The sequence below is a fragment of the Pseudomonas capsici genome (genome assembly GCF_017165765.1).
GTDB lineage: Bacteria > Pseudomonadota > Gammaproteobacteria > Pseudomonadales > Pseudomonadaceae > Aquipseudomonas > Aquipseudomonas capsici.
In genome coordinates this window covers 1-57,671 of sequence record NZ_JAFGZD010000026.1, presented here as the reverse complement: position 1 = coordinate 57,671, position 57,671 = coordinate 1, and the positions used below count along the sequence as shown (strand labels likewise).

49 protein-coding genes and 3 pseudogenes (1 of these 52 running past the window's edge) are annotated in these 57,671 nt (G+C 57.6%); 33 read left to right on the top strand and 19 right to left on the bottom strand.

Annotated elements, in window-relative coordinates; genetic code table 11:
* On the bottom strand, nucleotides 1–238 hold the beginning of the coding sequence (locus tag JSY17_RS23570) for an MFS transporter (protein WP_206403166.1). It extends 911 nt beyond the left edge of the window; the window shows 238 of its 1,149 coding nt (coding positions 1–238); the start codon lies at nucleotides 236–238; its stop codon lies beyond the left edge, outside the window.
* 437 nt (nucleotides 239–675) lie between these two features.
* On the opposite strand from JSY17_RS23570, the gene JSY17_RS23565 reads away from it, so the two are divergent.
* The 8 genes from JSY17_RS23565 to JSY17_RS23530 all read left to right on the top strand — a co-directional run bounded on the left by JSY17_RS23565 (nucleotide 676) and on the right by JSY17_RS23530 (nucleotide 9,481).
* Entirely contained in the window at nucleotides 676–1,041 is a 366-nt protein-coding gene (locus tag JSY17_RS23565) for a 2Fe-2S iron-sulfur cluster-binding protein (protein ID WP_232849616.1), read from the top strand.
* Nucleotides 1,038–1,718 carry a hypothetical protein gene (locus tag JSY17_RS23560; RefSeq protein ID WP_206403158.1) on the top strand — a complete coding sequence of 227 codons (681 nt, stop codon included), beginning with the start codon at nucleotides 1,038–1,040 and terminating at the stop codon, nucleotides 1,716–1,718. The genes JSY17_RS23565 and JSY17_RS23560 overlap by 4 nt, the downstream gene beginning before the upstream one ends.
* A 2-nt stretch (nucleotides 1,719–1,720) precedes the next feature.
* On the top strand, nucleotides 1,721–3,016 hold the full coding sequence (locus JSY17_RS23555) for a DUF6531 domain-containing protein (RefSeq protein WP_206403156.1): 1,296 nt from the start codon (nucleotides 1,721–1,723) through the stop codon (nucleotides 3,014–3,016).
* Nucleotides 3,017–3,112: 96 nt separating this feature from the next.
* Complete coding sequence (locus JSY17_RS23550) at nucleotides 3,113–5,779, top strand: RHS repeat domain-containing protein (RefSeq protein WP_206403165.1); 2,667 nt, start codon at nucleotides 3,113–3,115, stop codon at nucleotides 5,777–5,779.
* Nucleotides 5,780–5,790: 11 nt separating this feature from the next.
* A complete protein-coding gene (locus JSY17_RS23545; RefSeq protein WP_122370866.1) occupies nucleotides 5,791–6,198 on the top strand; it encodes a DUF4279 domain-containing protein in 408 nt (135 codons plus the stop codon).
* A 316-nt stretch (nucleotides 6,199–6,514) separates the two neighbouring features.
* The gene (locus JSY17_RS23540; protein ID WP_206403154.1) at nucleotides 6,515–7,246 is read left to right on the top strand and encodes a GntR family transcriptional regulator; all 732 of its coding nucleotides are present in this window, start codon (nucleotides 6,515–6,517) and stop codon (nucleotides 7,244–7,246) included.
* A gap of 40 nt (nucleotides 7,247–7,286) precedes the next feature.
* Nucleotides 7,287–8,579, top strand: coding sequence for an MFS transporter (locus JSY17_RS23535; RefSeq protein WP_259638985.1), 1,293 nt, complete (start codon nucleotides 7,287–7,289; stop codon nucleotides 8,577–8,579).
* Between the two features lie 56 nt (nucleotides 8,580–8,635).
* Nucleotides 8,636–9,481 carry an amidohydrolase family protein gene (locus JSY17_RS23530; protein ID WP_206403152.1) on the top strand — a complete coding sequence of 282 codons (846 nt, stop codon included), beginning with the start codon at nucleotides 8,636–8,638 and terminating at the stop codon, nucleotides 9,479–9,481.
* An 8-nt stretch (nucleotides 9,482–9,489) separates the two neighbouring features.
* On the opposite strand, the gene JSY17_RS23525 is transcribed toward JSY17_RS23530, so the two are convergent.
* The 8 genes from JSY17_RS23525 to pncA form a co-directional block, all read right to left on the bottom strand.
* Entirely contained in the window at nucleotides 9,490–12,531 is a 3,042-nt protein-coding gene (locus JSY17_RS23525) for an efflux RND transporter permease subunit (protein WP_206403150.1), read from the bottom strand.
* Nucleotides 12,528–13,619: an efflux RND transporter periplasmic adaptor subunit gene (locus tag JSY17_RS23520; RefSeq protein ID WP_200977695.1), complete on the bottom strand. Its 1,092-nt coding sequence runs from the start codon at nucleotides 13,617–13,619 to the stop codon at nucleotides 12,528–12,530. Before JSY17_RS23520 ends, JSY17_RS23525 begins: the two co-directional genes overlap by 4 nt.
* Nucleotides 13,616–14,815: an efflux RND transporter periplasmic adaptor subunit gene (locus tag JSY17_RS23515; RefSeq protein ID WP_200998094.1), complete on the bottom strand. Its 1,200-nt coding sequence runs from the start codon at nucleotides 14,813–14,815 to the stop codon at nucleotides 13,616–13,618. Before JSY17_RS23515 ends, JSY17_RS23520 begins: the two co-directional genes overlap by 4 nt.
* Before the next feature lie 65 nt (nucleotides 14,816–14,880).
* Complete coding sequence (locus JSY17_RS23510; RefSeq protein ID WP_117183493.1) at nucleotides 14,881–15,750, bottom strand: alpha/beta fold hydrolase; 870 nt, start codon at nucleotides 15,748–15,750, stop codon at nucleotides 14,881–14,883.
* A gap of 491 nt (nucleotides 15,751–16,241) precedes the next feature.
* On the bottom strand, nucleotides 16,242–17,639 hold the full coding sequence (locus JSY17_RS23505; RefSeq protein ID WP_206403148.1) for a sensor histidine kinase: 1,398 nt from the start codon (nucleotides 17,637–17,639) through the stop codon (nucleotides 16,242–16,244).
* The gene (locus JSY17_RS23500; RefSeq protein WP_117165015.1) at nucleotides 17,617–18,300 is read right to left on the bottom strand and encodes a response regulator transcription factor; all 684 of its coding nucleotides are present in this window, start codon (nucleotides 18,298–18,300) and stop codon (nucleotides 17,617–17,619) included. The genes JSY17_RS23505 and JSY17_RS23500 overlap by 23 nt, the downstream gene beginning before the upstream one ends.
* A 110-nt stretch (nucleotides 18,301–18,410) precedes the next feature.
* On the bottom strand, nucleotides 18,411–19,325 hold the full coding sequence (locus JSY17_RS23495; protein ID WP_117185766.1) for a formate/nitrite transporter family protein: 915 nt from the start codon (nucleotides 19,323–19,325) through the stop codon (nucleotides 18,411–18,413).
* An 82-nt stretch (nucleotides 19,326–19,407) separates the two neighbouring features.
* Nucleotides 19,408–20,055 (bottom strand): bifunctional nicotinamidase/pyrazinamidase, encoded by a 648-nt coding sequence (pncA, locus tag JSY17_RS23490; protein ID WP_206403146.1) that lies wholly within the window; start codon nucleotides 20,053–20,055, stop codon nucleotides 19,408–19,410.
* A 198-nt stretch (nucleotides 20,056–20,253) separates the two neighbouring features.
* Between pncA and JSY17_RS23485 the strand changes: the two genes are divergently transcribed.
* Nucleotides 20,254–22,380: a TonB-dependent siderophore receptor gene (locus JSY17_RS23485; RefSeq protein WP_206403144.1), complete on the top strand. Its 2,127-nt coding sequence runs from the start codon at nucleotides 20,254–20,256 to the stop codon at nucleotides 22,378–22,380.
* A 45-nt stretch (nucleotides 22,381–22,425) separates the two neighbouring features.
* Here JSY17_RS23485 and JSY17_RS23480 read toward each other — a convergent pair whose 3' ends face one another.
* From JSY17_RS23480 to JSY17_RS23465, 4 genes are all read right to left on the bottom strand, one after another.
* Nucleotides 22,426–23,382, bottom strand: a complete 957-nt coding sequence (locus tag JSY17_RS23480; RefSeq protein WP_206403142.1) for a D-2-hydroxyacid dehydrogenase family protein — start codon at nucleotides 23,380–23,382, stop codon at nucleotides 22,426–22,428.
* Nucleotides 23,383–23,415: 33 nt separating this feature from the next.
* The gene (locus JSY17_RS23475; RefSeq protein ID WP_117183520.1) at nucleotides 23,416–24,069 is read right to left on the bottom strand and encodes a DUF1345 domain-containing protein; all 654 of its coding nucleotides are present in this window, start codon (nucleotides 24,067–24,069) and stop codon (nucleotides 23,416–23,418) included.
* Between the two features lie 126 nt (nucleotides 24,070–24,195).
* Nucleotides 24,196–25,533: a glucarate dehydratase gene (gene gudD, locus JSY17_RS23470; RefSeq protein WP_025259614.1), complete on the bottom strand. Its 1,338-nt coding sequence runs from the start codon at nucleotides 25,531–25,533 to the stop codon at nucleotides 24,196–24,198.
* A 34-nt stretch (nucleotides 25,534–25,567) separates the two neighbouring features.
* The gene (locus JSY17_RS23465) at nucleotides 25,568–26,893 is read right to left on the bottom strand and encodes an MFS transporter (protein ID WP_117183519.1); all 1,326 of its coding nucleotides are present in this window, start codon (nucleotides 26,891–26,893) and stop codon (nucleotides 25,568–25,570) included.
* Nucleotides 26,894–27,380: 487 nt separating this feature from the next.
* Between JSY17_RS23465 and JSY17_RS23460 the strand changes: the two genes are divergently transcribed.
* The 4 genes from JSY17_RS23460 (at nucleotide 27,381) to JSY17_RS23445 (ending at nucleotide 31,694) form a co-directional block, all read left to right on the top strand.
* Nucleotides 27,381–28,091 (top strand): FadR/GntR family transcriptional regulator, encoded by a 711-nt coding sequence (locus JSY17_RS23460; protein ID WP_117165010.1) that lies wholly within the window; start codon nucleotides 27,381–27,383, stop codon nucleotides 28,089–28,091.
* A 116-nt stretch (nucleotides 28,092–28,207) separates the two neighbouring features.
* Nucleotides 28,208–29,299 (top strand): sugar diacid recognition domain-containing protein, encoded by a 1,092-nt coding sequence (locus JSY17_RS23455; RefSeq protein WP_117183487.1) that lies wholly within the window; start codon nucleotides 28,208–28,210, stop codon nucleotides 29,297–29,299.
* 112 nt (nucleotides 29,300–29,411) lie between these two features.
* Entirely contained in the window at nucleotides 29,412–30,548 is a 1,137-nt protein-coding gene (locus JSY17_RS23450; RefSeq protein ID WP_206403140.1) for a glycerate kinase, read from the top strand.
* 105 nt (nucleotides 30,549–30,653) lie between these two features.
* A complete protein-coding gene (locus JSY17_RS23445; protein ID WP_206403138.1) occupies nucleotides 30,654–31,694 on the top strand; it encodes a Fic family protein in 1,041 nt (346 codons plus the stop codon).
* Here JSY17_RS23445 and JSY17_RS23440 read toward each other — a convergent pair.
* On the bottom strand, nucleotides 31,681–32,691 hold the full coding sequence (locus JSY17_RS23440; RefSeq protein ID WP_206403137.1) for a LacI family DNA-binding transcriptional regulator: 1,011 nt from the start codon (nucleotides 32,689–32,691) through the stop codon (nucleotides 31,681–31,683). The genes JSY17_RS23445 and JSY17_RS23440 overlap by 14 nt on opposite strands.
* A 188-nt stretch (nucleotides 32,692–32,879) precedes the next feature.
* Between JSY17_RS23440 and JSY17_RS23435 the strand changes: the two genes are divergently transcribed.
* The 8 genes and pseudogenes from JSY17_RS23435 (at nucleotide 32,880) to JSY17_RS23405 (ending at nucleotide 41,147) form a co-directional block, all read left to right on the top strand.
* A complete protein-coding gene (locus JSY17_RS23435; RefSeq protein WP_206403135.1) occupies nucleotides 32,880–34,055 on the top strand; it encodes a Gfo/Idh/MocA family protein in 1,176 nt (391 codons plus the stop codon).
* Nucleotides 34,052–35,125 (top strand): sugar phosphate isomerase/epimerase family protein, encoded by a 1,074-nt coding sequence (locus tag JSY17_RS23430; protein WP_206403133.1) that lies wholly within the window; start codon nucleotides 34,052–34,054, stop codon nucleotides 35,123–35,125. The genes JSY17_RS23435 and JSY17_RS23430 overlap by 4 nt, the downstream gene beginning before the upstream one ends.
* A gap of 56 nt (nucleotides 35,126–35,181) precedes the next feature.
* Complete coding sequence (locus tag JSY17_RS23425) at nucleotides 35,182–36,417, top strand: MFS transporter (protein ID WP_117183481.1); 1,236 nt, start codon at nucleotides 35,182–35,184, stop codon at nucleotides 36,415–36,417.
* Nucleotides 36,418–36,444: 27 nt separating this feature from the next.
* On the top strand, nucleotides 36,445–37,314 hold the full coding sequence (locus tag JSY17_RS23420) for a sugar phosphate isomerase/epimerase family protein (RefSeq protein ID WP_200977711.1): 870 nt from the start codon (nucleotides 36,445–36,447) through the stop codon (nucleotides 37,312–37,314).
* A gap of 189 nt (nucleotides 37,315–37,503) precedes the next feature.
* A pseudogene (locus JSY17_RS26195) lies at nucleotides 37,504–38,274 on the top strand (MCP four helix bundle domain-containing protein); the annotation flags it as partial.
* Nucleotides 38,266–39,129: a methyl-accepting chemotaxis protein gene (locus JSY17_RS26190; protein ID WP_404823067.1), complete on the top strand. Its 864-nt coding sequence runs from the start codon at nucleotides 38,266–38,268 to the stop codon at nucleotides 39,127–39,129. The pseudogene JSY17_RS26195 and the gene JSY17_RS26190, both read left to right, overlap by 9 nt.
* A gap of 110 nt (nucleotides 39,130–39,239) precedes the next feature.
* Nucleotides 39,240–40,484: a D-mannose isomerase gene (locus JSY17_RS23410; protein WP_200998104.1), complete on the top strand. Its 1,245-nt coding sequence runs from the start codon at nucleotides 39,240–39,242 to the stop codon at nucleotides 40,482–40,484.
* 42 nt (nucleotides 40,485–40,526) lie between these two features.
* A complete protein-coding gene (locus JSY17_RS23405; RefSeq protein WP_206403131.1) occupies nucleotides 40,527–41,147 on the top strand; it encodes an LbetaH domain-containing protein in 621 nt (206 codons plus the stop codon).
* On the opposite strand, the gene JSY17_RS23400 is transcribed toward JSY17_RS23405, so the two are convergent.
* Entirely contained in the window at nucleotides 41,120–42,247 is a 1,128-nt protein-coding gene (locus JSY17_RS23400; protein ID WP_206403129.1) for an AbrB family transcriptional regulator, read from the bottom strand. The two genes, JSY17_RS23405 and JSY17_RS23400, sit on opposite strands and share 28 nt — an antisense overlap.
* Before the next feature lie 120 nt (nucleotides 42,248–42,367).
* Between JSY17_RS23400 and JSY17_RS23395 the strand changes: the two are divergent.
* Both JSY17_RS23395 and JSY17_RS23390 read left to right on the top strand, forming a co-directional pair.
* Nucleotides 42,368–43,270: pseudogene (locus JSY17_RS23395) on the top strand (LysR family transcriptional regulator).
* Between the two features lie 95 nt (nucleotides 43,271–43,365).
* The gene (locus JSY17_RS23390; protein ID WP_117164998.1) at nucleotides 43,366–43,584 is read left to right on the top strand and encodes a hypothetical protein; all 219 of its coding nucleotides are present in this window, start codon (nucleotides 43,366–43,368) and stop codon (nucleotides 43,582–43,584) included.
* 64 nt (nucleotides 43,585–43,648) lie between these two features.
* Here JSY17_RS23390 and JSY17_RS23385 read toward each other — a convergent pair whose 3' ends face one another.
* The gene (locus tag JSY17_RS23385) at nucleotides 43,649–44,152 is read right to left on the bottom strand and encodes a nucleoside 2-deoxyribosyltransferase (RefSeq protein WP_201014708.1); all 504 of its coding nucleotides are present in this window, start codon (nucleotides 44,150–44,152) and stop codon (nucleotides 43,649–43,651) included.
* Between the two features lie 159 nt (nucleotides 44,153–44,311).
* Here JSY17_RS23385 and JSY17_RS23380 point away from each other — a divergent pair, with 159 nt between their 5' ends.
* The gene (locus JSY17_RS23380) at nucleotides 44,312–45,964 is read left to right on the top strand and encodes a VRR-NUC domain-containing protein (protein WP_206403127.1); all 1,653 of its coding nucleotides are present in this window, start codon (nucleotides 44,312–44,314) and stop codon (nucleotides 45,962–45,964) included.
* 2 nt (nucleotides 45,965–45,966) lie between these two features.
* On the opposite strand, the gene JSY17_RS23375 is transcribed toward JSY17_RS23380, so the two are convergent.
* Entirely contained in the window at nucleotides 45,967–46,260 is a 294-nt protein-coding gene (locus JSY17_RS23375; protein ID WP_206403125.1) for a hypothetical protein, read from the bottom strand.
* A 414-nt stretch (nucleotides 46,261–46,674) separates the two neighbouring features.
* On the opposite strand from JSY17_RS23375, the gene pstS reads away from it, so the two are divergent.
* The 4 genes from pstS (at nucleotide 46,675) to pstB (ending at nucleotide 50,434) form a co-directional block, all read left to right on the top strand.
* Complete coding sequence (gene pstS, locus JSY17_RS23370; RefSeq protein ID WP_117164995.1) at nucleotides 46,675–47,694, top strand: phosphate ABC transporter substrate-binding protein PstS; 1,020 nt, start codon at nucleotides 46,675–46,677, stop codon at nucleotides 47,692–47,694.
* Nucleotides 47,695–47,778: 84 nt separating this feature from the next.
* On the top strand, nucleotides 47,779–48,774 hold the full coding sequence (pstC, locus tag JSY17_RS23365) for a phosphate ABC transporter permease subunit PstC (protein ID WP_117164994.1): 996 nt from the start codon (nucleotides 47,779–47,781) through the stop codon (nucleotides 48,772–48,774).
* Nucleotides 48,771–49,655, top strand: coding sequence for a phosphate ABC transporter permease PstA (gene pstA / locus JSY17_RS23360; RefSeq protein WP_117183473.1), 885 nt, complete (start codon nucleotides 48,771–48,773; stop codon nucleotides 49,653–49,655). Before pstC ends, pstA begins: the two co-directional genes overlap by 4 nt.
* Nucleotides 49,655–50,434, top strand: coding sequence for a phosphate ABC transporter ATP-binding protein PstB (gene pstB, locus JSY17_RS23355; protein ID WP_117164992.1), 780 nt, complete (start codon nucleotides 49,655–49,657; stop codon nucleotides 50,432–50,434). Before pstA ends, pstB begins: the two co-directional genes overlap by 1 nt.
* Here the strand turns inward: pstB and JSY17_RS23350 are convergent.
* On the bottom strand, nucleotides 50,415–51,362 hold the full coding sequence (locus JSY17_RS23350) for a LysR substrate-binding domain-containing protein (protein WP_117183472.1): 948 nt from the start codon (nucleotides 51,360–51,362) through the stop codon (nucleotides 50,415–50,417). The genes pstB and JSY17_RS23350 overlap by 20 nt on opposite strands.
* 167 nt (nucleotides 51,363–51,529) lie before the next feature.
* Here JSY17_RS23350 and JSY17_RS23345 point away from each other — a divergent pair, with 167 nt between their 5' ends.
* Entirely contained in the window at nucleotides 51,530–52,534 is a 1,005-nt protein-coding gene (locus tag JSY17_RS23345) for an alpha/beta fold hydrolase (RefSeq protein ID WP_200977725.1), read from the top strand.
* 63 nt (nucleotides 52,535–52,597) lie between these two features.
* Here the strand turns inward: JSY17_RS23345 and JSY17_RS23340 are convergent, their stop codons facing one another.
* Nucleotides 52,598–53,422: an HDOD domain-containing protein gene (locus tag JSY17_RS23340; protein WP_206403123.1), complete on the bottom strand. Its 825-nt coding sequence runs from the start codon at nucleotides 53,420–53,422 to the stop codon at nucleotides 52,598–52,600.
* 532 nt (nucleotides 53,423–53,954) lie between these two features.
* Here JSY17_RS23340 and JSY17_RS26185 point away from each other — a divergent pair.
* From JSY17_RS26185 to JSY17_RS23325, 4 genes and pseudogenes are all read left to right on the top strand, one after another.
* Nucleotides 53,955–54,989, top strand: a pseudogene (locus JSY17_RS26185) (HAMP domain-containing protein); the annotation flags it as partial.
* A gap of 93 nt (nucleotides 54,990–55,082) precedes the next feature.
* On the top strand, nucleotides 55,083–55,847 hold the full coding sequence (locus JSY17_RS26180; RefSeq protein WP_371856567.1) for a methyl-accepting chemotaxis protein: 765 nt from the start codon (nucleotides 55,083–55,085) through the stop codon (nucleotides 55,845–55,847).
* Nucleotides 55,848–55,984: 137 nt separating this feature from the next.
* Nucleotides 55,985–56,551: a phosphonate metabolism protein/1,5-bisphosphokinase (PRPP-forming) PhnN gene (gene phnN / locus JSY17_RS23330; protein ID WP_117183470.1), complete on the top strand. Its 567-nt coding sequence runs from the start codon at nucleotides 55,985–55,987 to the stop codon at nucleotides 56,549–56,551.
* Nucleotides 56,552–56,708: 157 nt separating this feature from the next.
* Nucleotides 56,709–57,527 carry an alpha/beta fold hydrolase gene (locus JSY17_RS23325; RefSeq protein ID WP_206403119.1) on the top strand — a complete coding sequence of 273 codons (819 nt, stop codon included), beginning with the start codon at nucleotides 56,709–56,711 and terminating at the stop codon, nucleotides 57,525–57,527.
* Nucleotides 57,528–57,671: the final 144 nt, after the last annotated feature.

The window sequence follows — 57,671 nt, the reverse complement described above, 5'->3', positions numbered from 1 at the left end:
TCGCAACCCCGGTGGTCAGCAGCATCAGGCGCCGATTCTCCAGCAGATCGCCCAACGGCACCAGAAAGAACAGCCCCAGCGCGTAACCCACCTGGGTCAACGAGACAATCAGGCTGGCCATGGTGCTGGACAGACCAATGTCCGGCGCTATCAGCTCAATGATCGGCTGGGCGTAATAGATGTTGGCGACGATGGCGCCACAGCAGAAGGCAAACAACATCACCAGCCCCCTGGTCATGGTGATTGCGCCGTGCCGGGCGTGGATCGAGGTATTCATGGATATTCTCGCTTGAACAATGGACTGAAAGCCGCGCAAAGGAACGGATCAGACAGGTCGGGACAGAATGCAGAGCAGGCTAACGACTTTGCCGGAGATTAGGTAGGCATGGCGGATTGATACAAGATATTTCTGAAAACGATAGTTGAAAGCAGTCACTTTGCTCGAAGGCGCAACTGGGGGCGGGTGTTGAAAGCACTGCGTTTAAACGGCTGTTTAAATCTATTTTTCTGTTTTGAAAGAGTTTTTTGAAAAAAAAGCCAGCTCGCACGTCTTCCTTCGGATGTGTCGATGTGTATCGGTCCCGGTACAGATTGCGACCTCTATGTAGGCCGTTGCTCAAGGTCAGCGATGGGTATGTAAGTGTTTATTCAGCATTTTTACTTAAGGATAGAAAGATGGCTGGCGGCATTATGAATTTACCGAGTATTCCAGTAACGGCTCCCGCAATAAAGCCGGGTGGAGGCGGTGGAGGCGGTGGGCAGGTATATAACGTAACAATCGACGGTTGCACTTTCCGCTGCCGTGATGACGTTTATATTCTGGATCAGGCCGAAGAAAACAATATTATCCTGCCGTACTCCTGTCGTGCGGGTTCTTGTTCGTCGTGTGTTGGAAGAGTTATCGGTGGATCCGTTGATCAGTCAAATGGCTCATATCTGGACGATGAGCAGATAGCCGAAGGCTTTGTATTGCTGTGTTGCGCCTATCCGACCAGTGATGTCTATATTGAGGCGCATGCGGAAGAGCAGTTGACAAGATGATTAAAAACAAGATTTCGGCGTGTACCAGGCGTCATGTATTGAAAGGTTTTTTACTGGCCGGTACTTGTTTGCCCTTGAAGGCAGTGGCAAGTGAAAAAACTCTACCTGATATCTATCGCTTGAATAAAGGCGGAAATACTCTATCCGGGCGGGTCAGGCATTTTCTTGAACGCTGGGTTCCGCAGGGTGTAGCAGCAGGGGAGTATGGATTACCCAAGGTTAATCTCAAGATTAACGTTGTGGATTCGACATTTACCCCAGTGGAAGGCGTCGACCTTCTGGTGCTTCAGACGGATTCTTATTTAAGAGAAAAATCCCGGCCTCTGGTGTCTTCCCGAGTAAAGACACGTTCTGACGGCTCTGTGGATATGGCTGTGTCCTTTCCGATTCTGTCAGAGCGTATTTTAGCCGCAACGGCTTCCCGGTTTTCTTCCGGATTTGATGTGTTCGTATTGCGTGATAATCATGTTTATGGAACTCGATTGCTGGCCAGCAGCGAATGTTGTGATATTGCACACAGCGCAATAGTTGAAGCCGCTCCCCGATTGCGGGCAGAAACAGTGGTCGATAAATATTTCTCCGATTTTCAGCACGGCGATCTGGCAGTGAGACCGGTGAATCTGGAATGGGTCAATGGATCTGCTAACGCAGCTTTTACAGTCGTATTGCAAGGTTGAACATGGAAGATATTCTGAAAAAGCGTTCTCGAGATTCAAGAAATATGTGGGCGTATGTGTTGGCGGCTTTCATATTGACTAGCTCCCCGATGACAGTCTGGGGAATGGGGTGCGATATAGTTCTACCTCTGGACGGTGAAGTCGGGGGTGGAGGAGATGATGAGGCCCGCAATGATGATATGCCGCAACCTTGTGGCATGGTGGGCAACCCGATTAATCTTATTTCGGGAAACAAGTTTCAGGAGGAAATCGATTACACCGGTAAAGGCGTATCGCCAATAAGCTTGAAGCGAGTTTATAACAGCTATGATGGCGTGTGGCGTCATAACTATTCGGATAACCTGTCCATCGGTCAGTTTGTAATTACCTATGTTCGGGCTGACGGCACCCGGCATGTATTTATGAGAAAGAGCTTTCAGCCCTTGTACGGTGCGACTGGCAAGCTGTCGGCCAGTGGCAGTGGGTATTTGCACACGGCAACCGACGGCAGTCAGATGACATTTGATTCGGCCGGAAAGCTGACTTCCATCAAGGACACAGAGGGACTTGTCCAGACGCTGACCTATTCGGCCAATAATACCGTCACGGTCAGAAATGTTTTCGGGCAGACTCTGGTCATGACCCTGGGTGTGCTTTCACAACTCACCAGCGCCAAAGTGGGTGGCCTCAGCATTACGTACAGTTACGCCGCCGACGGTACACGCATTGCGTCCTTGAGCAAAATTGTGGATGGCAAGACATTAACGCGCAAATACCATTATGAAGTTCCCAATGCCAGCTGGCTTTTGACCGGTATAACGGATGAGCGGGGAGTTCGTTTTGCAACATGGACGTATGACGATTCATACCGTGCCATATCCAGCGAACATACAGGAAGCGTGGAGTCCAGCAAGCTCAGCTATAAAGATGATCTGACAACCATTGTGACCAATGAGTTGGGTAAGCAGACCACCTATAAGTTCAAGACGATTTATTTCAGCCGGCGAATAGTGGAAATCATCGGTGAACCGACGCCGTCTTGCCCTTACTCGAACTCGAAGTTCGAGTATGACAAGAAAGGACGGATGTCGGCCTGGATCGATAATATGGGCGTCCGCTCCGAATATTATTACAACGACCGGGATCTGATGGTACGTACCGTTGTTGCAGTCGGTACGGCTGTGTCGAAGGAAACATTGACCGAATGGCATGCCACTTTTCAAAAGCCCGTCAAGGTCACTACGCCTACCAGCATAACGACTTACAGCTATGACGCTCAGGGGCGACTGATCAATACCTCTGTTGTCAGTCGGGTGTGAATTCATGGAGCTGAAAGTATCTGTTATGGAGTCTGATTCGTGAGTGTTATCAAATTTTCTAAACTGTCGTTTCTGGTGGTTTTGGCTGTCGTCAGTATGTCCGACAGCGCGCTGGCTGCTTCGACGACCTACACTTATACATCCTTGGGCCAACTGGAAACAGTCAATGGGCCTCGCACCGATGTAAACGATATAACCCGCTTTGCCTACGATGCTCAGGGCAATCTGACTTCGGTAACAAATGCGCTCGGGCAAGTGACGACGCTGGCCAATTATGATGTGCAAGGCAACCCACAGAAAATTACCGATGCCAATGGCGCTATTACAACGCTGTCCTATACAACGAATGGGTTGTTGGCAAGCACGACTCTCGGCAGTAGTACTACCCGATACGAGTACAATGCCGTAGGCGATGTCATTAAAGTGACCGGTGGCAACGGCAATTGGGTTGAGTACAGTTATGACAACGCCCGACGCTTGACGGGCGTCCGTAATATTCTCGGTGAGAGTGTTACCTACACACTGGATACAATGGGCAACCGTACTGCCGGGGTCATTAAAAACGGCAGCGGAACCGTTGTTCGCCAGCAGCGCCGTTCTTTCGATGAACTGGGGCGTTTGATTCAAGTTGTCGGGGCGGCCAATCAGACCCGACGTTACAGCTACGACTTGAACGATAACCTGTCCAGTGACACCACGCCGCGCAGCAACAAGACCCAACAGTCTTTCGACGCGCTGAACCGGGTCATCAAGATTGTCGATCCACTGCAAGGGGCGACTTCGCTGGCTTACAACGCCGATGACCGGATTACCCAGGTTGTCGATCCTCGCGGGGTCACCACCCAGTATGTCTATGACGGGCAAGGCAACCTGCTCAAGACCGCCAGCCCGGACACCGGGACCAGTGCCTTTGTCTACGATGAGGCCAATAACCTCACTCGCAGCACGGATGCACGAGGCGTCGTGACTCAATATGCCTACGATGCCCTCAATCGATTGACTGCCAAAAGCTATCCCGCAACGCCTGCACTGAACATCAGGTTTCTGTATGACCAGACCGCGGGCGGCAATTACGGAATTGGACGTCGCACCGGCATTCAGGACAGCGCCGGAACCCTGAGTTACACCTACGACGCTGCAGGTAATCTGATCGGGCAACAACGTTCGGTGGGCATCAACAACGGCAGTTACTCCGAAACCCTGAGTTATGGCTACGACACGGCCAACAATCTGGTGAAGATCGGTTACCCGTCCAATATCGGGATGACCTATACCCGCAACAGCGCCGGGCAGGTCACAGGTATACAACTGGTCGTGGCAGGCAAGACCGTTACTCTGGCCAGCAACATCGCTTATCAGCCATTCGGTCCTGTCCGGTCCCTGACCTGGGGTAACGGTATTCTGCTGTCGAAAACCTACGATCAGGACTATCAACTGACCCAGCAACAGGTCGGTAACTGGCAAACCGCCTATCGTTACGATCCAGACAGCAATATCAATGGGACGACCAGCAGCCTTTGGGGTGCGGTTCAGTACCAATACGATGCCTTGGGTCGTCTGAGTCAGGAGCAGAACGGCACTGTCAGAAAAGCTTATAGTCTTGACGCTACCGGAAATCGCACCCGCCGTACCACCAGTAATCTCGCCACAGGTGCTGCTACTGAAACCCAGACGCTCGCCTATGCCAGTGACAGCAATCGGCTGACCACCCTCAATGGCGCTACGGTGCCAGCAGATGCGGCGGGTAATCACACGCAGATCAATGGCCTGCGTCTGACTTATGACAATGAGGGCCGTCTGAGTCAGGTCCATCAGGCCAGCATCTACAAGATCGCCGAATATAAATACAACGCCCTGGGACAGCGGGTCACCAGGCAGGTGTACGAGATGGGCAGCCAGGCACTTGTGGGCACCACCGCCTACCTGTATGACCTGAGCGGCAAACTCATCGGCCAGACTTTCTATGATGCAAACGGCCTGAAAACCGGTGGCCAATACTGGTTCTGGCTGGACAACATGCCGATTGCTCAACTGACGGCCAGCTTCTCGTCACTTGGAGATGTGAGCAGCAGCAAACTGGTCTACCTGCACACTGATCATCTGAATACACCGCGTCTGGCTACCGACAGCACCCAAGCCTTGCTATGGCGCTGGAACAGCGATGCCTATGGTGTCGGCGCGCCAGAGGAAGATGTCGACGGTGACGGTGTGGCAACCAGCGTGGCGCTGCGCTTTCCAGGGCAGATCCACGATGCGCAGACGCAACTGAACTACAACTACTACAGGGATTACAATCCGGCCACCGGGCGGTATGTGCAAAGTGATCCGATTGGATTGGGCGGTGGGCTGAACACGTTTGGGTACGCCTATCAGAACCCGATCAATTATTTCGATCCTGATGGTCGACTAGTCTGGTTCCTGGGGTTTGGAGCCTTGGGAGGAACAGGAACAGCTGCCAGTGGTGCCGGCTTTTGGGGGATGGGTGCGTTAGTGGGGGGCGCGGCCGCTGTAGCCACGATTCCTGGTTCAACGCCTATGTATGCCAAACCAAAGCCTGGCTCAAAACCTAAAAACTGTCCGTCTGGAACAATACCGATTGATCAAGTACCTGGCCTTGACAAGGACGATCTTCATGGCGTCAAAGATGGTGTTGGGGCTGGGCCGCGTGACTGGACCGGAGTTGCACCAAATGGAGATGTGATAACGGGTGATTCAAACGGTAATGCGGTCAATAATGGCCCTATCAGCACTTACTTGCCTTGAGGGAGAGGGGGATGAATTCTTTTAAATTTTCAGTTTCTTTGCGTTTTTTTGGCGTGAATACTGACCCCGATATGATATGCCAGCAGCTCGGACTTTCTCCCAAATGGAAGAATAAAATGGGTGAGCCAAGAAAAGGCCCCCGCGGACAAGAACTGGGTGGGGTCTACGACAGAAATTACTGCTCTTTCAAGCTGGCAGATAAGCAGAGCGGCGAGCTGCATGAGTTTCTGGAAAAGACGATTGCCGATCTGATGAAATATAAGTCCACTTTTGAATGGGTCAAGAATAACGGGGATAGATCAGAGCTTTTCATAGGGTGGTATTCGTCTGGAAATACCGGCGACATCCTCGACAGTTCTTTGCTAAGAAATATGGGGGAGTTGAATATTGATTTGGCTCTCGATGTTTACGGCTCGTAAAAGAAAATAGTCTAACCAAGGAAGTCCGTGAGGCTTTACGTCCTTGTCTATCCGGGGCGACATGAGATTCACGGCTTCCTCTCCTGCATTGCTCTCGGCATTCGCCAGTCCACATCAATTGCCTGTGAGCCAGGTCCACCTTGGCGCTGCAGGGCGACAAGCGCTCCGCATCCCCTGTGAAACCCGTCCTCGAAAGCCGTAGCGCCGAGTGCATTCTCCAAATAAATGATGGCAATTTGGCCTCCAGTCCTTGACGATCCATTTGTAACGAGACAATACTGCACACATTCATATATATGACTGGATGAATCAGGGAATGAATAAGCTCTCAAGTGATGAACGCCTGCCGCTCTACCAACGCCTGCGTGATTGTCTGGCCGAGCAGATTGCCAATAATCGCTGGCGTCCAGGTGAGGCGATCCCTACCGAGGCCGCGCTTTCTGCCGAGTATTGCCTGTCCACCGGTACGGTGCGCAAGGCCATCGATATGCTGGTCAATGACAACATTCTCGAACGCCAGCAGGGGCGGGGCACCTTCATTCGACGTGCACAGTTCCAGTCCTCGTTGTTCCGCTTCTTCCGTTTCCAGACCGAGTCCGGTGTCCGGCAGGTTCCGGAAAGCCGGATTCTGTCTATCGAACCCGTCACTGCACCGTCGGCAGTCAGCCATGCCCTTGGCCTGCTTCCGGATGCCCCGGTGATTCGCATGATCCGCCTGAGACTGCTGGATGCGCAGCCGGTGCTGACCGAAGAAATCTGGCTGCCTCGTGTCCGGTTCCAGGCCTTGCTTGAGGTGGATCTGAATGCTCAGGGGCCTTTGCTCTATCCGATCTATGAGCAGTTGTGCGGTCAGGTTGTGGCATATGCCGAGGAAACCCTGACAGCCGAGTCCGTTACTGACGTCTATGCCCGCATGTTGCAGGTTCAGGCCGGCAGCCCGGTAGTCGTGATCGAGCGGCTGGCGCGTAATTACGCCGGCGAGCCGCTGGAATGGCGCCGCTCCCGTGGGCATGCCAGCCATTTCCGTTACAGCGTAGAAATTCGTTAAGCCTCCAATTCCGTCATTCACTGCACGCTTCATAAGGATATTGCGCATGTTCAGTTGGTATCGCGAAGTCACTCCACGGGAACGCAAGACGTTTTGGGCCTGCTTCGGCGGCTGGTCGCTGGATGCGCTGGAAGTGCAGATGTTCGGTCTGGCGATTCCGGCGCTGATCGCTGCTTTTGCCTTGAGCAAGGGCGACGCCGGCATGATCAGTGCCGTGACCCTGGTCACATCGGCACTGGGCGGTTGGGTGGGCGGTACATTGTCCGACCGTTATGGCCGGGTCCGCACGCTGCAACTTATGATTCTGTGGTTCTCGTTCTTCACCTTCCTGTCGGCCTTCGTGACCGGTTTCAACCAGTTGCTGATCGTCAAGGCCATGCAGGGCTTTGGTATCGGTGGTGAATGGGCAGCAGGTGCGGTGTTGATGGCCGAGACCATTCAGTCAAAGTACCGCGGCAAAGTGATGGGTACCGTACAAAGTGCCTGGGCTGTGGGCTGGGGCCTGGCGGTGCTGCTGTTTACCCTGATCTATTCGTTCGTGCCGCAGGATATTGCCTGGCGGGTGATGTTCGGCATCGGTCTGCTGCCTGCCTTGCTGATCATCTGGGTGCGCCGCAACGTTGAGGAGCCGGAAAGCTATCAGCGCATGCACAAGGAAAAGGCAGAGTCGGGCAACTTTTTCAAATCCATGGCAGGTATTTTCCGTCCCGAGCTGCTGCGCGTGACGCTGCTGGGCGGTCTGTTGGGGCTGGGTGCGCATGGTGGTTACCACGCGGTCATGACATGGTTGCCGACCTTTCTCAAGACCGAACGCAATCTTTCGGTACTGAGTTCCGGTGGCTATCTGGCAGTGATCATCTTTGCTTTCTGGTGTGGCTGCATTACCAGCGGCATGCTGATCGACCGTATCGGTCGTCGCAAGAACATCGTGCTGTTCGCTCTGTGCTGTGTGATTACCGTGCAGTGCTATCTGATGCTGCCGCTGACCAACACCCAGATGCTGTTCCTCGGTTTCCCGCTGGGCTTCTTCGCGGCAGGCATTCCGGCCAGCCTCGGTTCGTTCTTCAACGAGCTGTACCCGGCAGATGTGCGCGGGGCAGGGGTTGGCTTCTGCTACAACTTCGGTCGTGTGCTGTCGGCTGTCTTCCCGTTCCTGGTCGGGCACATGAGCGAATCCATGTCGCTGGGTACGGCTATCGGTATCGATGCCGGGATTGCCTACGGTGTGGCGATGGTGGCGGCGCTCTGCCTGCCGGAAACCCGGGGACGCACTCTGCAAGGCGCGAGTGTCCCGACCGATGCCGCCGACAAGAGCACACCACAGCAGGCCTGATCGGCCCATTCTCTGCGCGGTGTCCCGGCACCGCGCTCATTCTGTAGATGAGTTCCATGACTGATCCCTGTACCTCGCCGATTCTCGGTATCGATGCTCATGCCCATGTCTTCGGCAATGGTTTGAGCCTGATTCCGGGGCGACGCTATACCCCTGATTACGAAGCCACGCTGCAGTCCTATCTGGCGCACTTGCGCGAGCATGGGCTGAGCCATGGTGTGCTGGTGCAGCCCAGTTTTCTCGGGACTGACAATCAATACCTGCTGGATGCCCTGGCCCATGCTCCGGAGCAACTGCGCGGTGTGGCGGTGGTGGATAACACCGTCAGCCGTTCGGCGTTGCAACGCATGGCCGATCAGGGTGTTGTCGGCATCAGGTTGAATCTGATGGGCAAGCCTTTACCGGACTTCAATGAGGCGGGCTGGCGGGACCTGTTCAAGAACGTCTGGGCGTTGGGATGGCATATTGAATTGCATCGCCATGTGGCCGATCTTCCGGGGCTGATTCGTGATCTGCTGCCGTTTGGCTGCAAGATCGTGGTCGATCATTTTGGTCGGCCAGACGCACGTCTCGGCGTGGCCGATCCGGCGTTTCAGGCCTTGCTGGAGCTGGGCCTGAGCGGGCAGATCTGGATGAAGGTTTCTGCCATCTACCGTCTGGGCGGCAGCGACGAGCAGAACATGGATTTCGCCAATGCTGCGTTGCCTTTGCTGGTTCAGTCCTTCGGTGCGCGGCGCATGGTCTGGGGCAGCGACTGGCCGCATACCCAGCATGAGCATCACGTCAGCTACGCCACGGTAGTCGAGCAGTTCCGCAACCTCGACTGTCCGGCCCCGATCAAGCAGAGCATGCTGATCGAGTCCGCGCAGTCGTTGTTCGATTTTTCTGCTGTCGAGCTCTGATCCGGCGATCAGCCTTTGGGTGCCTGGATCCGGTAACAGACCAGGTACAAGGCGGGCAGGAAGAACAGCGTCAATACGGTGGCTATCGCAATACCGCCGATCATGGCGTAGGCCATGGGGCCCCAGAACACCTCTCGGGCAATCGGGATCATTCCCAGGCTGGCTGCCGCTGCGGTCAACAGAATCGGTCGACAGCGGTGTTCGGTGGCCATGACCACCGCTGTCCAGGCATCTTCGCCCGCCGCCATGAACTCATCGATCTGTGTCACCAGAATCACCGAATTGCGGATGATGATACCGATCAGCGCCAGTATCCCGAGAATGGCCACAAAGCCCAGCGGGTAACCGGTCAGCAGCAGCGCGGTGACTACACCGATCAGGCCCAGTGGCACGACGCTGACTACCAGCAGCAGCTTTTTCACACTGTGCAGCTGGATCATCAGGAAGCTCGCCACCAACAGCAGCATCAAGGGCACCACTTTCAGGATCGGTCCCTGTGAGCGGGCGCTGGCTTCTACCGCACCGCCTGTAGCCACCGAGTAGCGGACCGGCAATTGATCCGTGAATGCCTTGACCTGCGGTTGCAACTGCTTGACCAGCGCTGCCGGTTGCAGATGGCCGATGACATTGGCCTTCAGCGTGATGGTCGGCAGACGATCACGACGCCAGACCAGTGGCTGTTCCTGTTCGTAGCTCAGGGTGGCGAATGCCATCAGCGGTACTGTGGCGCCGTTGGGTGTCGGGATCTGCAGGCTGCTCAGGGTTTGCAGGGAACTGCGCTCCTGATCTTCGGCACGGCCTATCAGGTCGATCAGGTAGGTGTCATCGCGCACCTGAGTGATGCTGGTACCGGTGACCAGACTGTTGAGAATCTGCGCGACATCTTCGGACGACAGGCCGAACTGGCGCACCTTGTCCTGAGCGATATGAATCTTGAGCACCTTGCCCGGTTCGTTCCAGTCATAGATGACCTGCCCGATATTGGGGTTGGCATCCAGAATGGCGGCCAGGGCCATGGCGTTGCTGCGAACCTGTTCGATGTCCGGGCCGCTGACCCGATACTGCACCGGCCAGCCCACGGGCGGCCCCATATTCAGCAACTGGACATAGCCGCCGACGCCGACAAAGTCATCGCGAAAGCGCTGACGCAGGCGTTCGATCAGCCGGTCACGTCCTTCGCCGCCACGGCTGACAATCACCAGTTGTCCATAGAACGGATTATTCAACTGCTGGTCCAGCGGCAGATAGAAACGCACCGCGCCTTTGCCCACATAGGAACTCCAGCGCAGGATGTCCGGATCATCCTTGAGCGTGGCCTCGAAGCGGTCCATGGTCTGGCGGGTGCCTTCGATCGAGCCGTTCTGCGGCATGTAGATATCCACCAGGATTTCCGGGCGATCGGAGTCGGGGAAGAACTGGTTCTGCAGCAGCCTGCCGGCGAACAGCGAGCCGATAAAGACCAGGGCCGTGATGCCGATCACCCACCAGCGGTGCTTGAGAGCCTGCAACAGCACGCGCTGGAAGGCGCGCATCCAGGCACTGTTGTGCGCCTGATGACCCTCGGGTTTTTTCAGGATATAGATGCCGATCAGCGGCGCGAACAGCACCGCCACCAGCCAGGACAGCAGCAGGGCGACGGCGATGACCGCAAACATGGTGAACACGTATTCACCCGCCGAACTGGAGTTCAGGCCAATGGGCACGAAACCGGCGACGGTCACCAGCGTGCCGGTGAGCATCGGAAAGGCGGTCGAGGTGTAGGCAAAGGTCGCGGCCTGTTGCAGGGAGTCTCCACCTTCAAGCCGGGTGACCATCATCTCCACGGTGATCATCGCATCGTCCACCAGCAGACCCAGAGCAATGATCAGCGCGCCGAGTGAAATACGCTGCATGGTGATGCCGCTGTATTCCATGAAGACAAACACCAGCGCCAGTACCAGTGGAATCGAACAGGCCACCACCAGGCCTGCGCGAATACCCAGACTGATGAAACTCACCACCAGCACGATCAGGATCGCCTCGAACAGGGCGCGGGTGAAGCCGCCGATGGCCTTGTCGACCACATCGGCCTGGCTGGACACCAGATGCACATCGATACCCAACGGCAGTTCGCCGGTGAGTTCATCGATACGCTGCTGCAGGCGGTTACCGAATTCCTGGATATTGCCGCCTTGCTTCATCGCCACTGCAAGGCCGATGGCGGGCTGACCGTTGAAGCGAAAGAGCGAGGAGGGCGGGTCTGCATAACGGCGTTCGACCGTGGCCAGATCGCTCAGGCGAAAGAAACGGTCGCCAAAGCGCAGGTTCACTGCCAACAGGTCCTGTTCGTTGGTGAACTGGCCGCTGGTACGCACGGCGATACGTTCCGGGCCGGCTTCCATGACTCCGGCCGGTGTGACCGAGTTCTGCGCCTGCAGACTTTGCAATACCTGACGCTGATCGATGCCCAGCGCCGCCAGCTTGCGGATGGAGAAGTTCAGGTAGATGACTTCGCGCTGAGCACCCAGCAGTTCGATCTTGCCCAGGTTCGGTACGCTGCGGATGTCAGCCCGGACCTGCTCGACATAATCGCGCAACTGGCGGAATGACAGGCCGTCGGCGGTAAAGGCGTAGATGCTGCCGAACACATCGCCGAATTCGTCGTTGAAGGCCGGCCCCTGAATGCCGCTGGGCAGTTCGCCGCGCACGTCCATGATCTTCTTGCGCACCTGATACCAGGCGGCGGGAATATCGGCGCTGCGGGTTTCACTTTTAAGGAACACGAAGATCGTCGATTCGCCTGCCAGCGTGTAGCTCTTCACGTAATCCAGCGCGTCGATTTCTTCGAGTTTCTTTTCCAGGCGGTCGGTCACCTGCTGCAAGGTGTCGGGCAGTGTCGCGCCCGGCCAGCGGGCCTGGATGACCATGGTCTTGATCGCGAAAGACGGGTCTTCCTCACGGCCCAGATTGAGGAACGACCAGCTTCCCATCAGCAGTGAAACGAACATCATGTACCAGACCAGCGTGCGGTGTTTGAGGCCCCAGGCAGACAGATTGAAGCGCTCTCTCACAAACTGACCTCACGTTCGATACGGATTTTCTGGCCTGGCCTCAGGCTGTTCACACCGGCGATCACGACCTTGTCGCCATCATTCAATTCACCGCTGACCCGCACCGATGAGCCATGGCGCGTCAGGACCTGCACTGTGCGCGGGTTCAGGGTGGCGGTCTGCGGATCGATGACCCAGACCTGTGCCTGACCGTCGCGCTCCTGCAGGGCGGTGTCGGGCAGTTCGCGGAAAGCAGGCACATGGCTGCTGATTTCGACACTGACTGTCGAGCCCAGGCGGAAACTGTCCGGAATCTGCTGCAGGGTCAGGCGTACCCGCTGTGTACGGGTAGCGGCATCGATCTGCGGGGATAACTGGCGAACCTGAGCGCTGACGAACACCTGTTCGTTCAACTGGGAAACCACCTTGATCTGCATGTCGCTATCCAGGTTCGTTGCCAGTTCCACCGGCAGGTCCACCACGGCTTCGCGGCTTTGCGGACGGGCCAGGCTGACCACTGAATGACCGGTGACCATCACCTGGCCGACCTCGGCATGCCAGCCGGTGACCACACCGTCGAACTCGGCCAGCAGGCGCGTGTAGGAAAGATGATCGCTGGCCTGTTCGGCGGCAATTTTCGCCTGATGCAAAATGGCTTCCTGACTGCGCAAGTCGCTGCTCAACCGGTCCAGACGCGCCTGCGAACCCACGCCTCGTTCGAACAGTTGCTGGTAGCGCAACTGTTCATCCCGGATCTGTTGCCATGAGGCTTGGGCCTTGCTCAGCTCTGCCTGCTGTGCGCGTAACCGGTTCTGCTGGTCGCTGGGTTCAAGGGTGGCCAGCAGGTCACCCTTGCGCACCAGTTGGCCGGTTTCTGCATGCCGGGTGGCGATGCGCCCGGCGACACGAAACCCCAATGCCACTTCGTATTGCGGCTGGATGCTGCCTGCGAAACGCCCGTGCAGGTCGTTGCGCTGGTCGACGATTTCGGTGAACAGCACAGGCCGCTCGATGAACTCGCGAACCGGTTTGTCGCGACAGCCCGAGAGAAACATGAGCACCACGCAAAACAGCCACAGTTGTATGCAGGTCTTTACGGTCAGACTCATAGCGTGTTTTCCGATGACGCGGCGGAGATTGGAGGACTGCTGGTCGTGTGTTCGGCGACATCGACTTTTTGTCCGGGATAGAGGAACTGAGCGCCTTTGGAAATCACCTTGTCGCCATCCGACAGGCCGGAGGCGATGACAACCTGTCCTTGCTCGTAACGCATCACCTGCACCTTGGCCAGCCTGACCCGGGACGTGTCGTCCAGCAGCCAGACGGCAGGTTGCCCTTGGGTGCGGCTCAGGGCCGACCAGGGGAGAGTGAATGCCCGTTGCGAACGGGTCAGAAGCTGTGCGCTGACGACGGTTCCCAACGCCAGAGTCGCAGAGGTGTCCGGCAGGGAGACCCGTACCCGCAACGTGCCGCTGGATGCGGATACGATGGGGGTGATCTCGCGGATCTTGCCGGGCACTTCGATATCGGGCATGCCCAGTGTCCTGATCAGTACGGCACCGCCGGGCTGATCCGAACTCAGCAAGGACTCATAAGCGGCGAACACGGCTTCACGTTCACCATCATGAGCCAGGCTGAAAATCGGTGTGGCGGCCTGTACCACCTGGCCTTCTTCGGCATGGCGAGCGGTAATGACCCCGTCGGCCACGGCAATCAGTTCGGTATAACCGACCTGATCACGGGCATTGGCCTGACGGGCCTTCAACGAAGCCAGGTCCCCGCGGGCACTCTCCAGAGCGGAGAGTGCCTGCTGGTATTCACTGAGATTGGTATAGCCTTTGGGCAGTAATGTCTGCTGACGCTGATAGTTGTTTTGTGCAAGGCGCAACCGTGATTCCCGGGCTGCCAATTCGGCATTTGCCGACTCGAGGTCGGTCTTTTGTTCTCGCGGGTCCAGTCTGGCTAATACCTGATTGGCCCGCACCCGATCACCCACATCCACGAACCTCTGCACAAGCTTGCCTGACACGCGAAAGGCCTGATCGGTCACTTTGCGCGCCTGGATGTCGCCTGTGAGGACGACACTGGTCGTGACATCGCTGGATGTCACTTGCTGGACTGCTACACGAACCGGCGCTTTTTCCGCAGGTGTCCCCGCAGAGCAAGCGCTTGTCGAGAGCGCCAGAGCACAGTGAAGTCCCAGAGCCAGCCAGGGCCGGCCCGAAAAGGGTCTGTGGTGCGAAGGCCGGATTTTTCCGGTAACACGGCAAAACGAACGTAAAAGAGTTTCAGGGTCAATAGTCATCAACAACACAGCCACTGCCTTGTGGAATAAGCCAACACCGGTGAATCACCGTTTCACGGGTGCTGTCAGGCAATCGCGGTTGCGTCAGGCCATACTTGCTCGCTGCTGACTTGCTCGGTGCCGAAGAACTCCAGCACGTTCTTCTGCGACGCCAGCCAGGCTGCCTTGCTCTCCAGATCCAGGAAATGCCCGGTATCGGGGACTACCTTGAAGCTGCTCTGGGCGATGTAGTCGGCAAAACTGCGGGCATCTTCGACCGTGGTGTATTCGTCCTTGTCGCCATTGACGAACAGCACCGGAATCTTGATCGAGGAAAAACGCTCGACATAGTTGCTGGCGCTCAGTTTGCGGATCTGGCTGATATGGAAGTCGATCTGCTTGTATTCGTGCTCGGCAAGACTGATCAGGTGCTTGTAGTTGTACAGCTTGAACAGACGCGGCAGGTACTTGCCAACGGTGTCGTTGAGCAGGGAACCGATCTTGCGTTTTTCACGAGCTGCCAGGTAGATCTGCGCCTTGTCGATGTAGTCGAGCATTGGCTCGTTCAGCACCGGAGAGAAAGAGGAAATGAGCGCTTTTTCTACCGTGGGTGGCGATTCGGCCAGTGCCAGCAGCGCCGATACGCCGCCCCAGGAAACCGAAAGCAGGTAGTTGACCTGGAAGCGATCGATGAGCTGCAGAAGGATCTTGACCTCATCTTCCTTGGTCACGATCAGATCGTCGCGATTGTGGGTGCGCGATTGCCCGGCAAAAGGCAGATCGAACAACACGAGGTTGTAGTGCGGTTGTAAATACTTGACCGTCTGGCCAAAGGAACCGGTAGTGGAAAGTGCCCCGTTAATCAGCAGAACGGTCTTTGCAGAGCTGCTTTTCCAATAGGTTTCAGTGTAAAGCTTGAACTCGCCAACGCTTATGATCTTTGATTGCGCGCCCATAAATATAAGCCTCCCAGGCTAAGTCGATCCTACTAATTGATACGGTTTTCTCTGCTTTCGCGGCCATGCCAAAGCCTCGCCTGGTTAGTGGCGAAATCCATTGAGTCTTTATTGTTATGGTTGTGCTGCGGGAAGAACGTGAATCACGGTGGCTATTGATAACGCAGAGGCATCGGAGCGACAAGTAGCTGACGTCATAAAAATGCCGATGAGCGGTGTCCCCTGTTTCCGGGGGCAGAAGGCGGGGGTGATATCAAAGAGATATTATTCGGTGAAAAGCAACGTATCGAGCGTGAAAAACTCGTCAAAGGGGTGGAACTTGTATTGGCTGAATCGGTCCAACAAAGTCACTTTTTGAAATGAATTGTTACAAATCGACTCTTGCCTGTTTGTGACAGATTTATAACGAAGTGCTCTTTGCCGCAGGCTAGAGCCTTTATCTTCGTCAAAATGCAGGCACGGCAGGGTTTTTCAGGCTTGAAGACCCTGCTTTATACCAGGGTATTCACGGGTTGGCACTCCAGTACGATGCTGGCACCTCCGTACTGACTGGTACCGATCTGCAGACTGAAGCCATGTAGATTGACAATGGCGGCAACCACCGACAGGCCAAGGCCGAAACCGCTTTGCTGGTTGCCGTCTTCGCAACGATAGAAGCGCTGGAAAACGGCTTCGCGTTCAGAGGGCGGGATACCGGGCCCCGAGTCCTGAACTTCGATGCAAGGGATGTTGCCATTGCCTTTGCTATAGGCGCTGATCAGGACTGTGCCACCCGCAGGTGTAAATTTGATTGCATTGCTCAGCAAATTGGCCAGGGCTTCAAACAACAAGGCGCGATCACCGACCAGCGTCGGTAACGGCTCATTGAGTTGCAGGATTAGCAGGACTTCGTCTTCTTCGGCAAGTGGCAGGTAAAAGTCGTGAAGTTCCTGCAAGAGCGGGCGCAGATCCAGTTTCACGAAGGCCGAGCGTCTCTGATGGTCCTCGATTTCCGAAATACGCAAAAGTCCTCGAAAACGGGCCATCAACGTGTCGGCGTCGGCAATGACCTGGGCCAATTGCATCGCCTGAGGTGAGTCGTCTGCCGACTGCTGCTGGATGCGATAGAGCTGAGCACGCAGACGGGTCAGCGGGGTACGCAAATCATGGGCGATGTTGTCGCAGACACCTTTGACCTCGTTCATCAGTTTTTCGATGCGATCCAGCATGACGTTGACGATCACCGCCAGCATGTCCAGCTCGTCACGCTTGTTGGACACCGGCAGGCGTCCCGACATGTCACCGGCGATGATCGATTCCGCACTGGCCTGTATGGCGCGGATGCGGCGCAAGGGGCGGCGGCGCAGCAGATGCCAGCCGGCTATGCCGGGGATGATGGTCAGGGAGATGCCCCACAGCAGGGCCTTGAGGATCAGGGTCGAGACCGCGAACAGCGAGCCATTGTCGCGAACCAGCACCAGCCAGCGGTCGTCGGGTGTCTTGGTGGCGATGGCGTCGCAGCTGTCGCTCGGCAGTTCAGGATCGTTTGAATCGATGCAATTGCTCAATTGATGAATCTGGCCGTCGAGCGGCAGACTGGAAGGGATCTGGCGGATCGGCCCGGCCAGTGGTTGCAGATTGGCATCGAACAGACCATAGGCATCGACGGAGCGCATATCGAACGTCATGCTGGTGGCCAGTGCATCCACCAGCGCGTTGCCCTCGAAGCGGGAAAACAGTTGCTGACGCTGCATCAGCGAATGGCGGGCAAGGTTGCCAAGATAGGACGTGACTTCCCAGTACAACACCCCCAGCAGAATGCCGCTCCAGGCCACGAACAGAAAACTGTACAGCGCCAGCAGACGGCTGCTTGAAGAACGCCAGCCTTTAGACGGGTTCGGCAATAACATAGCCGGAGCCCCGAACGGTCTGGATCAGCGGCGGGGTGCCGGGTGGGTCGATCTTTTTGCGCAGACGTCCGATATGCACATCGATCAGGTTGGTGCCCGGGTCGAAGTGATAGCCCCAGACCTCCTGGAAAATCATCATCCGGGTAATGATCTGCCCGCTGTTGCGCATGAGAAATTCCAGCAGCTTGTATTCGGTGGGTAGCAGGGTGAGCGGCTTGCCGCCCCGGCAGGCTTCCCGGCTGATCAGATTCAGTTCCAGATCGGCAACCTGCAGTACGGTCTTGGCTGCCGCCACGGGATTGCTGCGGCGCAACAGGACTTCGACCCGTGCCGCCATCTCATCGGAAGCGAAAGGCTTTGGCAGATAGTCATCGCCTCCGGCACGCAGGCCACGCACACGCTCGTCCACATCCGACAGCGCGCTGATCATCAGGATCGGGGTGGCAATCCCCTGGGCGCGCAGGTTGGTCACGATACTCAAACCGTCCATTTCCGGCAGCATTCGATCCAGCGTGATGAGGTCATAGTCGCCGCTCGCGGCCCGGGCGAAGCCGTCGCGACCGTTATCCACCCAGTCCACTTCAAGGCCATGGCTGCTGAGCTCCGCAACGATTTCCCTTGCGGTGACAGCATCGTCTTCGATTGCCAGGATTCTGGTCATGATCTTTGCCTGAATAAATACGGGAAAACCGTAGTTTGCCTTTTAATGTCCGGGTGTTTGCTGAATAAAAGTTTAAGAAGTTTTTATTGTCCTGATCCGCTGCTGTCGGATTATGCACTTTCAGCCTGTTTCTGTTCTTTTTGCGCCAGGGCTTCGGCATGGCGTTTCTTGCGATCGCGTTCCCATTTGGCCGTGGTGTCCTTTTCACTGCGGATCTGCGCATGGCTGAGCAGCCCGAAAATGAAACTGCCGCCGATGATATTGCCGGCCAGGGTAGGGCCGGCGAAGACCAGCCAGAAATCTTGCCAGGCAACTTCGCCTGCAAATACCAGATAGGACACTTCGGCTGAGCCGACCACGATATGGGTGAAATCACCCAGCGCCATCAGATAAGTGATCATGACAATGATGGCTATCTTAGCGTTCTCCATGGAGGCGATCATCCAGACCATGGTCGCAATCATCCAGCCGGAGACAATGCCTTTGGAAAACATGTGATTGATGTCGTTTTCCATGACCTTGCGACCAATCTCCAGAAATGCCTGATCGGTTTTGGCATCGAAGATCGGCAGGTTCAGCATCACATAGGCCACCAGCAGGGTGCCGGCCAGATTGCCCAGCAGAACGATGGTCCACAGGCGCAGCAGCCTGGCGACGTTGCCAAGGGTCAGCTTGCTCATGACCGGCAATACGGCGGTGAGGGTGTTTTCCGTGAAGAGTTGCTGGCGAGCGAGGATTACTGCCAGAAAACCTGCCGAGTAACCGAGGCTGGCAATCACATGACTGGCTTCCACATCTGCCAGACGCGACCTGAACAGCCCCATGGCCATCAGCGACAGCCCCATGGTCAGGCCCGCCGCCAGCGCCGACCACCACAGCGCCGCCGCACTGCGTTCCAGCTCATGGTCGCCCTGGATACGAATGGTTTCATGCAGGACAGCCGCACGAGGCGGCTGGTTTTCATCGATTTCGCGTTCTTCTTCGGCTGACAGGCCGGGGGTCTTGCCGTCTGGGGTCTGGTCCATGGAACTCAACTTCCTGCGTCTGTGGGCTGTTGGTTCAGACACGGACCAGCGGTCGTTCGTTCGACTGTTCAGGCGCAAGCTTTTATGGGGTCAATACGTCCTCGCTCCTTACCCGCTTTACCCCACTCGCGAGCATCGCCTGCCAGGCATTTTCCAGTGACCCGTTCATATCGATGGCGCGGCAGGCATCTTCGATCACGTAGGTATTGAAACCGGCCTTGCGGGCGTCCTGGGCCGACCACGAGACGCAGAAATCCAGTGCCAGACCGACCACGAATAACGTGTCGATGCCGCGTTCTCTCAGGTAGCCGGCCAGCCCGGTCGTGGTGGTGCGATCCGCTTCCAGAAACGCGGAATAGCTGTCGATCTGCGCATTGCAGCCTTTACGAAGGATCAGGCGCGCATGGGGCAGATCCAGATCGGCATGCAATTGCGCGCCAGTGCTGCCTTGTATGCAGTGATCCGGCCACAGCGTCTGAGGGCCGTAGGGCAGGGGGATGCTCTCGAAAGGCTTGCGGCCCGGATGGCTGGAGGCAAAGGAGATGTGGCCGGCCGGGTGCCAGTCCTGAGTGACGATCACTTGTGTGAAGCGTTCGCCCAGGCGGTTGACCAAGGGCAGCACGGCATCGCCGTCGGCGACGGCCAGTTGGCCGCCGGGCATGAAGTCGTATTGCATGTCGATGACCAGCAGAGCGCAGTTGGCCGCAGCGGGCTGGTGGGAAAGTGGCATTTAGGCTGGCTCCTGATGAGGCTGTGCAGGACGTCAGTTTGCCTTTTTTTCGGTGCTTTGGTGAGAGGGCGGACCATGTCCATTTTTATTTATTAGCAATTTGTATCAAGTACTAATGAGAATCTGTACTATTCGCGCCAAAAAAACCTGCCAGGTCCAATGAAGGCCCGGTATTTTCATCTGGGGATATCCACGTTGATGCGTCGTACACTGCTTTCTCTTTGTGTCATCCAAGCGATCAGCCAGGCTGCATGGGCTGATTCCGTTACTGCCGATAAAGCGTCGATCGAGTTGCAGAACATCGACATCCAGAGCACTGCCGACACCGAGCAGGCGACAGGGCCGGTACAGGGCTATCGTGCGACCCGTTCGGCCAGTGCCACTCGCACTGACACTTCTTTGCATGAAACCCCGCAGTCGGTCAGCGTTGTCACCCGCGAAGCGGTGGAAGACATCGGCGCGGTACGTCTGCAGGATGCGCTTGACTACGCCGGTGGCGTGGGGCGTGCCAACAATTTCGGTGCTCAGGGCCTGACGACCTTCACCGTGCGTGGCTTTACCACTGGCGAGTTCTACCGCAACGGGTTCCCGATCAACCGCGGCTATCCGAGCATGCCCGATGCCAACACCATCGAACGTCTTGAAGTCCTGCGCGGCCCGGCGACCACACTCTATGGCCGTGGCGATCCCGGTGGTACGTTCAACGTGGTGTCCAAGCAGCCGCTGGCAGAAAGAACCGTTACCCTGGGCAGCCAGATCAACGATCAGGGCATGAAGCGCGGCACTCTGGATGCCAGCGGTCCGCTGGATGACGAAGGCCGCTTTGCCTATCGTCTGAACGTGGTGGGCGAGGGTGGCGACACCTTCCGCGATCATGTCGAAACCGAGCGCTACGGCATTGCGCCGGTCTTGAGCTGGCAGGTCAACGACGCGACCCGCATCATTTTCGAGGGTGATTTCATGCGCAACAATGCGCCCCTCGACCGTGGCCTGACCCGCTACACCAATCAGCCGCGCACGGCTTCCCGTGACTCGTTCTTCGGCGAAAAGGATGCGGGCAAGCTACACACCGACACCAGCATGGCGCAGTTACGTTTCGAGCATGACCTCAACGACAACTGGAAGCTGGGCGGCGGCTTCCAGCTGCTCGACGGCACCATGCAGGGCGATGCGGTCGAAGCCAATGGAATCAACCCCGATGGCCGCACGCTGGGACGCAACTACAACTACCGCAAGCTGGAATGGACCGACCGCGACTGGCAGCTCAATGTGACCGGTAACTTCACGGCCGGTGGCTTCGAGCACACTTTGCTGGCGGGGGTGGAATATGAGGATTACGACTACAAGTCGATCATCCAACGCTCCGCGGCAGGTGCGAACGCCTACACCATCGATATCTTCGATCCGGTCTATGGCCAGCCGCGTCCGGCGCTGACCCGCACCACGACCCATGACAAGGAAAACCTCAAGACCTACGCTGCGTTCCTGCAGGATCAGGTGGCCCTGACCGAGCGTCTGAAATTGCTGGCCGGTGCCCGTTTCGAGCGTTTCGAGCACGACTACGACTCGTACATTTCCAACACCGAAGATTTCACCAAGGCTGACAACGCCGTCACTCCACGTCTGGGCCTGGTCTACGACCTGACCGACACGGTTGCGGTCTACGCCAACACGGCGCGCTCCTTCAAGCCAAACACCGGGGCGAGCCGTCTGGGCGGTGGTTTCAAGGCCGAAGAAGGCAAGTCCTATGAAGTCGGCGTGAAGTGGCAGGCCCTTGATCGTCAGTTGAATGTCGATGCGGCTGTCTATCAGATCGACAAGAAAAACGTCCTGACCAGCGATCCGGTCGACCCGACCTTCAGTGTGGCAGCGGGTGAGGTGCGTAGCCGTGGCTTCGACCTCAACGTGGTCGGCAACCTGACTCCCGAATGGCGCCTGATGGGTAACTATGCCTATGTGGACGCTGAAGTCACCAAGGACAACTCGCTGAGAAAAGGTACTCGCCTGGCGAATATCCCGGAGCAGAGCGTCAGCCTGTTGAATGTCTACGAATTTCAGGACGGCGTCCTGAGAGGCCTGGGCGTCGGTGCGGGTGGTCGTTATGTGGCGCAGCGTGAGGGGAGAACGGTCAACGATTCGTTCGACATGGACAGCTACACGGTTTTCGATCTGTTGTCCTACTACAAGGTCAACGAGCACTTGAAGCTCAACCTCGATGTGAAAAACCTCTTCGACAAGGAGTTTGAAGAAGGCGCATGGGGCAATGCCTTTGCTTACCCGGGCGCGCCTCGCACCGTTCAGGTGGGCTTCTCCTACACCCTGTAAGTCATGAGGTCTTCGCGAGGCGGCTCGCGAAGACCTTCTTGCCGATCAGGCAAACACGCGAATCGGCGCTCCCGCATGCCAGGCCTGGATATCTTCGATCATCTGGCTGAAGAAGGTCCGGTAGTTGTTTTCGGTGACATAGCCGATATGCGGGGTCGCCAATACATTGTCCAGACTGCGGAACGGATGTTCGGTCGGCAATGGCTCGATATCGAAGACATCCAGCGCCGCACCGGCAATTTTGCGTTGTTGCAAGGTTGCAATCAGCGCTGCCTCATCGATGATCGGCCCCCGGGACGAGTTGATGATATAGGCACTCGGTTTCATCCAGCCCAGAGCCTGTGCATCCACCAGTCCGCGGCTGCGGTCGCTGAGCACCAGATGGACCGACAGGACGTCGGCCTGCTCGAACAATTCCTGCTTGCTGACATAGGTTACCCCTGACTCGGCCGCTGCTTCGGCTGTCAGGTTCTGGCTCCAGGCAATGACTTTCATGCCGAACGCCTGCCCGTAACGGGCAATCCATTTGCCGATACTGCCCAGCCCCAGAATTCCCAGGGTCTTGCCATGCAGATCGCTGCCCAGGCCGACTTGCCATTTCCCGTCGCGCAATGAGTTGGCTTCCGCAACCAGGTTGCGGGTGATCCCCATGATCAGCGCCCAGGTCAGTTCCGGTGCGGCATGCTTGTAGCTCTCGGTGCCACAGACCTCGATCCCCAGCCGCTTCGCGGCTTTGATATCGATGGCGGCGTTGCGCATGCCGCCGGTCACCAGCAGCTTGAGGCGGGGGAGCTGACTCAGCAGGGCTTCATCGAACAGGGTGCGTTCGCGCATCACGCAAATGACCTCGAAACCTTGCAGGCGCTGCACCAGGGTTGCGGTATCGGCCGGGAATTCATGAAGAAAACTGACTTCGCCGATGGGGGCCAGCACGGACCAGTCAACAACGTCGCTGGCGACGTCTTGCCAGTCATCGATCACTGCAATGCTTGTTTTGGTCATTCGAGGGCTCCAGTGGCCTGGTTTTTCAGGTTGTCAGCCAAACAGGCTGGCAGCGATGTTGATGGAAAACCCCAGGATCGCGGTATTGAACACAAAGCCGATCAGGCTCTGGGCCAGGACGATCCGGCGCATGTTCCGGCTGGCCACGCCTACGTCCGAGGTTTGTACGGCGACGCTCAAGGTGAAGGAAAAATACAGGAAGTCCCAGTAGTCGGGCCGGGTTTCGCCATCGGCAAAGCGCAAGGCCGGCTCCTTGCCTTTCCATGTATAGAACAGGCGGGCGTAATGCAGGCTGAAGACTACCCCGATCATCAGCCAGGAACCTGCAATGGTCAGGCCGGTAAAGGCGTAATGCAGCATGCGCTCGTTGGCGACCATGTCCTTGTTGCCGGCCAGTTCGAGAAAGATTGCCGCGAGGCTGGCCAGCGCCGCGATGCTCACGGTCATCAGGACCACACCGGCATTTTCATCCTCGATCAAGGCGACTCTCTTGACGTCTTCGGCATTGCTGCGCAGGGTGCGGGTAAAGATCAGGATCAGGTAAAGCCACACGCCGAGGTTCCAGCCGGTCAGGCAATTGCTGGTAAAGGAGGCGTCTTTATAAAGGAAGGTGGAAGCGATGCCGCCAGCCAGGCCCATCAAGGTGGCCAGGCCCAGGCGCGGGTGAGTGCGGGCGATATGCAACATGACGTTCAGCCGCGGCAAATGTTGTGCACACCATAGCACGTCATGCGCAGGGTAAAAAACGGCGCGTAAGGGGGTTACGCGCCGGTTGCCAGGGGGAAAGGCAAGTGTGTCGGTGAAAGGGAGGAATCAGCGCACCAGGCAAGGCTGCTTGTTGTTGAACTCCCAGTTCGGAATCAGGAACTGCATGGCTACCGCATCGTTGCGGGCGCCCAGGCCCATGCCTTTGTACAGTTCGTGGGCCTTGTTGAGCTGATCCACGTCCAGTTCGATACCCAGTCCCGGTTTTTTCGGGACTTGCACATGGCCACCGATGATCCGCAGGGGCTCCTTGGTCAGACGCTGGCCGTCCTGCCAGATCCAGTGGGTGTCGATGGCGGTGATATCGCCCGGTGCCGCAGCGGCTACGTGGGTGAACATCGCCAGGGAAATATCGAAATGGTTATTGGAGTGCGAGCCCCAGGTCAGGCCCCATTCGTTGCACATCTGGGCAACCCGTACCGAGCCCTGCATGGTCCAGAAGTGTGGGTCGGCCAGCGGAATGTCCACGGACTGCAACTGGATTGCATGACCCATTTCACGCCAGTCCGTGGCGATCATGTTGGTGGCGGTTTTCAGGCCGGTGGCGCGGCGGAACTCGGCCATGACTTCGCGACCGGAGAAACCGTTTTCCGCACCGCACGGGTCTTCGGCATAGGCCAGTACATGATGCTGGTCGCGGCACAGGCGGATGGCTTCTTTCAATGACCAGGCGCCGTTCGGGTCCAGGGTGATGCGTGCATCGGGGAAGCGTTCGGCCAGTGCGGTCACCGCTTCGATTTCTTCGTCGCCGCGCAATACGCCGCCCTTGAGCTTGAAGTCCTGGAAGCCATAGCGGCTGTGAGCCGCTTCTGCCAGGCGAACCACGGCCTCGGGCGTCAGTGCCTTTTCATGGCGGACCCGGAACCAGTCGTTATCGGCATCCGCTTCGCTGCGGTAGGGCAGGTTGGTCTGATGCTGGTCGCCGACATAGAACAGATAACCGAGCATTTCCACCGAGTCGCGTTGCTGGCCTTCGCCCAGCAGTGCGGCTACGGGCACTTCAAGGTGCTGGCCGAGCAAGTCCAGCAGTGCGGCTTCCAGTGCAGTGACTGCGTGAATGGTGATGCGCAGATCGAATGTCTGCTGACCGCGACCTCCAGCATCGCGCTCGGCGAATGCCTGGCGCACGTCGTTGAGGATCTTCTGATAAGTGCCGATGCTGCTGCCGACGACAAGGGAGCGGGCATCTTCCAGGGTCTGACGAATGCGCTCGCCGCCAGGGACTTCACCCACGCCGGTATTACCGGCGTTGTCCTTGAGAATCACGATGTTGCGGGTGAAGTAAGGTCCATGCGCGCCGCTGAGATTGAGCAGCATGTCATCGTGGCCTGCCACCGGCACGACCTGCAGGCTGGTGATGACAGGGGTCTTGTTTGGAGTGTTCATGGTCTGATCCTTTTAAAGGCGAGTCCGTGAGTGATCAATGACTGGCCGATGTCTGTACGGCGGCAACCGGGGTGGCGCCAGGCTTGGGCTTGTTGCGGGCGGCAAAGACGATGACGGCGGCAATCAGCGACGTTGCGGTCAGGCCGTAGAGCCCGCCCTGAATCGAGCCGGTGTTCTGTTCGAGAATGCCGAAGGTGGTCGGCGCGACAAAACCGCCCAGGTTGCCCACCGAGTTGATCAATGCGATCACGGCTGCGGAGATCCGTGCATCCAGATAGGCCTGCGGGATGGGCCAGAACAGTGACGATGCCGACTTGAAGCCCAGCGCGGCGAAGCAGATGGCGACAAAGGCAAAGATCGGGCTGCCGGTGGTGGACAGGAACATGCCGGCGGCGGCGATCAGCAGGGCAGTGGCGACCCAGGCCTGCTGGAATTTCCATTTGGCCGACAGCGAAGCGAAGGCGTACATGCCGATGATCGACAGCAGCCAGGGGATCGAGTTGAAGAAGCCCACCTGAATGTCGTTCAGGTCACCCATTTTCTTGATGATGCTGGGCAGCCAGAAGGTCGCGGCATAAATGGTCAACTGGATGAAGAAGTAGATCAGGCAGAACAGAATGATCTGGCTGTCCTTGAGCAGCTTGCCCAGTGACGGTTTGATGGGAGTTGCCGCTTCGCGGGCCAGTTGCTCGTCGTCGATGGCCTTGACCAGGGCGTCCTGTTCCTCGCGGGTCAGCCACTTGGCATCGTGAGGTTTGGAGTCCAGCCAGAACCAGACAAAGAAGCACAGTCCCACCGAGAACATGCCTTCGATGAAGTACATCCACTGCCAGCCTTTCATGCCCAGGCCACTGATCTGCAGCAACAGGCCTGACAGCGGACCGGCAATCAGCGAGGCAATGGCCGAGCCGCTGAGGAAGATGGCAATCGCCTTGCCACGTTCGGCTCCGGGCAGCCAGCGGGTGAAGTAGTAGATCACGCCAGGGAAGAAACCGGCTTCGGCCACGCCCAGCAAAAAGCGCAGGATGTAGAAGTGGGTTTCGTTCTGGATGAATGCCATGCAGGAGGCGACGATGCCCCAGGTGAACATGATGCGTGTCAGCCAGATTCGGGCGCCGACTTTTTGCAGCAGCAGGTTGGAGGGTACTTCGAACAGTGCATAACCGATGAAGAACAGGCCGGCACCCAGGCCATAGGCCGCAGCACCGATGCCCAGGTCGTGCTCCATGTGCGAACGCACGAAGCCGATGTTTACCCGGTCGATGTAGTTCACGATGAACATGATGACGAAAAGCGGTAGAACGTGGCGTTTTACTTTGGATATGGCCGAACTCAGGATCGGGTCCTTGTGATCAGCTATCCCGGGATTGGACGTGCTCAAGGTTGAATCTCCCACTCGTTGTTTTTATGCGGGTATGTGCAAGATGTGTCCCTTGCATTGTCGGTCATCATACAAGTAAAAGTTTGCTGCGCAAGTCCCCCTTGTCGCTTGTTATCGGGCGTTTTCTGTTTTTTTCAGAAGAGTATGGCTTGGAGGGTTATTTGGTTTTTTTGCTGTTTTTATCCTGTTTTTAATGGGTTTAATGATTTTTTGGCGGAATTCAAGGAGCGGCGAGAAGGCTGCCGGTGATGAAAAACAGGCAGGCGGGTCTTGAAAAAATATCTGCGGGCGAAAGGGGCATTATTTTGATTTTCTGATCACTTGTCTGACAAGTTAGACAAGTGCAAACTCCTTGGCGAGTGGGCCTCCCGGAGGCTGTCCAGTGTTATGATCCAGCCCATCGTCGACCTTGCGCTCGTTGTTTCAGACAAGTGAGAAGGTCAGAAGCCAGCAGGACATGACCGCCATGCAAGAACCCAGCATCGCCTCTTCAAAACGTCGTCAGCACAGTCTGGCCACCGATCTGGTCACCGAGCTCAGCCAGCGGATCCTGCTGGGCAAGATTGCTCCCGGCCAGAAGCTGCCGTCCGAAAACGAGATCGTTCGTGAGCACGGTGTCAGCCGCACTGTGGTGCGCGAAGCGATTTCCAAATTGCAGGCGTCGGGGCTGGTCGTGACTCACCATGGCGTCGGTACTTTCGTGCTGGAGCGCAGCGACCAGACCGGGCTGCGGCTCAAGGTCGAAACGGTTTCCAGGGTGCGGGACATCCTCGAGCTGCGCATCGGCCTGGAAACCCAGGCCGTGGCCCTGGCTGCGCTGCGTCGCACCGATGAGCAACTGGCGGCGATGCGTCAGGCGCTGGATGACTATCAGGACCTGCTGGCCAATGAAGACAGTTGCGTGGAAGCCGACAAGCGCTTTCACATGCTGATCGCCGAAGCGACAGGCAACCCGTATTTCATTGAAATCATGCAGCACCTGGGCAGCGCGATCATTCCTCGCACACGCATCGAATCGAGCGAGCGTGCCGGAGCCAGCATGGCTCCCCACGGCTATCTGGCCAACCTCGAACATGAAGCCCTGCTCAGCGCCATTCGTCGCAAAGACCCCGATGCCGCAAGGGCTGCAATGTGGACCCACCTGAGCAACAGTCGCGAACGCCTGGTGCCGCTGTAGTGCACAGACCCGGCTACAGACAATCCTCAGACTTGCAGGCACACTCCAGAGCTCGATAAACCCAAAAATGTATCCCATGGCCATCCATTCCAAATCTTCCTGGCAGGGTCTTTTTCATGTTCGCTCTTGATCGAGTGCTGGCTCAGGACATTGTCGATCGGGCCATGGCGATCCTTCCCTACAACGTCAATGTCATGGACTACCTGGGCATCATCATCGGCAGTGGCGATCCCGAGCGTCTGTGTACCCGGCATGAAGGGGCGCAACTGGTCCTGGCCAACAGCCGGGTGGTGGAGATCGACTCCCAGGCCGCGCTGCATCTGGGGGGCGTCAAACCCGGCGTGAACCTGCCGCTGATGCTTGACCACAAGCTGGTGGGCGTACTGGGCATTACCGGTGAGCCGGACGAGGTGCGTGTCTACGGCGAACTGGTGCGCATGACCGCCGAAATGCTGATGGAACATCGTCGTCAGCAGGCCGATCGACAATGGCGCTTGCAGCGCAGTGAAGACCTGCTGGCCCGCCTGCTGTTGCAGGACTGTCCGGAAAGCCTGGTGGATGAAGCACGACAACTGGGACTGCAACCCCAGTTGCCACGACAGGCGGTTCTGATCCGCCTGTCCGAGCCGGCGTCCACGGCCAGCCAGTTGGTTGCCTGGCTCAATGGGCGTTATGCCGACAGCTGGTGCGTGATGCGCGAACCTACCTTGCTGTACTGGTGTCGGGCACAGGGCAAGGATCGGGACGATGCCTTACTGCTCAAGCAGTTCGACGAGCATGGCTGGCCGGTGTTACGCATGGCCACCGCCGAACAATCGGCGGATCTGCCCGCTTTGCGCAATGCCTGCAGCGCAGCGCAGGACCTGCTGGATTACGCCAGCCAGTCGCGGCCCGACCAGCGCCTGTTGCGTCTGTCGGCTTATCGTCTGCCGGTGCTGTTCTGGCGTCATCGTCACGACTGGCTCGCACAGGAGGTAGCCGAACCGATTGGCCGTTTGCACAATCATGGCCAGTTGCTGGAAACCCTGTGCAGCTGGTTCGAATACAGCGGCGAAAGCCAGGCGTGCGCCGAAGCTTTGGGCATCCATCGCAACAGCCTGCGCTACAGGCTGGAAAAGATCGCCGAGCTGACGGGATGTGATCCTTACAAGACCGATGACTTGCTGCGTTTGTATCTGGGTGTGCAGATGACGCCGAGGTCTGGCTGAGGACGAAGTTTTGTTCAAATGACCGATAACCTTTGAGATTCATTGTGCGAAGGTCAGGCGGAAAATCCATGACGGGGTGAGAACATCCCTGCATCGGATATGGAGAACAACAATGAAAATCGTCATCGCACCCGACTCATTCAAGGACAGTCTCAGCGCTCAGGCTGTCGCTACTGCCATTGCCAGCGGCCTTGCCGACGTCTGGCCGACTGCCGAACTGATCCAGTGCCCGATGGCCGACGGTGGCGAAGGCACCATCGAAGCCGTATTGGCTGCCTGTAACGGGCAATTGATGAGCGCCGAAGTCTGCGGCCCACTGCAAAACCCGGTTCAGGCCCACTGGGGCTGGTTGCCCCACAGTCGCACCGCGATTATCGAAATGGCCATGGCCAGCGGCCTGCAATTACTGACTCTCGAACAACGCAACGCTTGCATCACCACCACTTACGGCACGGGCCAGTTGATTGCCGAGGCACTGGATGCCGGAGCGCAACGGGTGATCCTGGCCATTGGCGGCAGCGCGACCAACGATGCCGGCACCGGCATGCTGGCGGCGCTCGGCGCACGTTTTCTCGATGCCAATGACCAGCCGTTGGTGCCGGGTGGTCTGGCACTGGCGCAACTGGCTCGTGTCGATCTGAGCGGGTTTGATCCGCGTCTGTCCGATATCCGCTTTGAAATTGCTGCCGATGTAGACAATCCCTTGTGCGGCCCGAACGGTGCGTCGCATATTTTCGGCCCGCAGAAAGGTGCATCTCCTGAGCAGGTGCTGGCGCTGGATGCCGCCCTCGGGCATTTCGCCGATCTGTCCGTGCCTGCGATCGGTCAGGATCTGCGTGACAGCCCCGGCAGCGGTGCAGCGGGCGGTATGGGCTTTGCGGCCAAGGCCTATCTCAAGGCCTCCTTCAGGGCGGGTGTGGAAGTGGTGGCCGATCTCACCGGGCTTGAACAGGCGTTGCAGGGTGCGGACCTTGTGATTACCGGGGAAGGACGCTTCGATGCCCAGACCTTGCGCGGCAAGACGCCCTTTGGTGTCGCCAGAGTCGCCGCCCGCCATCATGTGCCCGTCATAGTTCTGGCCGGTACTCTGGGCGAGGGTTATGAGCGCCTCTACGAACACGGCATCAGCGCCGCGTTCGCCCTTGCCAGCGGGCCAATGACCCTGGACGAAGCCTGCCGCAATGCAGCGAGCCTGCTGCATGACCGGGCGCGTGATCTGGCGCTGGTCTGGGAGCTGGCGGGGCGGTAAATGCTGTTGTTGACGCCTGTCATCGAACTTCCCTAAGGTGACGGCGTTTGCAATTGCGGAGGTCATCTGATGCCTTCGTGTCACTGAGCATGTAAAGGCTGCGTAATGAGGATGTACCAACCCCCTCTGACCTTGACTCCACGTATGTTGACTCTGGTCGCGAACATCAGCGAGAGGGTCGGGCGCTTGTCCGCCATGGATGAAACCAGCCAGACTCCCATGCTCAGGCGCGGGAACCGGATTCGTACGATTCAGGCGTCGCTGGCCATTGAAAACAACACCCTGAGCCTGGAGCAGGTTACGGCGGTGCTTGAGGGGCGGCGAGTGCTGGGATTGCCTCGCGAGATTCAGGAAGTGCGTAATGCTTTTGCTGCTTATGAGGCCATGCCGCGCTGGAGTGCTGGTTCGCTTGAGAATCTTTTGCAAGGGCACCGCACATTGATGCATGGCTTGATCGATGATGCAGGTCATTTCAGATCGGGTGGTGTCGGTATCTATCGTGGCGATCAGCTTATGCATATGGCACCACCCGCCAGTCGGGTTTTGCCCTTGATGGGTGATTTGCTGGAGTGGGCAAGAACATCTGATCTGCATCCATTGATTGCCAGTTGCGTTTTTCATTACGAGTTTGAATTCATCCATCCGTTTGCTGACGGTAACGGTCGAATGGGGCGTCTCTGGCAAACGCTGATGCTGAGTCAGTGGAGACCGGTGTTGGCGTTTCTGCCGGTTGAAACGGTTATTCGTGATCAGCAGGAAGACTACTACAGCGCATTGTCTGCTGCTGACAGAGCTTCGGAAGCAACACCTTTTGTCGAGTTCATGTTGGTTGCGTTGCAGCAGGCGCTGGATGAAGCCGCTCAAGCCGACTCAAATTCCGTACACGCGACCGCACAAGTAACCGCACAAGTAACCGCACAAGTAAAACGACTGCTTGAAGTCTTTATGACGAGTAACCCCGAGCTGAGTGCTGCAAGTTTGATGGAGCTTTTAGGGCTCAATCATCGTCAATCGTTTCGTACAAATTATCTGGCCCCCGCTCTGGCGGCCGGGCTGGTAGAGATGACTGACATGAGTGCGCCGCGCAGCCCTAGACAAATGTATCGCCTGACCGAAAGAGGGCGATCCTTTATCACTGCCCCTTGAAAACAGGCGCAGCAGTACTGTTGCGCAACGTCACTTCAAACGGCAGCACGATATGGCGCTGTTCGATGGGTTTCTTTTCGATCAGGGCGATCAGCATCTCGACGGCTGTCTGGCCGAATGCTTCGGCAGGCTGGGAGATGGTGGTCAGGGGCGGGTCGCAGTAGGCCGCCAGTGGAATATCGTCGAAGCCTACCAGTGAAAGGTCTTCGGGCACGCGCAGGCCTTGTTCCTTGATGCGTTTCAGTGCGCCGATGGCCATTTCATCGTTCTCGCAGAAGAGTGCGGTTGGCCGTTCGGGGAGTTCCAGAATGTTGCTCGCGCCGTCATAACCGGCCTGCAGGCTGAAGTTGCCGTGGCAGACAAGGGCGGGATCGAATTCGATGTCGGCCTGCTGCAGTGCATCAAGATATCCGGCTACGCGGTCGCGGGTCAGCGGGCTGCTCCGGGGGCCTTTTATCAGGCCGATCCGGCGATGCCCCAGCCCGATCAGGTGTTCGGTCATGGCTTTGGCCGCGGCATGGTTATCCAGGCTGATGGTCGGATGGCGGCCATTGCTGATCACTTCGCAGGCGTTGACGATGGGGGGCAGGTCGGCGCTGGAGCAGGCTGTGTCGTAAGGGTCGTAGGCGCGCAGTTGAATCACGCCATCTGCCTGATGGGCATACACCAGTTCGGCGAATGTCCGTTCTATTTCCTCGCGCCCCTGGGTGTCGCACAGCAGCAGTCGATAACCGGCGGCCTGGGCGGCCTGCTGAGCGCCGCTGATCACCCGGGCAAAGAAGGTGTTGGCGATGGTCGGCACCAGAATGACCAGATTGGCGGTCTTGCGGGAGCGAAACTGTACCGCCATGAGGTTGGGACGATAACCGGCCTGTTCCACGGCGGCATTGACCTTGTCGCGGGTCTCGGGGAGTACGCGCTCGGGGGATTTGAGCGTTCGCGACACGGTGGCTACCGAAACCCCTGCCAGTCGGGCTACTTCACGGATATTGGACAAAACCACCTCGTTTCGGGCTGTGCGGTCTGCGAGCTTACCGCAGGTTGAGCGTGTGCAGAAATCTTCCATAACCCTGATCCGGAGTTTGACACCCGAGATGGGAGGGGATAAGTTCTCGTCACGATGTAACCGGTTACATGTCAGTAAAACCTGAGCCTGACCTTGCTTCGACCAGAGAAGATTTCGTGATGAATGCAGCAATTCCAAAAATAAGAATGGGCTTTGTCGGCGGAGGTGAGGGCGCGTTCATTGCCAAGGCTCACCGCCAGGCCGCCGGGCTTGATGGACGCTATGAGCTGGTGTGCGGCGCGTTCAGCCGCAATGCCCGGAACAACCGCAATACAGGCCTGGTACTGGGTTTGCCAGAGTCACGCTGCTATGACGATTGGCAGCACATGCTCGAAGCCGAGCGCGCGTTACCGGCAGACCAGCGCATGGAGTTGCTGGTGATCGTCACTCCCAATCATCTGCATGCACCCATTGCCAGCCAGGCGCTGAGCGCGGGCTTTCATGTGTTCAGCGAAAAGCCCGCCGCATTGAATCTGGCCGAGCTGCTGGATTTGAAGAACGTGGTAGATCGCAGCAACCGCCTTTATGGCCTGGCCCATACCTATCTGGGTTATCCGATGGTCTGGCAGGCCCGGGAGATGGTACGCAGTGGCGTGATCGGCGAACTTCGCAAGGTGATTGTCGAGTACCCCCAGGGCTGGCTCAGTCAGGATGTCGCGGGGCAGGGCAACAAGCAGGCCGACTGGCGGGGGCGACCCGAGCAGTCGGGAGTGGGCGGTTGCATTGGCGATATAGGCACCCATGCGTTTTCCCTGGCAGAGTTCGTCGCCGGTCAGCCGATTGTGCAACTGTGCGCGATGCTGGGTGTACATATCGAAGGCCGGCAACTGGACGATGATGCCTCGATGCTGTTCAGGATGGCTGAAGGTGCCAGTGGTGTGCTGATTGCCAGCCAGGTCTGTGCCGGAGAGGAGAACCCCCTCAAGATTCGTCTCTATGGCAGTAGAGGTGGCCTGGAGTGGCGTCAGGAAGATCCCGCCAGCCTTATCCACCGTTCTCTCGACCAGCCTCTGCGCATCTTGCGTTCGGGTGTCGGCCAGCCCTGGCTGTGTGATGCCGCCAGCCGGCGCATGCGTTTGCCCGCCGGGCATCCCGAAGGCTATCTCGAAGCGATGGCCAACCTCTACGGCGATTTCGCCAGCGCCATTCGTGGCGACATCACCGGCAGCGATGCCGAGGGTGTCCCCGGCATCGATGTCGGACTACGCGGCATGGCCTTTATCGAAACCGTGATCGCCAGCCATCGCGATGCCAGGTGGACCGATCTGGTCTGCATTCAGGGAGAACACTCATGAGCCAGACTTCCAACGGTTTGCGCGGGCCGGGCATTTTCCTCGCCCAGTTCATGTCTGCAGAAACACCGTTCGACACTCTGCCCAACATCGCTCGCTGGGCGGCATCCCAGGGGTACAAGGCCATTCAGTTGCCGACATTGGGCACGCAGTTCATCGATCTGGCCCGGGCCGCCGAAAGTCAGAGCTATTGCGATGAACTCAAAGCCGTCTGCGCCGAGGCCGGGGTCGAGATCAGCGAACTGTCCACGCATCTGCAAGGCCAGCTGGTGGCGGTGCACCCGGCGTTCGACACGCTGTTCGACGACTTCGCGCCGGCTCATCTGCGCGGTCAGCCGCAGGCGCGTACCGAATGGGCCATCGATCAGTTGAAGCTGGCTGCACGGGCCAGCCAGCGTCTGGGGCTGACGGCGCATGCGACCTTTTCCGGCGCGTTGCTGTGGCCTTATGTCTATCCATGGCCGCAAAGGCCTGCGGGGCTGGTGGAGCAGGGTTTTGCCGAACTGGCAAAACGCTGGTTGCCGATCCTCGATTGCTTCGATGAGGCGGGCGTCGACCTGTGCTACGAGATTCATCCCGGCGAAGACCTGCACGATGGCGCCAGTTTCGAGCGTTTTCTCCAGGCCGTCGATCACCATCCACGGGCCACGATTCTGTATGACCCGAGTCATCTGCTGCTTCAGCAAATGGATTACCTGGGTTTTATCGACCGTTATCACGAGCGCATTCGCATGTTTCACGTCAAGGATGCGGAGTTCCGTCCCGATGCCCGAGCCGGGGTCTACGGCGGGTATCAGGGCTGGGTCGAACGTCCCGGTCGTTTTCGTTCCCTGGGTGATGGCCAGATCGATTTCAAATCCATCTTCAGCAAACTGGCGCAATACGACTTTGCCGGTTGGGCGGTGCTGGAGTGGGAATGCTGCCTGAAGGACTCCGCGCAGGGCGCGGCCGAAGGCGCGGCGTTTATCCGGCAACACATGATTACCAGGACCCGGAAGGCTTTCGACGATTTCGCCAGTGTGGCAGCCGATGAGCGATCCAACCGCCGATTGCTGGGGTTGCCCGACGCCTGAGTCCGACACCTGAACCCACTGCTGTTTACCGCTATAAAAATAAAACGGTGACTGTTATGACCCCTATGACTGCGCGTCTGAGCGCCATGATGTTCCTGCAATTCTTTATCTGGGGAGGCTGGTTCGTCACCCTGGGGACTTTTCTCTCCACCAGCCTGGGTGCCAGCGGCGGTCAGGTTGGCATGGCATTTTCTACACAATCATGGGGCGCGATTATCGCGCCCTTTGTCATCGGCCTGATCGCCGACCGTTATTTCAACGCCGAACGCATTCTTGCCGTGCTGCACCTGTTGGGCGCAGTGCTTTTGTACCAGTTGTATCGTGCGCCTGATTTCAGTCAGTTCTATCCCTATTTGCTGGCCTACATGATCATCTATATGCCGACTCTGGCGCTGGTGAACTCGGTGGCGTTCCGGCAGATGAAAGACCCGGCCCTGGAGTTCGCCCGCATCCGCGTCTGGGGCACCATCGGCTGGATCGTGGCCGGGGTAGTGATCAGTTTTGTCTTCACCTGGGACTCTCAGGATGCAATCTCGTCCGGTGCCTTGCGCAGCACTTTCCTGATGTCTTCCCTGGCGTCACTGGCGCTGGGGCTTTACAGCTTTACCCTGCCGAGTACGCCGTCGCAGAAATCCACATCGGGTCGGGACAGCTTCAGGCAACTGCTCGGGCTGGATGCCCTGGGGCTGTTGAAGGACCGCAGTTATCTGGTGTTCTTTGTCGCTTCGATTCTGATCTGCATTCCGCTGGCTTTCTATTACCAGAACGCCAACTCGTTTCTGGCAGAAATCGGTGTGGCCAACCCCACGGCAAAAATGGCGGTGGGCCAGGTTTCCGAAGTGGTTTTCATGCTGCTGTTGCCGCTTTTCATTCATCGCTTCGGTATCAAGATTGCCTTGCTGGTCGGGATGCTGGCCTGGGCCTTGCGTTATCTGCTGTTCGCCTACGGCAATAATGGCGACCTGGCTTTCATGCTGTTTGCGGGCATTGCCTTGCATGGCATCTGTTATGACTTCTTCTTTGTGTCGGGCCAGATCTATACCGACGCCAAAGCATCCGAGCGTTTCAGAAGTTCTGCCCAGGGACTTATTACCCTGGCCACTTATGGCGTGGGAATGCTGATCGGTTTCTGGGTCGCAGGGCATGTCTCCGATTATTACGCAGGCCCCGAAGGCCATCTCTGGCGCAGCATCTGGTTATTCCCGGCGACCTTTTCACTGGGTGTCGTGCTGGTCTTTCTTCTGGCTTTTCGCGATGCGCGGCCGGCCGGTATCACGTTTTCCAAGTCCTGAATAAATCAATAACCAAAGGAAGTTGCCATGGGTTTCATGAAGTCTGCCGTACTGTCTGCACTCTTTATCGGAGTTGTAACGGGAGGAGCTGCTGCAATGGCTGCGCCGCCTTCGAGTGCAACCAGTCCGATTGCCCTGCAAATGTATACGTTGCGCAATGCCGGTACGCTCGAGCAACAACTGGCCATGGCAAAAAGCGCGGGTTTCCGCTCCCTTGAAGTGGTGGGCAATCAGGGCGTTACGGCCAATGAACTCAAGTTCCTGCTGGACAAGTATCAGTTGAACGTCGTCTCTTCCCACGAACAACTGGCGACCCTGCGCAACAATCTTCCGGCCACCATTGCCTTTAACCAGACCATCGGCAACAAGGTGCTGGTGCTGCCCTGGCTTGATCCGGCCGACCGTCCGACCGATGCCGCAGGCTGGCGCAAGCTGGGTGCTGAGCTTGATCGTCTGGGTGCCAGGTTGCGGGAGTACGGCATGAAGCTGGCCTACCATAACCATGACTTCGAAATGAAAAAGTATCAGGGCAAGACCGCTTTCGAGTGGCTGGTCAGTTCTACAAAGCCGGAGAACCTGTTGCTTGAAGTCGATGTGGCCTGGATTTATCGCGGCGGACACGACCCAGCCCGTTTCATCAGGCAATACGCAGGTCGACTGTTTGCCATTCATGCCAAGGACAACTCCGGCATTGGAGTGCGAGACGATGAAATGAACTTCGCGCCTCTGGGCGAAGGGCTATTGAGCTGGAAGGAAATCATTCCGGCTTATGAGCGAACCGACAGACCTCTCTATATCGTCGAACATGATCTGCCCAAGGATCCGGTCGCCATTATCACGACTGCAAGACGCAATCTTCTGGCCGAGCTGGCGGCCGAGCGTGTTGCGGGCAAGTGAATGCATAAAGTTTGAAACAGTTGTTTGAGCGGGGCCTGTTGATTACAGGCCCTGTCGCAAAAGTACGCTGCTCTTCTCGAAAAAATGATCCCGTTCTGCTCTCAAGAAGCCTTGCTAGCCGTCGATATGATAGGAGGTTGTCTGACAACCGGTTGCAAAACTGCCTTCCAAATATAAGAGTCTCTCGCCATGAACTTACGCACATTAACTATCGCTCGCCGTGCGGGCCTGGGTTTTACCCTGATTTCCCTGTTGGTTGCGTTGTTGGGTTGGTTCTCGCTTGTACAGATGTCGGCGATTCGCCAAAGCGAAATCGCGGTTGAAACCAATTGGTTGCCGAGCATGCGAGTGGTCAACGACATTCGCGAAATCATGCTGCGCATTCGCACGATTTCCCTGCGCATGGCGCTGGACACGGATCCCAAGAATATTCCTACCTATCGCAGCCAGATGGACGTGCGTAACCAGGATCTGGCCAAGAAACTCGAAATTCTCGACAAGTTTGTCGATACCCCGGAAGAGAAGACGCTTGCCGATCAATTCCGTATCAGCCTGGGCGAATATCAGAAAGCCCTGGAGCGTTCATTCGTGCTGGCTGGTCAGGGTGACAGTGCCGGCTTGAACAAGCTGTTGCTGGTGGACATGAAAACCATCGTCGATGGCTCGGGCAAGCAACTGAGTGACATGGCCGAGTTCTACAACCAGAAGGTGGATTCCGAAGGCAAGGCCGCCGAAATCCAGTATGACCATTCCCGCAATATCGTGATTGCGTTCGTGATCCTGGCCGCACTGGGCACTATCGGTCTGGCCCTGTTGCTGACCCGCAGTATCGTCAGGCCGCTGGAGAGCGCGGTATCGGCCGCCGAGCATGTGGCCAGGGGGGATTTGACCCATGACGTCGTGGTAGATGGCAGTGACGAAGTCACTCGCCTGTTGCGTGCTCTGGAGCAGATGAAAGACAACCTGCGCACCGCCATGCGCAATATCAGCAGCTCCGCTACCCAACTGGCCTCTGCTGCGACTGAACTCAACTCGGTCACTGAAGACAGTTATCGCGGGCTGAACCAACAGAACGCCGAGATCGATCAGGCGGCCACGGCAGTCAATGAGATGACTTCGGCCGTTGAAGAAGTGGCGCGCAACGCAGTGTCCACCTCCGATGCTTCCAACCATTCCAGTGCCTCTGCCAAGGCCGGTCAGGCGCGGGTGATCGAAACCGTTCAGTCGATCCAGACTCTGGCCACCAATGTCCAGGCCACTTCGTCGCTGGTTCAGAACCTGGCCGATCAGTCCCAGGACATCGGCAAGGTGCTGGATGTCATTCGTTCCATTGCCGAACAGACCAACCTGCTGGCACTCAACGCTGCCATCGAAGCCGCGCGTGCCGGTGAGTCGGGCCGTGGTTTTGCGGTGGTGGCCGACGAGGTACGGGCACTGGCCCATCGTACCCAGCAGTCGACTCTGGAAATCGACAACATGGTCAGTGCCATGCGTAATGGTTCGGCCCAGGCGCTTGAGTCGATGATGACCAGTCGCGACCGGGCCGATTCCACCTTGTCGCTTGCCCAGGGAGCGGGTGAGTCCCTGAGCGAAATCACTTCGTCCATCAATCAGATTTCCGAGCGTAACCTGGTCATCGCCAGCGCCGCCGAGGAACAGGCACAAGTGGCACGTGAAGTGGATCGCAATATCGTCAACATCCGCGACCTGTCCATGCAGTCCACCCAGGGCGCAAACCAGATCAGCGCCTCCAGCCATGAGCTGTCGCGCCTGGCTGCCGACCTGAATCAGGTTGTGTCCAACTTCAAGGTCTGAAGCAGAACCTTTACAGGTTCGCTTGCCGCTGACCGGCCGTGGCGCGCATGATTGCCCACGGTCGGAAAGACCACCGGTAAATTTCTTATCGTTGGAGGCGGCATCGCGTCATGGACAATAACAACTACAACTTCAGCAGTTGGCTGCTTTCGCAACGTCATCATCAATGGCTTGCGCAGGAAGGCGTGCGCCTGCTGACTTTCGCCAAGGCCTCGAAGCTGGAAAACGGCTTCGGCAGTCTCGACGGTTATGGCCGTCTCATGGTCGGTGCCACGGCCCAGACCATGAACACCGCCCGCATGACCCACAGTTTCGCCATGGCCCACGCCCAGGGCATTCCCGGTTGCGCCGCGCTGGTGGACCACGGTATTGCGGCCCTCAGCGGTCCGTTGCGCGATGCCGAGCACGGTGGCTGGTTCAGTGCTGCCTTGCAGGAGGGTGGCAAGACCGACAAACAGGCCTATCTGCATGCCTTTGTCGCCCTGGCTGCCAGCTCGGCGGTGGTGGCCGGGCGCGAGGGTGCCCAGGCGCTGCTGTCCGATGCGATACAGATCATCGAGACCCGTTTCTGGAGCGAAGAAGAGGGCGCCATGCGCGAATCCTTCGCCCGGGACTGGCAGGGCGAAGAAGCCTATCGTGGTGCCAACAGCAACATGCACAGCACCGAGGCCTTCCTGGCTCTGGCGGATGTCACCGGCGACGCGCGATGGCTTGACCGGGCGCTGAGTATCGTCGAGCGGATCATCCATGGGCATGCAGCGGCCAATGATTTCCAGGTCGTCGAGCATTTCAGCCAGTCCTGGCAGCCGTTGCCCGACTACAACCGCGACAATCCCGCAGACGGTTTCCGGCCTTTCGGCACCACGCCGGGGCATGCCTTCGAGTGGGCGCGTCTGGTGTTGCATCTGGAGGCCGCACTCAAGCGCGCAGGCCGCCCGACGCCTGAGTGGCTTTTGAACGATGCCCGACAGTTGTTTGCCAATGCCTGCCGCTACGGCTGGGATGTCGATGGTGCTCCAGGCATCGTCTACACCCTCGACTGGGAGAATCGCCCGGTAGTACGTCATCGTCTGCACTGGACCCATTGCGAAGCGGCAGCCGCAGCCGCTGCGCTGTTGCAACGTACAGGCGAAAAGCAGTACGAGGACTGGTATCGCTGTTTCTGGGAGTTCAACGAAACCCTGTTCATCGACCATGAACACGGTAGCTGGCGTCACGAACTCAACGAGCAGAATGTGCCCAGTGCGGATATCTGGCCGGGCAAACCGGATTTGTATCACGCCTATCAGGCAACCCTGCTGCCGGTATTGCCGTTGGCACCCAGTCTGGCCAGTGCCCTGGCGGGATCGGCCTGAGTGCTCTACGGTGGACGTCTGTTCCATGTTTGAGGCGTTGCAATGGTCAGGATTGTCAATTACATAAACGGGTTCCTGGCTTCAGGCCTTGCGGGCTGGGAAACCCTGTCTCCCTGGCAGTTGGCGAGCAAGGCGCCTGAAGTGCTGGCCGAGTTGCTGCCCCGGCTTTCTCGGGAGGATTACCGGATTGTCGATGACGTAGCCGTGCATTGCACGGCGATCATCGAGCCGGGTGCGGTGCTCAAGGGGCCGTTGATCGTCGGGCCCGGTTGTTTTATCGCTGCCGGTGCCTATTTGCGCGGAGGATGCTGGCTCGATGAGCATTGCATTATCGGGCCGGGTGCCGAGTTGAAGACGTCGTTTGTATTCGCCGGAAGCAAACTGGCCCATTTCAATTTTGTCGGTGACTCGATCCTGGGCGCTGGAGTCAATCTCGAGGCAGGCAGCATCGTCTGCAATTACCGCAATGAGCGTACCGACAAGCAGGTCAATGTGTTGGTCGGCAACCGGTTGCAAGGCACCGGTTGTGACAAGTTCGGTGCTCTGATCGGCGATCATTCCCGGATCGGTGCCAATGCGGTGCTGGCCCCGGGTGCCTTGCTCGAACAAGGTTCGATCGTGCGCCGTGGACAGGTCTACGATGCAGAATTGCTGTCAGGTTGAGCGGGGCGCGAGTGTGAAGGCGCCTTGCGGTCAGTCAGGCGAATGATCTGCCGGGCCAGGAAGCTGCCGGTCAGGATCACGCCGAACAGGCGCAGGGTCTGCATCGCCAGCACGAAACCGACGTCGGCATGGGTGTCGATGGCAATGATCGCCATCGCATCCAGCCCGCCGGGGCTGGTGGCCAGGTAGACCGAGAGGTAATCCTTGTCCAGCATCACGGCAATCAGCCAGGCCGAAAGGGCGCACAGCACGATCAGCAGCATCGAGGCGAAGATCATCATCGGCAGGCGTCGCCAGACGTAGCTGATGGTTTCGCGGTCAAAGCGCAGGCCGATGTAGCAGCCTATTGCGCCATATCCCATCGCCAGCATCCAGGTGGGGATCGTGATCTGCAGCAGGCCGCTCAACTGCAAAGCCCCGCCGAGCACCAGTGGCACCAGCAATGCGCCGGCAGGCATTCGCGAGCCCAGCAGCACACCGAATGCGATAACCCCGAGGCTCAGGCCAAAGTCCAGCAGGCTCAGGCCCTGCAATGCCGCTTCACTGCTGTGCAGGTCTGCGCCACCACTATCGGGTGCACCCATGAAGCGGCTGACCAGCGAGCCGACCACCACCACACACACGACTCGCACATATTGCATGGTGGCGACCACCCGTGAGTCTGCGCCGTAGTCTTCGGACATGGCCACCATCGCCGATGCCGCACCCGGCGAGGTGCCCCAGGCAGCCGTGTTGCTGGGGATGCCGGCAAAGCGCACCAGCACCAGCCCGACCACGGCACTGAGCAGCACGGTCAGGATCGTGGCGAATAACATCACATGCCAGGACTGGATCGCGGTAATCAGCACGCCCATGGTCATGGCATGGGCGATCAGCACGCCCACCGTGCCCTGGCCCAACTGAAAGAGTTTTTTAGGCATGCGGATGGTTGCACCCGATACACCGAAGCCGATGGCGACCAGCATCGGACCGAGGAACAGCGCCGCAGGCACATTCAGGTATTTGAGAAATTGCCCGGAGGCACCTGCAAACAGCAGCAGACTGACCCATTGGGGCAGGTGAGGCAGCGTGGATAGCGTCAGGCTTGAAGCACGTGGCAAGGAGGTTCTCCCAGACTTTGGCTGCCGATCAGGAACTGACCGGTCGCACAAAGTATCGACACTTCAATCGATCAAGTCTATTTTCTAATAATCATGAATTGATAACTTTGGTTGATGGATATGGACCTGCGGGACCTCACTTATTTTGAAACCATCGCTGAGCTGGGCCATCTGGGACGTGCAGCCGAAAAGCTCAATCGCAGCCAGCCGGCGCTGACTAAAAGCATTCAGCGTCTGGAGGAGTCCTTTGGAACGCGCCTGTTCCAGCGTGACGGGCGACGCATCAAGCTGACCCCGGTGGGCGAACTGCTCCAGGCCCGGGGCAGGGAATTGCAGCAGAGCATTGCCCAGACCCAGCGCGAGGTCCGGGATTTCGCCAGTGGCATGGTGGGCAATATTCGCGTGGGCTGTGCCGCTACCATGGCCGAGTATCTGATGCCCAAGCTGACTTCGGCTCTGCTGCAACGTGCACCGGACGTGACCTTGAAACTGGTGGTCGGTCAGGACGACTTGCTCGGCGAGTCCCTGCGCTCCGGGCAACTGGACATGATTATCTGCTCGCTGATTCCTGACGATGACTAGGTCGTCAGCTATCCGATTCTCAAGGACGAAGCGGTAGTCATTGCCAGCAAGCACCACCCGATTTTCAAGGCCCCGATGCAGATGAGCGACTTGAATGCCTATCGCTGGGTGTTGCCGCCCATAGGCGTGTCTTCACGCAAATGGCTGGATGCGACCTTTGCTGCCCATGGCCTGCCGCTGCCGGTGGTGCAGATCGAGGCGAATTCCATTTCCCTGCTGCCGGGGCTGATTGCCCAGAGTAACCTGCTGAGCTTTATCGCCAGGGAGTCACTGGAGTTTGGCAAGAACATGCAACATCTTCGCGAAGTGCCTCTGGAACAGACTACGATGAAACGCACCATTGGCGTGACATTGCGCAGCAGTGGTTATCTGTCTCCGGCCGCACAGAAAATGCTGCAGATGTTGCGTGATAACGGTGGCGAGTTTGTAGGCTGGACCTGAGGTTTTGCGCTTTCATCCACGGCTGCGCTAGCCTGTGGTCATGCAGATGCGCAGGACGTATCTGATTTCATGAGATAAAAAGGAGCCAGACAGCGATGCAGGTATCTCCATTCGCCACAGACTTTCCCTCTGTTGCCCGTCCGGCACAGCATTTTGGTGGCGACCAGTCGCCTTTGAACGATGCCGATGCCGATGAAGACAATGACCCGGAAGGCTATCTGGATCTGGATATCCTTGGCCTGGATGATTTTGTCGATGCCGACAAGCTGGACCCGACCATCACCGGCGATATCGGCTCTGCGACATTGGGTTGAGCTCCGGTCAAGGTCATGAATCACCTTGTGGCATAAGTCTTGTCTGTGTCTTGACTGACGGGCATTACGCCTGCTTTGAGGTCAGATAGCGGGCCAATGCCTCGATCCCCGACTCTGCACTCGGGCTGCTTCCCGCCCAGGTGCAGGCCAGCATCAGGTTGCGGGGCAGGTTGAAGTCTTCCACGACGAAACCCTGGCTGTCGAAACCCTTTTCATCGTGAGGCACCAGTTCGCGCAACGAGGCTATTGGATCGAAATAGCCCCAGACCGGTTTGTTCAGCGCCACCGCCATGCCGACCTCGAAAGCGGTGCCGGAATCGGGTTCCAGGCCGCGGAAGACGTTGAGATTGGCCAGTACCGCCGTACAGCGCTGGATCATTGCGATGTTCATCGTGCAGATCAATTGCGCTGTATCGTGAGGGGATAGCCCGGGCGGCACTTCATTGTCGAACGGGTACAAGCCTTCAAGACCCTGGGCTGTACACAATTGCTTCAGGTATTGGCCATATTCGATGGCGTCCTGACGGAACACATCGAAACCTGCGAGGTAAACCAGCGGCGCTTGCATATCCGCTCCTTGCCAAAAAGGTCGATCTTACGGCTCGCCGACTCTTTTGCGAAATGCACCATTTATCGGCCCGCGTAAAAACCGGTGGCATCATGGCTGGAATCTGTACGGATAACCAGTATCCTTGGCCGCCTGTCTCTGCCTTGTGTGACCGCATCCTTGAGTATTTCACCTCTCGACAATCCGTTTTATTACCTGGAAAACTTTCGTCAGGTCCTTGCCTGGATCGTTCAGCGTTACGACGATCTGCTCGATGAACACGAGCGCCGGTTTATCAGTGAGTTTTCCGGGCTGCCGACGCCTGCCCAGGCCTTGCTGGTGCGTATGGTCATGCGCAAGGGCACGCTGTTCCGGGCCAGCAAGCTCGATTACGACGAGATTGGCGATACCCGCGAAGCGGCGTTGCCCTTGCTGGCACAGGGCTGGATCGATTCGCGTCCGCTGCTGGAACTGGACGCATTGTTTCAATTGCTGCGCAAGGATGAACTGAGCCAGTGCTTCAAGGCCCATGCGGTGAAGGGGCCGGAACGCAAGCCGGACTGGCTCGCGCGTCTGCAATCGATCTATGAAGTTGCCCAGCCTCTGGATCAATGGCATCCCGATCTGGACGATCAGGTCTTCGAGCTGAAGGTGATGCCGTTGTGCGATCGCCTGCGCCTGCTGTATTTCGGCAATCTGCATCAGGAGTGGTCGGAGTTCGTGCTGGCGGATCTGGGGATCTTTCGCTACGAAAAGGTCGAGTTCTCGCAGGACTCGCGGGCCATCGGCGAACGGGTGGACATCGACGTCTGCCTGCAACTGCATGCCTGCCGGGAAGCCATGGAGCAGGGTATCGAACTGAAACTGCTGGCCGAGCAGGCGCTGGCCATCGAAACCCGCAATCCCTGGCTGCAAAGACGCTGTGCCAAGCTGTTGTTCCATATCGGGCAGCAGGCCGAGCGTCTGCAGGAGTGGCCTCTGGCCCTGGAGGTCTATCGCCAGTGCAATTATCCGGGAGCCCGTTCGCGGCAGATCCGGGTTCTGGAACTCAGTGCCGAATACGCCCAGGCCATGGCGCTGCTGGAACAGGTCAGGGCCATGCCGCAGAACGATGCCGAGCTTCAGCATCTGCAACGCATTCTGCCGCGCTTGCAGCGCAAGCTGGGCCTGACGGTCGAGAAGCGTGCGGCCGCTCGCAGCGTGTCGCGCCTGGATCTGAGTGTTGTGCCTGTTCCTGGCCTGAGTGTCGAGTTCCTGATTCGCGAACATCTGGCCGAAGAGGGCAGCGAGGTGCATTACGTCGAGAATGCGCTGATCAACTCACTGTTCGGTCTGTTGTGCTGGCCGGCGATTTTCGCACCGCTGCCGGGAGCGTTTTTCCATCCCTTCCATAGTGCTCCCAGCGATTTGCTCAGCCCGGACTTCTATCAGCGTCGTGCAGCGCTGTTCGACGAATGTCTGGCCCAACTGGAAAGCGGCACCTATCAGGCGACGATTCGTGAGCACTTTCAGAGCAAGTCCGGACTGCAATCGCCTTTCGTGTTCTGGAACGTTCTGACTCCTGAACTGCTGGAGCAGGCTCTGCATTGCCTGCCTGCCGAGCATCTTGGCCACTGGTTTCGCCGCTTGCTGCAAGACATCAAGGCCAATCGCACCGGCATGCCGGACCTGATTCAGTTTTTCCCCGAGCAGCGCCGCTACCGCATGATCGAGGTCAAGGGGCCCGGTGACCGGCTACAGGATAACCAACTGCGCTGGCTGGATTTCTGTGCCGAGCATGGCATGCCTGTGGAAGTGTGTTACGTGCAGTGGGCACCCGGGCTGCCGGGCTGATTTCAGCGGTCCGAGGGCTTCTTGTCATTGGGCGTGGTGCTGTCGTTATCCCCGTTGGAGCCTTGGGTGCTGTCATTGCCCATCCCGTTGGTTTGCTTCGGGTCCGGGACCCTGCCGTCTGCTTCGGGGCTGCTGCCGTCCGTGTTGTCTTCCTGATCGCTTTTCAATTCCATGGCCGGACTGTCCGGGTCATGGCCTTCCGGGTGAGTCGGGCCGGTCGAGCCTGCCCATGCCCCTGAGCTGATACCGGCCAGTAAGGTGGCAAGGCTCAGTGCTGCTATTCGATTACCGATCATGATGTGAGTCTCCAGGGTGGGTCGTTACCTGTCATTGGTGTGGCCTGGCAGACAATAGGTGCGACGTGTCCGACCGACGGGGTACTCAAGGCTTTATGGCTATAAAAAAGTATCTGTGGCCTGGTATCGGTTCTAAGAAAACGTACTTTCTTACAATTAAAAAACAGAGATGGCGCTGTGCTATTGGTTGGTGGTGGCAAATTGATATTTTTCGATTGGCAGGAGAGTAACCCAGTAAATACGGGGCTTTTACGGCTTTTTCGGTCGGCCCGGCGTAGGAGATCGATTACAAAAAACGTTCATTTCTGCCACCAGTCGACGGACTGTCATTAAACAGAAACATTTCAGGTTTTAAATCCGCCTCGGGCCTCCTTAAGTGGACCACCACACTTTCTCCTGGACTGAGGTATTACCGTGATACTGCTGACTAAAAAACGCTTGTCGCTTCTGATCGCTTCGCTGTGCCTGAGCGGTGCTGCCCATGCGACTGATGTCACTGGCGCTGGTTCGAGTTTCGTTTTCCCGGTTATTTCAAAGTGGTCCCAGGACTACAGCAAGAATTCTGAAAACCGCATCAACTATCAGTCGATCGGTTCGGGCGGTGGTATCGCTCAGATCAAGGCAGCCACCGTTGACTTCGGCGCATCCGATGCCCCGATGTCCGCAGAAGACCTGCAGGCCGCTGGCCTGGGTCAGTTCCCCAGCGTGATCGGTGGCATCGTGCCAATCGTCAACGTCGAAGGTATCGAAAGCGGCAAGCTGAAGCTGGATGGCGAGACCCTGGCCAAGATCTTCATGGGCACGGTAAAGACCTGGGACGACGAGGCCATCAAGGCCCTCAACCCTGGCGTGAATCTGCCTAAGACCAACATCACCGTTGTTCACCGTTCCGACGGCTCGGGCACTTCCTACAACTTCACCAACTACCTGAGCAAGGTCAGCCCGGAGTGGAACAAGGAGTTGCAGTTCGGTTCCACCGTCAAATGGCCGGTCGGTGTGGGTGGCAAGGGTAACGAAGGTGTTTCTGCCTACGTCAAGCAGATCAAGGGTTCCATCGGCTATGTCGAGTACTCCTACGCTGCGACCAACAAACTGGCCTACACCCAGCTGAAAAACGCTGCTGGCAAGTTCGTGACCCCGACCTCCAAGACTTTCGCTGCTGCGGCTGACACTGCCGACTGGGCGAGCGCCAAGGATTTCGGTCTGATCATGACCAACGCTCCGGGCGACGAAGCATGGCCGATCACTGCGACCACCTGGATCATCATGTACAAGAAGGCCAAGAACGCCGAGAAGAGTGCAGCCACTTTCGACTTCTTCAAGTGGTCTCTGGAAAACGGTCAGAAGCAGGCAGAAGAGCTGGATTACGTCGCTCTGCCGAAATCGCTGGTTGAACGTGTAGAAGGCTACTGGAAAACCGAATTCACCAAGTAAGTGATTCAAGCCTGTAGCTCACCCCTGTCATCAACCGCGATATCGGTTCGGTGACGGGGGCTTTTTCTTGCGAGTGGACTCAACATGACTGAAAACACCCAATACCTGTCCGCTAACGTCTCAGACATCGACTCCGAAGGCGAAAAGCGCGCCAAGCGGGATCATCGACATGACGCCTGGTTCAGGCGTTCGCTGCAAGGCGCGGCCATGCTGGTGCTGGCACTGCTGGGTTGTATTGCCCTGTCGACCCTGTGGGGCGGAAGTCTGGCATTCGAGACCTTTGGTTTTGGTTTTCTGACCAGTGCCGAGTGGGACGTGAACAACGGCAAGTTTGGTGCCCTGGTTCCGATCTACGGTACGTTGGTTACTTCTTTTCTGGCTTTGCTGATCGCCGTTCCGGTGAGTTTCGGCATCGCCATCTTCCTGACGGAAGTCGCGCCGCCCTGGTTGAGGATGCCCATTGCCTCGGCCATCGAGTTGCTGGCCGGCATTCCTTCGATTATCTACGGCATGTGGGGGCTGTTCGTGTTCGGCCCGTTCATGGCTGAACACCTGTCGCCATGGATCAATGAAAACCTGGGTGGCCTGCCTTTTATCGGCACTCTGTTCCAGGGCCCGCCGCTGGGTATCGGCATGCTGACCGCAGGTATCGTCCTGGCGATCATGATCACGCCGTTCATTACTTCGGTAATGCAGGAAGTCTTCCGTACCGTTCCCACGACCCTCAAAGAGTCTGCCTACGCCCTGGGCGGCACTACCTGGGAAGTGGTCTGGGACATCGTTCTGCCTTACACCCGCTCGGCAGTGGTCGGCGGTGTGTTCCTGGGGCTTGGCCGTGCCTTGGGTGAAACCATGGCGGTGACCTTCGTTCTGGGTAACGCCCACCAGTTCTCCGCATCCCTGATGATGCCAAGCAGTTCCATCGCTTCGGTCATCGCCAACGAATTCAACGAGGCTTACACCGACCTGCACCGTTCGGCGCTGATCGCACTGGGCTTCCTGCTGTTTGTGGTTACTTTCATCGTGCTTGCCCTTGCACGTCTGATGTTGTCGCGTCTTTCGCGTAAGGAGGGGTTATGAGTAACGACGTAACCGGTAACGAGCGCCTGTATCGGGTTCGCAATATCAAGAACAAGATTGCAATGGTGCTCAGCTGCGGTGCCACTGCCTTCGGTCTGTTGTGGCTGGTGTGGATTCTGCTGACCACCATCATCAAGGGCATCGATGCCCTGAACCTGCAACTGTTCTCCGGCATGACCCCGCCGCCGGGTGTCGAAGGCGGTCTGGCCAACGCGTTCTATGGCAGCCTGCTGATGTCCGGCATCGGCCTGCTGATCGGTACGCCAATCGGCCTGATGGCCGGTATCTGGCTGGCCGAATTCGCCCGCTATTCCAAGCTGGGCAATGCGGTGCGCTTCATCAACGACATTCTGCTGTCGGCGCCGTCGATTGTGCTGGGTCTGTTCGTGTACACCGTGGTCGTGCTGCCGCTCAACCAGTTCACAGGCCAACAGGTCGGTTTCTCGGCGATTGCCGGTGCCCTTGCCCTGGCGTTGCTGGTGATTCCGGTGGTGGTGCGTACTACCGATGAAATGATGCAACTGCAACCTTCGACCATGCGCGAAGCCGCACTGGCCTTGGGTGTGCCGCAATGGAAGCTGACCCTGCAAATCGTCCTGCGTGCCGCCAAGGCGGGCGTGGTGACAGGCGTTCTGCTGGCTCTGGCACGTATCACCGGCGAAACCGCGCCACTGCTGTTCACCGCTTTCGGCAACCAGTTCTGGAGCAGCGACCTGCTCAAGCCTATCGCCAGCGTTCCGGTGGTGGTCTTCCAGTACGCCATGAGTCCGTTCGAAGACTGGCACTCCCTGGCCTGGGCCGGTGCACTGGTCATGACGCTCTTCGTACTGGTTCTGAGTCTGCTTTCTCGCTTAATTCTTCTGCGCAATAGGGCGTCCTGATGAACAACCTTTCCCTTGCCAACGAAAAAACCAAGATCCAAGTGCGTGGTCTGGAGTTTTTCTACAACGAACAGAAGTCACTGAAATCCATCGACATGATGATCCCCGAAAAGCGGATCACCTCGATCATCGGCCCGTCCGGCTGCGGCAAGTCCACTCTGCTGCGCGTGTTCAACCGTATCTACTCGATGTACCCGAAACAGGAAGCGCGCGGCGAAGTGCTGCTCAATGGCGAAAACATCCTGGCACCGGGCTATTCGATGAACCGTCTGCGCAGTCAGGTGGGTATGGTGTTCCAGAAGCCGGTACCGTTCCCGATGTCGATCTTCGAGAACATCGCCTACGCCATCCGCCACCACGAAAAGCTCTCGCGCCGTGAAATGGAAGACCGTGTCGAGCAGGCCCTGCGTGGTGCCGCGTTGTGGGATGAAGTGAAGGACAAGCTCAAGAACAGCGCCACCAGCCTGTCCGGTGGTCAGCAACAGCGTCTGTGTATCGCACGTACCATTGCGCTGCGTCCTCAGGTCCTGCTGCTCGATGAGCCGACCTCGGCACTCGACCCGATCTCCACCGGTCGTATCGAGCAGTTGATCACCGAGCTGAAAGAGCAGTTCACCGTGATCATCGTGACCCACAACATGCAACAGGCGGCCCGTTGCTCGGACTACACCGCGTTCATGTTCATGGGCGAACTGATCGAGCACGGCGACACTGACACCATCTTCACCAAGCCTTCCAAGACCCAGACCGAAGACTACATCACCGGTCGCTTTGGCTGATGCCCTCCAGGGTGGGCACCGTCCGGTGCTCGCCCATGAATTCCTCGATCCGGCTGCGCAACCAGCGTTCTGCCGGATCGCTGTCCATCACGCTCAACCATGTCATCGACAGATCCAGCCCCGGCGTACTGAAGGGCAAAGGCTCATCGTGCAGTAACCCCAACGCACTCATGGCACTGGCCGTGAAGTCGGACAGACCGGCGATCAGGTCGGTGCCGGCCATCAGCGCGGGCAGGGTGGTGAAACGCGGCACGGACAACACGACCTTGCGCTTGCGCCCCAGTGCCGTCAGCCACTCATCGGCAAAGCTGCTGACGTTTGCGGCATGGGACACCACCACATGAGGGCGAGAACAGTATTCATCCAGGGTCATGGGCTTCGACGACTTGTCGGCCCTGACCACACGTGGCTGAACATTGCGCAATGGCTTGCGCTTGGCATTGGCCGGCAGGTCGCGGGTCAGGCAGATACCTACGGTAATCTCGCCGGACATCAGCACTTCCGAGATATTCAGGTAATCGACGTGCTTGACCACCAGCACCACGCCCGGCGCTTCCTTGCGTATCGCCTGGAGCAAGGCGGGGAGCAAGCCGAACTCCACGTCGTCCGACATGCCGATGCGAAAAGTCATGGTGCTCGCCGAGGGATCGAAATCACTGGCCAGGCTGAGCGCCGTGGACATGGCATCCAGTGCCGGAGTCAGGTGCCTGAGAATTTCATGGGCGCGAGCGGTAGGCTCCATGCGATGGCCGACCCGGATGAACAGCGGGTCGTTGAGCAGGCTGCGCAACCGGTTGAGTGCGGCACTGATGGTCGGCTGGCCGAGAAACAGTTTTTCGGCGGTGCGCGTCACATTGCGCTCCAGCATCAATGTCTCGAAAACCACCATCAGGTTGATGTCTGCCTTGCGCAATTCATTGCGATTCATCGTTATTCCTTTGCACCATGGCGGGTCGTACTTCGAAAGGATGGCGACAGTCTATATGACTCGGCGTTAACACTATGAAATGTCTGCTTGCGTGACAGGAGCAAGTCTGTAGGCCAGCATGCTGAGTTCCCGCATGTTCACGCTCCATTTCCTACAGGAGGTTCTTTATGCGTGCTGTAAAGATCGCAGGCTTGCTCATGACACTGACGCTGCCTGGCGCAGTGTTTGCCGAAACGCCCAGCTATGGCCAGCAACTCGAGGGATTCACCTATCCCCATACCCTGAAAAAATTCAGCTTCCAGTCCCAGGGGCAGAAACTGGAAATGGGTTACATGGATGTTGCGCCCACCGGCCAGGCCAATGGCCGTACGGCCGTATTGATGCATGGCAAGAATTTCTGTGCCGCTACCTGGGAAGACAGCATCAAGGCCTTGAGCGCTGCGGGTTATCGCGTTGTGGTGCCGGACCAGATCGGTTTCTGCACCTCCACCAAGCCCGGTTACTACCAATACAGCTTTCAGCAACTGGCAACCAATACCCATGACTTGCTGGCCAGCCTGAAGATCGACAAGGTGTCGGTGGTCGGTCATTCCACCGGTGGCATGCTGGCTACACGGTATGCGCTGATGTATCCGCAACAGACCGAAAAGCTGGTGATGGTCAATCCGATCGGTCTTGAAGACTGGAAAGCCCTGGGTGTGCCTTATCGCAGCATCGACCAATGGTACGAACGTGAGCTGAAGGTGACCGCCGAAGGAATTCGCCAGTACGAGCAGAAGACGTATTACGACGGCCGCTGGAAGCCCGAGTATGACAAGTGGGTCGATATGCTGGCCGGTCTGAACAAGGGACCGGGCCAGAAAGCGGTCGCCTGGAACTCGGCGCTGATCTACGACATGATTTTCACCCAGCCGGTCTTCTACGAATTCCCGAAACTCAAGGTCCCGACCGTGCTGATGATTGGCGATGCAGACACCACGGCCATCGGCAGCGACATTGCACCACCGGAGGTCAAGGCCCGGATAGGCAACTACAAGGTATTGGGCAAGCAGGTTACCGAGATGATCCCGGGCGCTACCCTGGTCGAGTTCAAGGGCATGGGGCATGCACCGCAGATGGAAGATCCGGCCATGTTCAACAAGGCTCTGGTTTCAGGCTTGCTTCTGAAATAGCCTTTGCGACTGAATTGGCTCCTGTACAAACCCGGCAGGAGCCAATTCCTTCGCGAATAATGATCAAGACAGCAGCTGTGAAAACGCCTTGTCCGCTTCCAGTACCGCCGGCAGGCCCTTGAACAGGGCGTCCAGATCCACTTCCTCGGTCAGCGGGCCGGTAGCGGCCTTCTGTGCTTCGGGTGTGGCGCCGTCATGGGCTTCAAGTGCATCGGAAATCACGATGGCCTGAGCCACGATGCGCGGCAGAGGAGCATTTTCGGGAGCCTGCATCGGGCGCGCCTGATAGGCGATGGCCTGTTGAATCACCTTCGGCAATTGCCAGCGCCGGGCCAGTTCTTCACCCACCTCCGGATAACCGAAGCCCAGTTGCAGTGTTTCGTTGGCTGCCCGTCCTGCTGTCCCGGCCTTGGCGGCGTTGTTCAGGCGCTCTGCCACTTGTGGCGCGCCGGTCTGGATCAGCAGTTCGCCAATGTTATGCATGACTCCGCAGGTGAAAGCGATCTCAGGATCGGCGCCGGTCTGCTTGGCCAGCATTCGGCAGATCCCGGCGACCTGGAAGCTTTTGAGCCAGAACGCCTTGAGATCGAAACTCGGTCCGGCCTTGAAAGCGCCGGTCACTGCCGAGGCCATCACCAGTGTGCGCAAGGTATTGAAACCCAGGCGCATGGCTGCGTCTTCGATACTGGATGACTCCCTGGAACCACGGAACCGGGCTGAGTTGGCCAGGCGCAGCACCTTTGCTGCAATCACCGGGTCCTTCTCGATATTGCGGGCGATGCTTTCCAGGTTGGAGGAGGCGTTATCGAACTGCAGCATCAGGTCCTGGGCCACTTTGGGAATGCTGGGCAGGCTGTGCAAATCGTCAAACAGTTTTTCAAGGGTCATCGATTGCATCCTCATACGTCGGATGATTCAACGATAGTCAGTTTTTTCCTCTGTGCACGTTTGCCGATGGATTGTGAGAGGTGCATCTCAGTGCCTGCATCCGCAGCACATCCTCTGATGTATATACAATGCGATGAGCGGCGTTGAAAAAAGCCAATAAAAAGTTTATGAGAAGTTTATGGGTAAGTAAGACATACCCGTTTAAAAAATATGTGTACTCGCCAGACTGATCATTAAGTGCGGTTGTTCGACACTTTATTGGCGTCATCCATGAAAAACTTTAATCAGAAAACGTTTTCAGACAGGGCTTTTAAATAAAAAGCTGAAATTGTCATGGAAAATGCATGTGTGTATGATATCAATTCGCTCCGTTTCCGGGGCGAGCTGTTGCTGAAAGCTTTCTGGATTGCATGCACCTACTGGCTAATCAGCGGTTTTTGTCAATCTCCCTGGTTCGTAGAAACGACACAGTTGTCAGGCTTTTCTGGTGATCGCTATATCGCCGTTACGGTTTCTGCATGGAAGTATCCTCATGATTAAAAGTTTAGGTTTCAGCAAGAAAATTCTGCTGGCGGCTGCGTTGATTGTGGTTGTCGCGTTTAGTGCGTTTATTGTCATCAATGATTATCGACAACGCCAAACTTTGAAGTCCAATGTCCTGTCCGAATTGCAACAGCTGGGTACTCTGACGACGCAGAATATTCAGACCTGGCTGGAAAGCCGTTCGCAACTGCTGCAGTCCATGGGCCAGCAGATTTCCCTCGATGGCAAGGCCCTGCCTCAATTGCAGCGGGCAATCGGTCTGCAGGCTTACAGCGAGAACTTCCAGCTCAGCTACTTCGGCAGCACCGAAGGCGTGATGTTTTCCATTCCGGCCGGCAATCGTGCCGCCGATTATGATCCACGGACCCGAGGCTGGTACAAGGCGGCGCAGAATGCGCCCGGTGTCATCGTCACCGAACCTTACATTGCCGCTTCTTCGGGCAAGCTGGTGGTCACCCTGGCGGCTCCGGTCAAGATCCAGAATCAGTTCGCCGGTGTTGCGGGTGCGGACATTTCCCTGGACAGCATCAGCAAGACCATCAACTCCCTGAATTTCGGCGGCCATGGTTATGCCTACATTGTCAGCGCCGATGGCAAGATCCTGATTCATCCGGACAGCAAGCTGATCCTCAAGAACATCAGCGAAGCCTATCCGGACAACACGCCGAAGATCGTGGCCGGGGTCAGTGAAATCACCTCCGGCGGCAAGACGGAGTTCGTCTCCTTCACGCCGGTCCAGGGTATTTCAACCGCGAACTGGTATGTCGCTCTGGTACTGGATCAGGAGGCGGCCTACGCGATGCTCAGCGAGTTCCGCACTTCGGCGCTCGCCGCCATGGGTGTGGTCGTACTGGTGATCATCCTGTTGCTGGGCCTGCTGATTCGTGTGCTGATGCAGCCATTGCACCAGATGGGGCGCGCCATGCGTGACATCGCGGACGGTGAGGGCGACCTGACCAAGCGGCTGGCCATTACCTCTCAGGATGAGTTCGGTGAACTGGCGCAGTCCTTCAACCACTTTGTCGAGCGTATCCACACTTCGATTCGCGAAGTGGCTTCCACTGCCGGGCAACTGGGTGAAGTCGCAACGCGAGTGGTCAAGGCGTCCAATTCGTCCATGACCAACTCCGATCAGCAATCCAACCGTACCGAAAGTGTTGCCGCAGCCATCAATCAACTGGGCGCTGCCGCCCAGGAAATCGCTCAGAATGCCGCTCGCACTTCGCAGCAGTCCAGCGATGCCAGCGATCTGGCCGGTGAAGGGCAGAGCGTCGTGCAGCAGACCATTGCCGCGATGAACGAGCTGTCGGGCAAGATCAGCGAGTCGTGTGTCAACATCGAGAGCCTCAATGGCAAGACTGCCAATATCGGGCAGATTCTCGAGGTCATCACCAGCATTTCCCAGCAGACCAACCTGCTGGCCCTCAATGCTGCCATCGAGGCTGCCCGCGCAGGTGAAGCGGGCCGTGGTTTTGCCGTCGTGGCCGATGAGGTCCGCAACCTGGCGCACCGGACTCAGGACTCTGCCCAGCAAGTGCAGACCATGATCGAAGAGCTGCAGGTCGGAGCCCGCGAAGCGGTGGTGAACATGACCGAAAGCCAGCGTCAGAGCGAAGACAGCGTGAGCATCGCCAACCGTGCCGGTGAGCGTCTGGGCAGCGTCACCCGGCGTATCGATGAAATCAACGGCATGAACCAGTCGGTTGCCACTGCAACTGAAGAACAGACCGCTGTGGTGGAGTCGATCAACGTCGATATCACACATATCAATACGCTCAACCAGCAGGGTGTCGATAACCTGCGCCTGACGCTGGATGCCTGCAACCTGCTGGAAGAGCAGGCTGCCCGCTTGCAACAATTGGTGGGAAGTTTCCGTATCTGAGGTACGAAACAGGACTACTGAATATCCACCTGAACGATTATCATCCGGCCAGTCTTTTACTGGCCGTGGTGTGAATCGTTCATCTTCATCCGCTCCACGGCCTGTCGTTACCCGCAATGTCTGGCGAGGGTGTTTTGATGGTGGGCAGGTTGATCTATCTCATCGGGCCGTCCGGTTCAGGCAAGGACAGCCTGCTGGATGCCGCACGGGAAACCTTGACCCGCAACGATTGCCGGATCGTACGGCGGGTCATTACCCGTTCTGCCGAAGCCGTGGGCGAAGCGGCCCAGGCCGTCAGCGTCGAACAGTTCGAGAGCATGCGCGAGCAGGGCGCCTTTGCCTTGAGCTGGCAGGCCAATGGTCTGCACTACGGCATTCCCGTCGAAATAGACCAATGGCTGCTTGAAGGCCATAACGTGCTCATGAATGGTTCAAGGGCTCATCTGCAGCAGGCACAAGTACGTTATCCGACTCTGCTGGCGGTGTTGCTGACCGTCGATCAGCAGGTCTTGCGCCAGCGTCTGTTGGCCCGAGGACGTGAGTCGGTCACGGAAATCGAGGCAAGGCTGGAGCGCAACGCTTCCTTTGCCGTGAATGTACTGGCCGCTAATCCTTCGGTTTTCCTGCTGGATAACTCCGGCGAACTGCAACAGACCGTCAACACGCTCATTCGCTACATCGACAGCCAGCGCGAACCTGCCTGAACGAACCATCGGTCCACCAGGGCACATCCACACAAGGCTGTGCCCTTATTCCGGTCTAGTCTCAACTCCAACACCTTCGATGCGTCGATTGCGTATGACGTCGCGCGAATGTCGTCCTTGTTCCTGTCACTGCTGCATAACATGAGGATTGATGTTTATGGGCCTGTTGAAAGTCAAAGATGGCACCGAGATCTACTACAAGGATTGGGGCACCGGGCAACCGATAGTGTTCTCCCACGGCTGGCCGCTGGATGCCGATGCCTGGGATGCCCAGATGAACTTCCTGGGCCGCCTCGGCTACCGGGTCATCGCTCACGACCGGCGCGGACATGGCCGCTCAAGCCAGCCGTGGGATGGCAATGAAATGGACACCTACGCCGACGATCTGGCCGAGCTGTTCGAGGCGCTGGACCTGAAGGACGCGGTCCTGATCGGGCACTCTACAGGCGGCGGCGAAGTTGCCCGCTATATTGGCCGTCATGGCACCGGACGGGTGGCCAAGGCGGTGCTGATTGGCGCAGTGCCGCCGATCATGCTCAAGACCGAGGCCAACCCCGAAGGACTGCCCATTGAAGTCTTCGATGGCATTCGCGACAGCGTCACGAGCAATCGCTCGCAGTTCTTCAAGGATCTGGCGATACCTTTCTATGGTTTCAACCGCGAGGGTGCCAACGTTTCCCAGGGAACCATCGATGCGTTCTGGGCCATCGGCATGCTGGGTTCCATCAAGGGCGAGCTGGATTGCATCAAGGCGTTTTCCGAAACCGACTTCACCGAAGACCTGAAGAAGTTCGATATTCCCACCCTGATCCTGCATGGCGATGACGACCAGATCGTTCCCATCGCCGCTTCGGCCCTGAAAAGCGCAGAACTGGTGCACGGTTCGGTGCTGAAGATCATCCCTGGTGCCTCCCATGGCATGTGCACGACATTGATCGATGAGATCAATGGCTATCTGCTGGACTTCATCAAGTAGTAATCAATGGGGCCGTGTGCAAACTGATTGGCGCTGTCTGTCGATCAGTAGGGGCGCAAACGAAACTTGAACTGCCCCCAAGAAGTTGGACACCCATCCAACCCTTGGGGGACGTTATGAGTAAGTACACAGAATCATTCAAGC

Coding starts and splice junctions, on each gene's coding strand:
- JSY17_RS23560 (WP_206403158.1), top strand. CDS start 1,038: ATGATTAAAAACAAGATTTCGGCGTGTACCAGGCGTCATGTATTGAAA.
- JSY17_RS23345 (WP_200977725.1), top strand. CDS start 51,530: ATGCGTGCTGTAAAGATCGCAGGCTTGCTCATGACACTGACGCTGCCT.
- pncA (WP_206403146.1), bottom strand. CDS start 20,055: ATGCCACTTTCCCACCAGCCCGCTGCGGCCAACTGCGCTCTGCTGGTC.
- JSY17_RS23500 (WP_117165015.1), bottom strand. CDS start 18,300: ATGACCAGAATCCTGGCAATCGAAGACGATGCTGTCACCGCAAGGGAA.
- pstA (WP_117183473.1), top strand. CDS start 48,771: ATGAGTAACGACGTAACCGGTAACGAGCGCCTGTATCGGGTTCGCAAT.
- JSY17_RS23385 (WP_201014708.1), bottom strand. CDS start 44,152: ATGCAAGCGCCGCTGGTTTACCTCGCAGGTTTCGATGTGTTCCGTCAG.
- JSY17_RS23445 (WP_206403138.1), top strand. CDS start 30,654: ATGAGGATGTACCAACCCCCTCTGACCTTGACTCCACGTATGTTGACT.
- JSY17_RS26180 (WP_371856567.1), top strand. CDS start 55,083: ATGACCAACTCCGATCAGCAATCCAACCGTACCGAAAGTGTTGCCGCA.
- JSY17_RS23350 (WP_117183472.1), bottom strand. CDS start 51,362: ATGAATCGCAATGAATTGCGCAAGGCAGACATCAACCTGATGGTGGTT.
- JSY17_RS23340 (WP_206403123.1), bottom strand. CDS start 53,422: ATGACCCTTGAAAAACTGTTTGACGATTTGCACAGCCTGCCCAGCATT.
- pstC (WP_117164994.1), top strand. CDS start 47,779: ATGACTGAAAACACCCAATACCTGTCCGCTAACGTCTCAGACATCGAC.
- pstB (WP_117164992.1), top strand. CDS start 49,655: ATGAACAACCTTTCCCTTGCCAACGAAAAAACCAAGATCCAAGTGCGT.
- JSY17_RS23450 (WP_206403140.1), top strand. CDS start 29,412: ATGAAAATCGTCATCGCACCCGACTCATTCAAGGACAGTCTCAGCGCT.
- JSY17_RS23390 (WP_117164998.1), top strand. CDS start 43,366: ATGCAGGTATCTCCATTCGCCACAGACTTTCCCTCTGTTGCCCGTCCG.
- JSY17_RS23425 (WP_117183481.1), top strand. CDS start 35,182: ATGACCCCTATGACTGCGCGTCTGAGCGCCATGATGTTCCTGCAATTC.
- JSY17_RS23520 (WP_200977695.1), bottom strand. CDS start 13,619: ATGAGTCTGACCGTAAAGACCTGCATACAACTGTGGCTGTTTTGCGTG.
- JSY17_RS23420 (WP_200977711.1), top strand. CDS start 36,445: ATGGGTTTCATGAAGTCTGCCGTACTGTCTGCACTCTTTATCGGAGTT.
- JSY17_RS23510 (WP_117183493.1), bottom strand. CDS start 15,750: ATGGGCGCGCAATCAAAGATCATAAGCGTTGGCGAGTTCAAGCTTTAC.
- JSY17_RS23530 (WP_206403152.1), top strand. CDS start 8,636: ATGACTGATCCCTGTACCTCGCCGATTCTCGGTATCGATGCTCATGCC.
- JSY17_RS23460 (WP_117165010.1), top strand. CDS start 27,381: ATGCAAGAACCCAGCATCGCCTCTTCAAAACGTCGTCAGCACAGTCTG.
- JSY17_RS23505 (WP_206403148.1), bottom strand. CDS start 17,639: ATGTTATTGCCGAACCCGTCTAAAGGCTGGCGTTCTTCAAGCAGCCGT.
- JSY17_RS26190 (WP_404823067.1), top strand. CDS start 38,266: ATGAAAGACAACCTGCGCACCGCCATGCGCAATATCAGCAGCTCCGCT.
- JSY17_RS23565 (WP_232849616.1), top strand. CDS start 676: ATGGCTGGCGGCATTATGAATTTACCGAGTATTCCAGTAACGGCTCCC.
- phnN (WP_117183470.1), top strand. CDS start 55,985: ATGGTGGGCAGGTTGATCTATCTCATCGGGCCGTCCGGTTCAGGCAAG.
- JSY17_RS23515 (WP_200998094.1), bottom strand. CDS start 14,815: ATGACTATTGACCCTGAAACTCTTTTACGTTCGTTTTGCCGTGTTACC.
- JSY17_RS23430 (WP_206403133.1), top strand. CDS start 34,052: ATGAGCCAGACTTCCAACGGTTTGCGCGGGCCGGGCATTTTCCTCGCC.
- JSY17_RS23480 (WP_206403142.1), bottom strand. CDS start 23,382: ATGACCAAAACAAGCATTGCAGTGATCGATGACTGGCAAGACGTCGCC.
- JSY17_RS23455 (WP_117183487.1), top strand. CDS start 28,208: ATGTTCGCTCTTGATCGAGTGCTGGCTCAGGACATTGTCGATCGGGCC.
- JSY17_RS23555 (WP_206403156.1), top strand. CDS start 1,721: ATGGAAGATATTCTGAAAAAGCGTTCTCGAGATTCAAGAAATATGTGG.
- JSY17_RS23405 (WP_206403131.1), top strand. CDS start 40,527: ATGGTCAGGATTGTCAATTACATAAACGGGTTCCTGGCTTCAGGCCTT.
- gudD (WP_025259614.1), bottom strand. CDS start 25,533: ATGAACACTCCAAACAAGACCCCTGTCATCACCAGCCTGCAGGTCGTG.
- JSY17_RS23435 (WP_206403135.1), top strand. CDS start 32,880: ATGAATGCAGCAATTCCAAAAATAAGAATGGGCTTTGTCGGCGGAGGT.
- JSY17_RS23475 (WP_117183520.1), bottom strand. CDS start 24,069: ATGTTGCATATCGCCCGCACTCACCCGCGCCTGGGCCTGGCCACCTTG.
- JSY17_RS23495 (WP_117185766.1), bottom strand. CDS start 19,325: ATGGACCAGACCCCAGACGGCAAGACCCCCGGCCTGTCAGCCGAAGAA.
- JSY17_RS23485 (WP_206403144.1), top strand. CDS start 20,254: ATGCGTCGTACACTGCTTTCTCTTTGTGTCATCCAAGCGATCAGCCAG.
- JSY17_RS23325 (WP_206403119.1), top strand. CDS start 56,709: ATGGGCCTGTTGAAAGTCAAAGATGGCACCGAGATCTACTACAAGGAT.
- JSY17_RS23410 (WP_200998104.1), top strand. CDS start 39,240: ATGGACAATAACAACTACAACTTCAGCAGTTGGCTGCTTTCGCAACGT.
- JSY17_RS23540 (WP_206403154.1), top strand. CDS start 6,515: ATGAATAAGCTCTCAAGTGATGAACGCCTGCCGCTCTACCAACGCCTG.
- JSY17_RS23550 (WP_206403165.1), top strand. CDS start 3,113: ATGTCCGACAGCGCGCTGGCTGCTTCGACGACCTACACTTATACATCC.
- JSY17_RS23375 (WP_206403125.1), bottom strand. CDS start 46,260: ATGATCGGTAATCGAATAGCAGCACTGAGCCTTGCCACCTTACTGGCC.
- JSY17_RS23545 (WP_122370866.1), top strand. CDS start 5,791: ATGAATTCTTTTAAATTTTCAGTTTCTTTGCGTTTTTTTGGCGTGAAT.